We start from the raw sequence: 44,565 nt of genomic DNA on the forward strand, positions 1-44,565 counted from the left end.
AACCCTGCTTCGTCCGACAATTATTCACGCTTGTCCGACATTAACCCCGCTTCATCCGACAATTACTCTCGCTCATCCGACATTAACCCGCTTCGTCCGACAATTATTCTCACTCGTCCGACATTAACCCCGCTTCGTCCGACAATTATTCACGCTCATCCGACATTAACCCTGCTTCATCCGGCAATTATCCACCCGAAAAAACAACTCTCACTAGAACATTTCCAAAGCAAAAAAGCTGTCGACTGCTATAAATTAACGCTAGCTTTGGACCTTACTAAGTTGAATGACTTAAGCCATACTTTTTTAAAAACAAAAATTAATTCCGTTTGACTTAACAATAACTTAGTTGTAATATGTTATTAATAAAACAAACAAATATAAAGGATGTTTGCAATATGACTAACAACTTATTCTGGAATGCATCAGTTGATGAACTTACAAAAGGCTACACTTACAACCTGGAGCATGATTCATACACATGCCTTGTTTGTGAGAGAACTTTTGAAAATGGGGTCATTTACCCGGTTGATGACACATTATTTGAAGCGAGGAAAGCGGCAGAAAAACACATAACTAACGAGCATGGCTCTATGTTTCAACTTCTTATATCACTTGAGAAGAAATACACTGGCTTAACTGAGCTGCAACAAGAGATATTACAACATTTTAAATCTGGTCAATCTGATAAAGAAATTGCAAAATACATTCAGGCTAACAATACATCAACGATTCGACACCATCGCTTCAAACTCAAGGAAAAAGAAAAGCAAGCGCGAGTCTTTCTAGCGATCATGGAATTACTCGATCAAGAACAAGACGAATCCAATTCATTTATTACGATTCATAAGGGGGCTACTATGGTGGATGAACGTTATGCCATTACACAAGAGGAGAAAAATAAAGTATTAAAAACCTATTTTGACAAAGGGTTAGATCAACCATTAAAACAATTTCCGAGTAAAGAAAAACGAAAAATCATCGTCTTACAGCATATCACGACAAAATTTGACCGCGATCAATCGTACACTGAGCTCGAAATAAACCAAGTATTAAAACCAATTTATCATGATCACGTCACACTACGCCGTTACTTAATTGAGTATGGCTTTATGGAGCGAAGTCGTGATGGGAAAGAGTATAAAGTGAAGTGAAGAGTTCATGTATTTAAAAAAGGTGAATGGACTTTTAAACCGTTCACCTTTCTTACCATACATCAGTTCAACCCCTTCTTCGTTTCCCAAGCAAGTAAAAGATCCCGCCAGCTAATATAAGGATCAAAATCCATCCCCAAACTGGCATACCTTGAGTGTGCTGAACCGTTACTGATTGATTATTTTCAATATGTTCATCAATTTCTTGACTGCCGATCGTAAAAGAATCAGAAAATGATACATCACCTTGTTCATCAATTTTTGCTTCAACGTTCAATGTATAAGTTCCTTCTTCTAACGATTCATAGTCCCAAGAAATCGGGTAGTGAATACTTGATTTTGGCGCCATATTAAACGGCTCAAAAGTTCCGCTAAACAACTCAATTCCCTCTTCGTTTAACACACTATACTTACCAGAAATAAGATCTTGAATTTTGTGTGCATCATTCTGCATACCTATATACACTTCTCCAGTACTTGATAAAAAACCAGCACCGTTAAATGTGAAATTAGACTCAACTTGTTCTGGTAAATTTAACTGAGTTGCAATCGCATAGACGAGATCTGTTTGAATGATAAATCGTGCCTCATCATCTCCTGTCTCTTCAGTATCTTCTCTCTGACTCGGAACAACAAACCTGAGGCCACCTAAAACAGTTTGACCAATCAAATCAGGAACATCAACCTTAATTGGTACCGTTTTACGAGCTAGTGGCTCTATAACAATTTCACCTGGAACATCTATATACAATGACATCTCATAAGCATCTTGTAATAATGATGAATTAAAGCTTTCTAGGTTTTGACCATACATAATCCCTCCATTAGGGTCAGTATACGCATCAGCACCTTCAATAATCACAGTTAGTTCTTCATCACGATTATTAATTAATTCCACATGAACCTCTTGTTGTTCACCAGGTTCAACATTTAAATCAAAATAACCCGTTGTCGATTCAATATGATTGTCTGGATATATTAAATTTATCGAAACTGGTGATGTTTGTTCAGCTGATACAGTCATTGATGCACAAAACAGGAATAAAAATATTAATAAAAAGATATACCTCATAAATTTTTCACCTCACATTAATCCTTCCCAATAAACAAAAAGCCATGTCGTTCAGACACAGCTCAAATGGAAATAAGTATTCATTAAGGACCTGATGTTAATGACACTTCAATTGTTGATGTATAAGTACCAACTTTAACGTCTTTAGGTTGAAGATTTAAATGTAATGCATCTGCATCAAAAGAAATATCATATGTTCCCATTCCACCATTTTCATTAGCTGATAAAATCTTTAACCCACTAGCGTGATCAATTTTACCTGATTGCGTTGTAATGGTGGTTTCATTCGATGCTCCATCATGGGCAGATACAGTCGGTTCACTAATTGACATTGAATTTTCAGGTAGCTTTTGAGCGCCACCTTCTGTTTCAAATTGGGAAGCTTTCACTTTGACATGCCAACCATCACCTGTACCTCTTGAATCCACAACAGCAAAACCACCAAATGTAGTAGAAACATCTTGAATTCCTCCATCAAGTGTAACCGTACCGAAATCACCAGCTTGAGGTGTATCTAACAGCGTTAGCGAACCTCCTTCAATCTCTGTTGAAGTTGAAGCAAGTGATGCTACAGAACCACTCATTATGACACTCGCTGCTACAACCATAACTACTGCCTTCTTAATCATACTCTTCATACAGTCTCCTCCTTTACGTGTTGAAATCATAGGACTAATATTTTTGAGACGATTAAGTTTCATAAAAAATCCCTCCTAACGAATTGGAATCTTTATTGAAACCGAAAACAAATTTGGAGAGAAATTATATCTCTATCATTCTCTTTTAGCTCATTCTAGCAAGCGTCTCCCACTTACTATATTAAGTTTAGTCTATTTTTCTAACAGTTTATATGTAATATTTTTACCAGAAAAAAAGATTCCTTCTATTAAAATAGTGTCACGTTTCTAAAGACTTTTATTTATAACTAACCCAAAAGAAAAAGAGCTACCTACACATTAGGCAGCTCTTTTTTCTTATTGTAATTTGCTATTGACCGCTTGAACGACATCATTGGTTGACATGCCATTACAATTAATAACTGGCGCGTTCGTCGCTTTGTCGCTCATTCCCATCATGTTATTGTCCTGACCTGACACGCAACAACAATCACAATCCGGTACTTGTTCACCCTCTAATTGAATAACATCATGTCCAGCCTGAGCTAGTGCTTGTTGCAGGTCAGACATATTATTTTCTACTGCAATACGAGCCATAATCTCACCTCCGTTTTGACCATTCTTATTCTAAATCGAAAAGTGAGATTTTATTCATTTATTTTCCAACTGCGTTTAAAATCGCCTGTTCCATAACTTCTATGCCAAGTTGAGCAATTAAATCGACCGAAAATCGCTCCTCACCAGTTGCTAAAGCGAAAATCGTATCACCATCATACATCGTATGTGCTGGGGAAATTGTCCGCCCAATTGCATTTTGGGCTACTTGAGCAACCTTTTTCGCTTCAGACTTTGTGAGCTTAGCATTAACGGCTACAGCTCCAATTGTCGTATTTGTCCCAGGAAAACCACCAGCCTCAGCCTGTTTACGCATCATTTTTGTACTGTTTAGAAATTCACCCGTTTCAAGGTTACGTGCACCTGCCACGATTTCACCTGTTTTAGGGTCCGACACATCACCAAAAGCGTTCACTGCAACAATAGCCCCGACAATTAAGCCATTTTCAAGTTCAATTGAAGCACTACCAATCCCACTGTCACTCACCGCTTCAAAGCCTGCAATTTTACCAACTGTTGCTCCACAACCTGCTCCAACAGACCCTTCTTTAACAGCCTTTTCTGTCGCATTTTGGGCGGCTCTATATCCCATTAGCTGATCAGGTCTGACACTAGCATCACCAATAGCTAAATCAAATAAAATCGCACTTGGAACAATTGGCACTTTACAAACGCCAACGTCCAACCCGACTTCTCTCTCTTCTAAGAACTGCATGATGCCACTTGCAGCATCTAAACCATACGCACTCCCACCCGCTAAACTAATCGCATGGACTTGATCGACTAAATTTATCGGATCAAGTAAATCCGTCTCACGCGTACCAGGTGCAGAACCACGCACATCAACACCACATGTCGCCCCATCTTCTGTTAAGATGACTGTGCAACCTGTTTTAGCTGATTCATTTTGCTGATGACCAACCTTAATACCAGGTACATTTGTGATCATTACCGATTCCCCTTTACTAAATGATGGTGTTAATCAATTCTATAACAACAGGTGCTAAAATCAACAAACAACCAAACGATACTAGTACTCGTGTCAACCTCCTAAATAAACGATTTCTCCCTTTACCTTTATACCATCCGGAAAATTGCAAACGATTGCGGTAAAGGACGAAAATTAACGTAAACACACCTATACCAATTAAAGTGTTATTAGCCCCATATAAATCAATGCCAGCCATTTCGTAAAGGCTAGTGATTAGAAAGCCCGCAACAACACCTAAAATTAGGAATATCGCAGCAATACGCAAAACTTCAAGCACAGTCCGCACTAATAAAGTCACTTTAAACCTCCTCAAACTCCTTTACCATTTGTAACGTCTTTAAAGTATATCCTTCAAAATCTTCATCATATTCTTTTATAACGTGGAACCCTTTAGCTTCGTAAAAACGAAGGCCGATTTCATTCTCTTTTTCCACATCAACATATAAACGCTTTAAACCTTGTAATTGATTAAGTCCTGTTTGAAGAAGTTTAGTTCCGGTGCCGTATCCGAGGTGTTCTGGCAGTAAATAGATTGCAACTAAATGAGACTCCCCATGATCATTTACTGGAGTTAAGTTTAAAAAGCCGACAATACCATTTTGATTTTCCGCTACCCAAATACCGCCACGGTCAAGACGGCGCTCCATATTCTCATCACTATACGCTTGTTTTAGAAACGTATCTTGAATTCGCCTCGGAATGATCCTTTCATATGTATAATGCCAACTTTCTTTAGCCACATGTTGTAGAGCTCGAATATCACTTTTCTCAAGTGATCTAATCATCGTTTCCATCTTGACCATCCTCCTTTCTTACCATTATATCACACTAACTAAAAGTTTCGATAATCGTAAAATTACTTTCAATTTTAAGAGGCTCCACAATTCAAGCTTTAGGATTGTTAATGTCATTTACAACAAAGAACACGGCAAATGCCCCTTTACATTTTGAAATGAAACATATTTAAATAAAAAACATAATGACTGCTAAACTGCCTACTGTAACGTAACCAAACCACATAATTTTCCTCTCTTTAGTTAACTCACGACTGTTGATCTTATGAATTAATGAAAGGACAAATACATTCAAAAGAAATAGAAAGTAATAGATTAATAAATACAATAAAACGCGGTGTTCTCCAATCAGTTGAGTTAACTCTAACCACTCTATTAGAATAATTAAACCAATTGAAGACAAAGCAAATACTATAGCCACGAATTTAGCCATCTTCTCCCACAATGGATGAATTAAAAAAGTCTCACTCTTCTTCGTTTGAAAATACATGATTAAACAAAAAGCACCAACAATCACAGCAATATATCCAATTAAAGTTAAAGCATAAAACAAAGCTGTTTGTATCCTAATCATCACTAATTCTTGATTAAATTGCTCTGTATAAAAAGCCAATACTACTAAACCTGCTAGGATGATTAATTGATAGATCGTATAACGCATTAAAAAACCCTTTCTATAAAAACTACTCCAGTAACTCTGCTTCTAAAAGCATGCCATATTCTTCGTTCCACTCTCCGATTCCTTCTTTAGCTTTAGGACTAACAATTGTCGCTGTACCATCATCATGGAACCAAATAACATAATCCAGCTCCTCTCCTGTCTCATTTAACACATGAGTAACAATTACATCTTGAGTTCGGTCCATATTCGGCAGATCATGATCGCCCCATTCAACTTCATCCCAGTAACCTTTATACCGCTCAAGACTACCTTGTGAGATTGTATACTCCTCATCTCCTGTATCCACTTCCATTCTAGTGACCTCTTCATCATTACCCATTGTTGTAATGCCAACAATAACAACGACGGCAATTAAAGAAACTAATGTCCATTTCATTCTCATGCTGCATCCTCTTTCTATAACTTTTTCGGTAATAATTTAGCGTACTGCTTTTAGCGCTTGCTTTGAAAATTGATGACTGATTCAAGTCATGCCATTCTATTCGTTTCGCCCAATCATCCATTTTCTCTAATTTTGAATCATAATACAATCCTTTCTATTTCAGTTCAACATCTAGTTCGAAAGACAAATCTTCGTTAAAGTTTCTAGAGGAAAATGATCAAACTTACGCAAACTGTCAAAATAGCTTCAGGAGGATACATGTCACCAACAACTCATTTCGATCCAAATCTTTTCTATCACAACTTTCACTTTCAAATTAACTCTTCAAAATTATTTTAATATTATGGTAACATATTTTTATACACTAAAATTATTTTTGGAGTGAACGCGTTTTGGGAATAACTTTTACACTCTTAACTGTTTTATATACAGGTGCTGCTGGGTTAATCAGGCACTTCTTTTTTAAAGGTGAGGAACATGAAATTAATAAATCAGATGGTGCCAAAATATTTAGAGTAGGGCTAGGCATAATAATAGTCACAGGGGTTGTATCATTTACTGCGATCGGCATTAGTAACTGGCCTTATACCCTTTATTTGCTTCTTTTTTTGGCCATTGTGTTTTTAGGATTCACCGCATATTTAGAATGGCTTTATTTGAGAAATTCAAACATCTACGCCTTTACTCTTACCACATTAGCCTTAGTCGTGATTAGTATTTACTACTTTTTCTAAACAAAAGTCATTCTAATTATTTTTTTCTAAACATGTATAATCCTCCAATTCTATGCACACCCTACTAAAGGATTATTCCTAAAGGAGGGAAATCATGGAGGTCAGTCGTGCGCAAGAAATTTTTGAATCGCCTACATTAATCGATGTCAGCTACCAAGGCCAACCCGTCTTTATTCAAGACATACACCCAGGTGAAAACAAAGTAACAATCTCACCCTTAACCGACGTCGATGATAAACAAGACATTGAGATTGACCAATTAGTTGAAGAAGAATCTACTCACTAATTAGGAGGTATTTGATGGATCGAAAAAGAGCTAAAGAAATTTCCCAATCCCCTGACATGAAAGACGTGCAATATAACGGCGAGCGTATTTACATACAGCACGTCGATGACCAATCTGGAAAAGCACGCATTTATTCACTGAATGACCCCGCTCAGCAATTTGACGTTGAAGTCGGACAACTGTTTGAAAATGATGACCTAAAGAAATAAAACCAACCTCAAAACGAAAGAGGTTGGGACAAAAGGGTTGAAGTGTGGTGAAAACACGAACGTTTAGTATTTCACCTTAAGTTAACCAGTTACTTTATGGAATCAAAATGCGTAGGCTCCTGCGGGTAGCAAAGGTGAGACCACAGTGCGTAGTACGAGTAGGCTCACCCGCCGCCTGCGGAAAGCGAAGCATTTTGATGGAGCGATGATTAGAAAATTAAAACCCGAACGAATTTAAATTACAATTTCGTTCGGGTTTTGTGTATTAATGCTTAGTATTGTGTCAACCTCTCGTTTTAATTATTGTTCTGACTCAATCAACTCTTGTATAAATTGATACAACTCATTTTGCTCATCAACACGATAAGAACCAGACATGACACCAACTCGTATAAAGTGTTCATCAACTTCAATACGTTTTTGACCAACACGTTGATCTATATTAAGAAAAATTCTGTCCTCAGGAGGAATCGAAACACCACTTCGTAACGTCAAATCATTGAAACCACTTAAGATTCGATTGATCGTTTCTTCATCATCCACAACGACTTCATTAGGATCCCAAGGAACCAAGCCAGAAGGGTTAATCGTAATCTCCTGGACCTCTTCAATTTCTTCATCCTTTAAAACTTCACCTAACGTTGTTGTTTGAACTTGAGTAATCACGGTGAATCCCGCTAAAATCAACACCATCACAAATACAAACGCCACTTTCATTAAACGTCCCGTAACCGCTGTTAAAGCTAAACGGATTGACGTAGAAAAAACCGTCAACACACCAATGAATACCCAATTTGATGCGATGATATCCACCACACTTGTTACACCATATAAGTATAGGTCAAAGATCAGCTGAAACCCTATGTACGTTATGATGGTAAAAAAAGCTGCCGTCCACCACTTAAAGTTATTCGAGGCTAAAATTGAAAACAAAACAGCCAATACTGGAACTAAAATTTCTACAACATTCAAACCCTAAAATCCTCCCACTCCCTACTCTGATTCATGCCACTCAATCAAGTCATGTTCCATCAAGGCATCCACTTGACTTTGATCTTTTATATAATAGTTTTGATTAGCAAAGTATAGGTTCCTGTGCTGGTCAATTTCAATGACATGTCGGTTACCATCACTAAATAACTCAATCGTATGACTCCGACTCGGCCACAATTCTTGCTCTTTAAGTTCGATCCGTTGTAACTTCTCTTCTAATTGACTCAACAACCTCGCTTCATCATGCGTCGCATAAGCCCGGTCATTTCTCTCAAAATCTAAATGGTCTATACTATAATCTTCACCTAACTCCTCAATTAAAATTTCTTTCATTGTTGTATGTTTTGATTGCTCTATAGAGATTAATAAGCCTAGACACAAAACGAAAATCGAAACAAACACAATTGGAACTAATTTATTGTTCCAGATCCGATTCAATGCGAAGTAAGATACAAACGATGCAATCGTAAAAAAGATAATCGATTCGAAGGGATAGAATATTGTTTCACCCATTACGAACTGTTCAAATATAGTATAAACAAAGAAATAGACTAATACCGTTACAACGGGGGCTGACCACCATTTCTTTATAAACAGAGACACTATGACACCTGCTAGTAACACCATTCCATACAATACTAACCGAAACAAAACAATGTCGCTCAAGGAAATCCTCCTCTAACAAACTTACCCTCCATTAACTATGGAACTGTCACGAATTCATAATGTTCTTTTTATAGCTATCTAAAACTTTACACTAAAGTTAGTAAATTGATGAAGTCCTGTGCCATGTCGATCTAATTCATTAATTTTCAAATAGCTTGAAGCCTCACTTACTTCTTTAAGTATATTAGCATTCATCCCTAACTGATTATGGCTACCAAATACTTGAGTAACATTCGGTATATTTGCAATTTTTTCAAGGGAATTAACAAGGTCACTCGGGTTTGTCGTTTTGAAGAATGCATATACAGGCGCCCCTTGATAAAGGAGATCACCAGTAAATAAAAAGCCCGTAAGCTGATCACTAATACAAATATGCCCAGGTGAATGACCAGGTGTATGATAAATGGTTAAGGACCTTCCACCTAAGTCAATAACATCACCATCATGCAATAACTGACTTGGCTTACCTTGAAATGGCTTATATGTACTTGGATCAAAAGATGATGGTGGTTCTTTTGTTAAATCACGTGCTATATCATAGCGGATTTGTTCAATAGGAAGACCTTTAATTCCATTAACTAACCAATCCTCTTCTAACTCATGAACCAACAGATCTTGATAAGAGCCGTGACTTCCAATGTGATCCCAATGAACATGAGTCGTGACAACCTTGATTGGTAAATCTGTTAATTGGTTTGTCACTCTTTTCAAATCATCAATACCTAATCCTGTATCAATTAGTACTGCTTCATTATCACCCAATAGCAAAAATGAATGTACTTTCTCCCAATGCCCATACTCACTTATGGCATAAGTCTTTTTATGAATTGTTTGAACGGTAAACCATGGATCAGTCAATCGCATTTTACCCTCTCCACTTCAAAGAATTGTGAGATTAGAAGTTGGTGAATCAATGTCTTAAAACTTTTCTACCATTCTACAACCATAATTCCAAAAAATCAAAATATTATTTAAGTTCTAAGCGGTTTATTTGTCTAAAGGTAAACCAACTTATAATATTAACATATGTAGGAAAGCTAATAGCAAAATCCATGAGGTGATACTATGTCAAAGAATGTGTGGATGTTTATCTTAATTTTAGCAACGGCGATCATGGCTGTTATGAACCGAATATACGGCCACCCTGTCACCTTCTTCATCGCGCTAACTCTCGTCCTTTTAGCGCTTACGATTATTTTGGTGGGTTCATTTCGCCGTCAAAAAAAGGAAGAGTAAAGAGGATTCACTAAGTGGCGAGGGCTTAGAGAAAAGAAACGACATGTGCTTTAAAAAAGTGTTGAAGGAAAATCGAGTATGAATTCAAACAAGCTCCCATTAATCCCTCTCCATTTTCCGATCAAAGAATATTTCTCGAGTCGATGAATCATCTCGATTTTCCATTTGTATTTCTTGAACTAATAGCAGTCCATCTTCTTCTAAGTGTACCTCTAGGCTCCCAGTATTCCCAAATTCATCAGAACCATAGTCAAAAAAACCGTAACCATTACTAAGCTCATCCATTTCTCCGAATAAGGTTTGAAGTAGTCGACCGTGCTCCCCGACTTCATCATAATGAATAACAAACTCACCATCCTCTTCTTTAATTTGTAAGATTTCATACGGACGTTCTTCGCCTTCATAAGTCACCCAAGCACCTAGGTACTCCTCTACATCCATTGGGTTTCCATTTTGAAAATCAACTAACACATCATCAAGGTTATCCGGCGTGTCAACCGTTTCTGTTTCATCTTGTTCACTTTGACAAGCTGATAAGACTAATATTGTTATAAATAGAATTATAATTTTTTTCATGTTGTTATTTCCCTTCCTTCATCAATCAACTATCTACATTATAAACCATTTTGCAACATTTCTGAGACTATTCATTAAAATTTCACCAGCTAACTAGACCATTTTAATTAAAAAACAGCTATTAAAAGCGTAAAATAGAACTAGAAGAACGAAAGGACGTATCTTATGTCACTACTTAGAACACTCATAAAACGCCAAAAATTGTTGCTTATTTGCTTAGTTAGCTTTTTATTAGCTTTTGCAATCATCATTCAAGCTTATTTAATTGTATCAATTATTGAGGATATCTTCCTTAATGATGCTAGCTTTAATGCGATCATTTCAAGCTTGATTCTTTTATTCGTTATTATTTCATTAAGAACATTATTGAATTATATAAATGGGGCAATTGGCATTCAGATGGCCAGTCAAGCTAAGTCAAAGCTTCGAATCCGTATTTTAAACCATTTTACAAAACAGCCAATCGACTTAGCGTCACAGGGCCGCTCAGGTGAGAAAGTCTCAACTTTACTGAATGTCGTTGAACAAACTGACAGTTACTTTAGTCAGTATTTACCGAAAATGATTCAAGCTGCTATTGTACCCATTGCGATTCTCATTGTCATCTTTACGCAAAATTGGCTGTCTGGTGTCATCATTTTAATAACCGCACCATTTATCCCTATATTTATGGCGATTATCGGGATGAAAACGAAAGACAAATCTGAGGAACAGTTAAATGAGCTGTCATCTTTTTCTGGGCAATTTTTAGATTCTCTTAAAGGCTTAACGACACTTAAATTGTTTGGCCAGTCTGACAATGAAAAAAGTAAGATCGAAACAAGAAGCATTGACTTTCGCCAAGCAACACTTAGTGTATTGGTCGTTGCGTTTACATCTGCATTTATGATGGAGCTTATTTCGATGTTAAGCATGGGCTTGATTGCGCTTGAACTAGCATTAGGATTAATCATTTTTGATTCGATTACTTTTCAGACAGCGTTTTTCGTTTTATTATTAGCACCTGAATTTTATATTGCTTTAAAAGATTTAAGTAGTGCCTTTCATAGTGGGCGAGAAAGCATAACAGCTGGAAAGAAGATTGATGAACAATTAAATGAAAAAGTTGAAGATTTAACCTGGGGAGAGAGTCCACTTCAATCAGCCCCGCCTCGTCTTGAACTTCAACATATAAGCTTTAGTTATAAAGATCAAGTGACCTTAAAGGAGATTACAACGACAATTGAAGCCAAGCAACAAGTCGCAATCGTTGGTAATAGTGGATCAGGTAAATCAACATTGTTAAACGTCATTGCAAGGCTTCTACCCACACAAAAAGGACAGATTAATGTTAATGGCACAGCGCAATCAGAATTAAATGAGGCAGATTGGTTTAATGAACTTTCTTACATTTCACAGCACCCTTATATTTTCACCGGTTCTATTTATGACAATATCGCCTTAAGTAACCCTTCTGCTTCAAGTGAAGAGGTCATAAAGGCTTCTGAAAAAGCTGGATTAAAAGAACTTATTCAATCATTAGATGAGGGGATTCATACTGATGTCGGTGAAGGTGGACGTGGGCTTTCTGGCGGTGAGAAACAACGACTCGCCTTAGCGCGTGCCTTTTTAAAGCAGCCATCACTCATTTTATTCGATGAGCCAACGACCGGACTTGATTTAAAAACAGAACGAATTTTAAATGATTCAATTGACAAACTAGCACAGCAGGCAACCGTCATCACAGTGGCACATCGCATGCACACAATTAAGAAATCAGATCAAATCTTAGTGCTTGAAGAAGGGGAATTGATTGGATCAGGTACTCACCAAGAACTAAGAAATGAAAACCTGACATACAGAGCGTTAATTGGAGAGTCAACTGGAGGTGAGAAGACATGATTGGGCTATCTATTGTTATGAAACAGCTGATGCAAGAAAAGCGCGATGTCTTACTATCTATTTTCTTTGGATTTATTGCTGGCATTGCAGCAGTTGGGCTTTTCACCGCTAGTGGTTATTTAATTTCACAAGCTGCATTAGGCGTACCCATCTATGCCTTAACTGTTGTGATTGCCATAGTGAAGTTGTTAGGCTTTACGAGAGCTTTGGCACGCTATAGTGAACGTTACTTTTCCCACAGAGCAACTTTTACAATGATGAGTCACGTTCGTGTCCAATTTTTTGAAAAGCTACAACACTTATCACCTGCTAGGATTCAACGATTTCGCTCAGGTGATTTATTATCGCGTGCTGTTTCAAATGTTGATTCCTTACAAAACTTTTTCTTAAGAATCTTTTATCCGCCAATTGTACTTATGCTTATTTTCTTAAGTACGATTTTATTCACTTTATATTTCTCAATCTGGATTGCGATCCTTTTAGTCCTTGGTCTTCTATTATCAACAATTGTATTGCCGGTACTGTTCGCTAAGCTTGCCCAAACAAACGAACAAAGTGTCCACGAACACGAAAGCCAATTATCATCACAAGCAACAGAGCTTTTATTCGGCTTTCAAGACTTGAAGATTCATCAACAACTCAATCAAAAGCTTGATGAGTTTAAAGAGTCAAACGAAGATTACATCGACACACAAGCAAAAGACCGTAAACACGAGCTTATCAATCAAGTATTTGACGGCTGGGTCGGATTATTGATGGCTTGGGCCGTATTAGCTGTTGGGGGATGGTTGATTGCAAATGGTCAAATGGAAGGTGTTTGGCTAGCCATGTTCATGCTCTTAACGCTAACAGTCTTTGAAAACACCGCACCCATGGCAGCATTTCCACAACATTTTAATGAAAATAAACAAGCAGCAAACCGTGTGTTCTTTAAACAAGATCAAACTACAAAACCTTCCCAACCGTTAGGAGATGCTGGAGCTATGGAGGTGTCTTTTTGGAATGTTCACTTCACATACCCAGAAGAACAATTAGAAACACTCCATGACATTAATTTATCAATTCCAGCTAGCCAAAAAACTGCCATTGTCGGAGCGAGCGGGTCTGGTAAGTCAACATTACTACAATTAATTTTAAAATTAGAAGAACCTAATGATGGGCAGCTATTTATTAATAGTGGACGAATTTCTGAAGTTGAGCCTGAAAGCCTGTGGAAACAGACGAACACGATCCTTCAAGATCAGCACTTTTTCGCCGGAACCATTCGAGATAATCTGTTATCTGATGCCAATGACGAACAATTGACTTACGCATTAAAACGAGCACGATTGGAGCAATTCTCTCTGAATGATGCCGTCTATGAACAAGGCGATAACTTATCAGGCGGTGAAAAACAACGACTCGCAATCGCAAGAACATTTTTACGCGATGCGAATCTATGGCTATTAGATGAAGCAACATCTTCATTAGACCATATCACGGCAAAAGAAGTGATGAATGAAATATTCAAAGACGCTTCTAACGACACTCTAATACTCGTTAGCCACAACTTACAAGGACTTGAGCAGATGGATCAAATCATCGTGATGGACAGCGGCGAAGTAGTTGAAGAAGGAACGTTTGATGAGCTGATGGAACAAAAGAGCTTCTTTTACCAGTTAAAACAAATTGAAAACGATACCCTGTAGCTTCAAGGTGCGAGTTATTGCCGGGCGGAGTGGGGTTAGTGCCGGACGAAGCGGAGTTAATGCCAGTTGAGATGCGACTATAACCAGACAAGCCCCCCATTCATTAGCATAAGCTGAAAAGGAACTTGGATTAATCCAAGTTCCTTCCTATTTTCACCTAAAGCTTAGCGTCACCTCTCATTCGTAAAAGAATACAGGTCATGAACGCGCTTGAATCCTATTCTTTCATATAGTTTAATCGCTTTTTCATTACCAGAATTAACGCATAGGTCAATTGAGCTGATCGTTTCAAATGTAAATAACCATTTTAAAGCAGCTGTTAATAAAAACTCCCCATAACCTTTACCTCGCTCTGATTCTTTTACAGCAAAAAATTCTATACTACCCTCCTCAAACTCTGGTTCTGCTTCAACGTAAACATACCCTGCAAAACCTTGTTCATTTGTTATAATCAAAACTTTTCGAGTCCCATTTAAGCGGTTCAAAATTCGTTGTCCACTATAATATGCCTTGGGAAATACTTCGTCATGCAACGTTTTCATCTCGTCATAATCATTCTCAGTTAGCTCAACTAATTCTTGTTCACTGAGTTCAGATTGATTATGTTTTTCAAATGCTAAAACAATTTCTTTACTTTGTTTACTAAATCCAACGTTTTCAGCTAACTTCTGTGCCTTAAGATTACGTTTATTAGGAAACTTGTGTAAAGACTCTATTTCATTAGGAAGTAAACCAACCATCTGCTCCCATAAATCAATCGCTATTTCCCAATAACCCTCTTTAATAAACGGCCCCCATATTTCTGCACTACGATCTTCAAGGTCATAATCAAAGCCAAGCACGCCAACTAATTGATCTTTCACATGAGCTACAATGAAACTATTAGTATAATCAATATCTTCAATATCATCAATCATAGACTTTTTGATTTCTTCGTGATCCTTACCACAAAAACCGATATGTGACTCTTCCATGTTATTTAACATTGCTATGAACTTAGATACGTTATCAATTTCTTCCTCACTCATATTTTTAAACTTAACCATCACTGTTTCTCCCTCATCATGGTTTGCCCAATTTCTATATTAGAAATTTGCTATATCAACGCTTCAATCAATTCGGGCTCATCTTTTGAACAACACATCTCCTACACTCCATTCAACTTAAATGGGTAATCTGGTCAACAATCCAGCTAACAATGCCCCTCGTTTTGGCAGTTCACTAATAATAATATGTTCATGCTTAGCATGTAATCCATCGCCAATTGCACCTAAACCATCTAACGTTGGAATTCCCATAGCTGATGTAAAGTTTCCATCACTAACACCACCTGCTAATGTTTCACCTAATTCGACCCCAAGATCACCCGCAACATCCCTTGCGACTTCATATATCGTCACTGTCTCATCAGTTCTTTCCATTGGGTAGCGTTCAATACCACCTTCGACAATCAATTTAGTCTCCTTTAACATAGGCTTAAAGGCTTGAATCGCTTGATCGATTCGGTGGGCTTCTTCCTTTTTCGAAAAGCGACAATCAACTTCAATGACCGCTTCATCAGCAGTCACATTCCGCTTACTTCCACCCTGAATGACACCGACATTAATCGACGTGCCATTGTCTAAATCAGCTAAAGCCTGAAGCTTTACAATTTGGTGAGCTAGTTCATTAATCGCATTTGCCTCTGGTTTTGGTTCATTGCCTGCATGTGATGAGGTTCCGGTTGTTTTAATATCATAGGTCGCATCCCCTTTTCGTGCAGTTTTAATCAAGCCTTCATACCCTGTAGGTGGCTCAACAACTAGAACGGTATCAGCACCCTTTACCTCATCTTTAATAAAATGTTGGCCAGTTGGACTTTTAATCTCTTCATCTGCCGTGATTAAAAATTTTATCTTATAATCTAACTCAACATCTTCCTCCTGCAATGCTTTAATCGCCCACATACTTTGAACGATACACGCTTTCATATCGACTGTCCCCGGACCATATGCTTTGTCACCTTCTATGTAAAAAGAAAGGTCTCCTTCATCCCAAACTGTGTCATAATGTGCTAACATAACAACTGTTTTCTCACCACGTCCGATTTCAAACTTTAAATGCTTCCCCGTCTCCTCTTGTTCAAACGCATCACCATAAACACCTAAACGCTCATAAAAAAGCTGTAATATCGCATCTGCACAATGATCTGACAAATCCTTTCGTTTAGATGGCGATTCATACTCAACAATTAATTGTATATCCTTTAATATTTGATCTTGGTTGCTTGTTAAATAATTTTTGAAGTTCACTAAACTCTCCTCCTTCTCTTATTTAGTTTAACAAAATTCAAAAAATAAAAAATAGTCACAAATTAAAAAAACTCGATTCCTAAAATTGAAATCGAGTCAAGATGATCTATTAACTTTTAATTTGGGACAATAAGGACAAGGGGTACCACCAGAATCTGGAGTCTTTAAATACAGGCAACAGGTTTGTCTTTCAAATTGGTTCAATAAATCGTCAATCTGTTGATCGCCAACGAACTGTTTAAACGGAGAGTATCCTTCAATACCCCGCCAAACTTCATGGCTTAATAATAGGTCTAAATCATGTCTTGCCTTCTTTTCATCTAAAGGATTTGATAATAGCTTGTTAGAATACATCCAAACAATGTAACTCCATATATTTTCCCATAATATTCTCCGGGAAATATCTGTTTTTTCATGGAGTAGCTGCACCATCTGAAATCCGTTATTGTATAACATATGCTGTAACGTCACCTCAGCATTAAATGACAACTCCCATTGATCTTCAGTCAAATTAAATGTGGGTAACCACCGGCCATTTTGGTATTGATCATAAACATTTATCTCTGTCATTAAGCCTGTCCAATATAAACGATATTTGCTATACATAAATAATTGCGCCGTTAATAAAAATGCATAACGACGCATCCACATGGAAGCAAGCACCTTATCATTAGGTGCTATAATCCGTTTATGAAGCCTGGAAAATAATAAGTCACTATTTTCAAATAGATAATTAGGCATGAGTTTTGAATAATGCTTATTTGTAACAACCCGAAATGATTTAAGCTCTTCTAATTGTGTATGATTTATTTTCATGTAAGATAAACACCTTTGATGGGATATTAGTGATCATTAGCCACATTTACATTATTGAAAAGACAACGCCCTTTACCATGTGGAATGCATAGTGGAGTACCAAATAACGGGTCTTTAGCTACTTGACACTGCATTTGGAATACATGATGTACATTCTCACAGGTAATGACTTCCTCAGGTTTTCCTTCTATAAATACTTTTCCGTCTTTAATTGCAATTAAATGATTAGCGTACCTGCAGGCTAAGTTCAAATCATGTAATACCATAATGATAGTGCGACCTTCTTCTTGATTTAAATCAAATAGTAAATCTAATATATCAATTTGATGAGTCAGGTCTAAATACGTTGTAGGTTCATCAAGCAGAATCACATCTGTATCCTGTGCTAAAGTCATCGCAATCCACGCTCTTTGACGCTGTCCACCTGATAATTCATCTACACTGCTGTCTTTTAAGTCTTGTAGCTTTGTTTTGTTTAATGATTCTTCCACGATTCGTTCATCTTCATCTGTCCATTTTTTAAAGAAAGACTGATGTGGATAGCGCCCTTGTTTAACTAATTGATGCACCGTTAAGCCCTCTGGAGCTGTTACAGATTGTGGTAATAATGCTAAGCTCTGAGCGACTTGTTTAGATGGCGTTTTAGCTATGTCTTCACCATTTAACAGAACTGCCCCAGTAGATGGCTTTAATAGTCGAGCCATCGATTTTAGAAGTGTCGATTTACCACACCCATTAGCCCCGACTAATACCGAAATTTCACCTTTAGGGACTTCTAAATTAAGATCATTGATTATAATTTTTTCATCATACCCTAAAGTTAATGACTCTGCTTGTATTTGATGGTCTGTCAATGTAACCCACACCTTTATATAAATAAGTAATCATCATTGATAATCATTCTCAAATAAAGGGTAACTTAATATTAACTATATGTCAATTTAACTTGTTTAATTAAAAACCCTTGCACAAATATTAAAAAAGGTATACTATAAAAATGCATTAATTGATAATGATTATCACTCACAATTATAGGAGGCTTTTACATATGTCAAAATATAAATTAATTGCAGTTCTTATGATCACGTTCACGATGATCCTAGCTGCTTGCAATACCGATGATGAATCACCTGACGAAAATGAAGATTCATCAGATTCTATTACGATTTCTGGTGATTTAGAAGATGTAGAACTAGACGAAGAAGCTGAAACTGTCGTGGCATTAGAATGGACTTATGCTGAAGATTTAATAGCAGTCGACCATGAACCAGCAGGTGTCGCTGATATAGATGGTTTTCACCAATTTGTGAACATCGGTGAAACATTAAGTGATGATGTGATTGATGTTGGTACACGTCAAGAGCCAAACTTAGAGACTATCGCATCATTGGACCCTGATTTAATTATTGGTATTACTTTTAGACACGAGGGGATTCGTGATCAATTAGAAGCCATTGCACCAACAGTCTTCTTTAATCCATATCCAGAAGAAGATGAATACGACCAATATGAAGAAATGGAAGACACATTTAGACAAATCGCAAAAGCAGTTGGTAAAGAAGAAGATGCTTTAGCTGTGATTGACAGTCTTAATGATAAATATTCAGAGGCTGAAGAAGCGATTAATGACGCTGCTTTAGATACTAATGAAACGATTCTGACTTATGGTTGGAGTGCCGATCAAGCTCCTATTTTCCGATTGTTCACGCCTAACTCAATGGCTTCAATCATTATGGAGAAAGTCGGATTAACTAATCCATATGAACCAGATTCCTTTGAAGCTTATGGTTATAGTGAGGTAAACGTTGAAGCGTTCACTAATTATGAAGATGCTAATTACTTATATATCGTAGAAAATGACGATGATTTATATGAAGGTGAATTAGCTAATCATAGTGTTTGGAACGGCTTAAACTTTGTTGAAGAGGGTCGTACTTATCAAATGGAAAGTGACACTTGGTTATTTGGAGGTCCTCTATCAGCGGAAGTGCTAGTCGAACAAATTACTGAAAGCATGATGTCAGAGTAAATGTCTATTTGGAGCCCAAAGTCCCTCATTTCATTAATGACGGGACTTTTCCTGTTATTGATCATTAGCTTGGTTCATTTATCGCAAGGCCAAGCTGGATTAACATTCACACAAATTATAACTGACGTGTGGCATCCTGGACGTGTTCAAGATATCGTTTTAGACCTGCGTTTACCGCGATTAGTGATCGGGATTTTAGCAGGTGGTGCCTTAGCTGTTTCAGGTTTATTATTTCAAACATTAACAAACAACCCCTTAGCTTCAGCTAGCACTTTAGGAATTAACTCTGGTGCTTTCTTTGCCGTTGTATTAGCGGCTGTATTTTTCCCAGTGTGGCTTAATCAATTTTCTTTCTTAGTCGCATTAATTGGTGCGGTTTTAACAACATTATTCGTCTTAGCACTAGCCGGTAAAGAGTTAAACCCAGTAAGAGTAGCTTTGACTGGCATGATTATGACATTACTCTTCTCATCACTTACTGCCGCTTTACAGCTGTTATTCGAAAATGAAACAAGCGGTTTATTTCTGTGGGGTTCAGGAACTTTAATTCAAATGGATTGGTCTAACACTCAATTCGCCGCTCCACTCATTATGATCGCCATTATCATAGCTTTACTGTTAGGACGATCATTAGACATATTAGCCTTAGGTGAAGACATGGCTCGTTCTTTAGGTCAATCGGTTGGAAGAGTGAAATTCATCTCCTGGCTTTCAGGCATTACCTTAGCATCAGTCGTTGTCAGTGTAGTTGGTGTGATTGGGTTTGTTGGACTAATTGCACCTCATATCGTTCGCTTATTAGGCATTAAAGGTCATCGTCCATTAATTGTCCATTCATTTATGTGGGGGAGTGTCATTCTAATTATTGCTGATACCATCGCTCGGTGGATCCAACCAGGGCAAGAGATCCCTGTTGGTGCCATGACAGCATTAGTTGGTGGTCCGTGGTTAATGTTTTTAGCCTATAAAACGGCTAAAAACCAAAAACGCGGTGAAAAAACATTAGGCGGAACCAAAAACCCGGTATCAGGTAAAGTCATATATCCAATTCTCGCAGTCATTAGTATGCTCATAATTTATGTATCATTATCTTACGGAGGCGTAGAATGGGCTTCAATTCAAGAATGGTTTGAACCGATTATTCAAAGTTTCCGTTTTCCACGCGTATTATTAGCGTTTGTTATAGGGATGATGCTTGCTATAAGTGGTTTAATCCTGCAAGGTGTACTTCGTAATCCACTTGCTGATTCAAGTATTTTAGGCATTACATCACTCGGTGGAGCTGGAGCAATGATCTTCTTAATTGCCTTCCCTAGTCTATCAATCGTGTGGATGCCAGTAGGTGCATTATTAGGTGCATTTTTAGCGCTAATAGTTATTCTTTTATCAGCCTGGCGCAATGGTTTACAACCTATTTTAGTCGCCTTAATGGGAATCTCACTATCAGCATTTGGCTCAGCCATTATCCAAATATTAATAGTAAAAGCAGACCTCGTTGTAGCTTCTGCTCTTGTATGGCTTTCTGGAAGTACGTATGCCAAGACATGGACTGAATTTCAGTTAGTATTAGTACTGTTCATTCTCTTGCTTCCTCTAGCAATTTATTTAACGCGATCACTTGATGCTATTGCTTTTGGCGATGAGCTCGCAACTAACCATGGAATTAATGTTTCAAAAACGCGTTTAATCGCACTCGTAACAAGCGTAGTCTTTAGTGCAATTGCTGTTTCATTTGTTGGTACGATAGGTTTTATCGGCTTATTAGCTCCTCACATGGCTAGAAGGATAGTAGGGTTTAATCACTTACCATTATTAATAACTAGTTCATTATTAGGTGGCATTTTACTCGTAGCAGCTGACTTTGTCGGACGAACCATATTAGCACCGAATGAAATTCCATCAGGTCTTGTCGTTGCTTTAATAGGTGCACCTTACCTCTTATATTTATTAAGAAAGTCATAATGGAACCCCTAGCGTAATGGCTAGGGGTTTTCATTATGATACTAATTTCAAGCCAGTCACTCCAATTACAATTAGAGCTAAGCTAATCATACGATTAATGTGGCGCGATTCGCCAAAGAAGATCATGTTAATAATAACGGCTCCTGCTGTTCCTAACCCGATCCAAACCGCGTAAGCTACACTTAATTGTAAATAAGCCATGGAACTATATAAGAAAAAGAATGAAAATCCAAATCCACCTGCAAAAACTAATAAATTGCGCTTGTTTTTAACTTGACTAAACATCTTCAAGCCTACAACTCCTATTACTTCACAAATCGCTGCAATTAAAATTAAGATCCAACCCATTATGCTTCTACCTCACTTTCTGCTTGGTTATCAGCTAATTTCAAGCCAATTACCCCGATAACTAAGATTCCAATAAATAACACTTTCGCAAAGTCAATCACACCAGCAAACAAGTAATAATCCATTAAAACAGTACCAATTGAACCAGCTGCGGCGAAAATGGCATACACAGTTCCAGTCGGTAACCCTTCACAAGCTTTTGATAAAAACCAGAAGTCAATAACAATAACTGTCGCAACAATTCCCCAATGCCACCAAGTAGATGCAGTTGTCATACCAAACACCCATAACAGTTCAAAAACACAAGTTAACACGACATAAACCCAATGTTTATTCATAATTAAACTCCTCTCTTTCTGCTGACTGAATTTCAGTCATTTTTCAAAATAAAAAAATAGCTATAGTAAATCTATTCAATTGTCACATAGTCTTGTTACACAACAACCCGGAGTTCCACCTAGGTGATAGAATCTCTTTTCAAGTATTGGAACTCCATTTGTCATGATTAGACTATTTTTTAAGCGCTTGGTATAAAAATTTGGACAATGCTTCTTTTTGGTCGCGTTCTTCTTGTTCCTGATATTCATCATATAAAAATACTTGCTCTGCTGTCATCTCCATAGTTCCAACGGTCAGTTTAGCTAAACGGTAACTGTCGGTATTTTGACGGATTGAACCATTTGATTGATTCTGATCAATAATCTCTTCAACTTTTTGATAAAGTGATGCGTATATATTTTCCCATTGGTCAAGTTGATCACTTGTAGACAAACCTGCATACGTTAGTACCGTTAAATCACGGAATTCCTTCGATACTTGGAAGGCAGCCTCAATTAATTGATTCACTTGTTCTAATAACGGAGCATTTAACTTCACTCTCTCATCAATCGCCTCGACCCATTGTTCAATCATTTTCTCAGCTATGGCTGGCATAACAGCTAGCTTGGATGGAAAATATAAATAGAAAGTCCCTTGAGCGATACCCGCCTGTTTAACAATGTTAGAGATTTTGGTTTTTTCAATTCCTTGTTCTTTAAACACGTCAATTGAAGCTTGAATGATTTTCTCTCGTTTATCCATAGCTTATTACTCCTTTTTAACCCAAAAGTGACTGACTATCATTCATCGTATCTCTTACTTTTGACTTTGTCAACTGACACATTAAATTAATTCGATCTGTTATAAACATTATTAAACCACTACCCAGGTCACTAAAGTGATACCAGTTTATTTTACAAAAGGCTATTAGGGACACTCGTGAAACGAACGATAAGTTGTAGAAAAAAGTAGTGATTAATTAAACCACTTCTATTATAATAATGATAGAGGTGATCGAAGTGGATAAGCAATTGCTTGATTTACTTACAGAAATAAACCATGAATTAAAAAGTGTGAAATCAGATGTTAATTCCTTTAAATCAGAAATCAAAACAGATATTCACTCCAACAATTCCGATATGAAAAATGTAAAAACAGAAATGCACCATCGTTTTGATTCTATTGAAGCAAAATTAGAAGATATTGGTGAAAAGTTTGAATTGACTAATGAATTAGGGATTAATGAAATGGAATTTATTCTTGATAAGGTTAATAAAATGGAAAAAGATATTTACATTTTGAAAAACAGGAATAGTAACTAAGAACGAGTGCGAAATTAACAAGCGGGCGCAAATTTGATTTAAATTTGCGCCCGCTTTTTTCACTTTAGATAAAGATGTGGTCATGTCCAATCAGCACAAAAAGAGCTAGTTTATTCAAGCTCCTTTTGCGATTCATACTCCAAGTTAAACCTCTCTCTAATAAGTGAGACAATCCAACTTACAATTTATTCTTCATCAAATTGTGTGCCTCTGGATGCTGCCCAAAAAGCAAGGCCAATTGATGCAATTAATACGATAAACGGTGCGTAATAGATTAGAAATTCAGTCATGTTCAATCACCCCGTTATTATTTTTTTCCTAATACGTACTTGTCATCAAATAAGAACAAGCGCATTAATAAATATAGTGATGGAATTAACAATAATAATCCTGCAACAAACGCGACAATTAACGCGATTGCCATTGACTCATTCGTTGCCCCATCATGAACCGTTAAATGTGGGTACAACAAGTACGGATATTTTGAAATACCGTAGGCATAAAAGGCAAAGGCGAATTGGCCAATCAATAATACAAATGCCAGACCATAGTTTTTCTTCTTCCAAATGAACCATACACTTATAATAAAGAACACTAGTGAGATTGCGAACATCCACCACAAATTCATTATTGACTCAAAATGTTCTGGGTTATGAGAACGTAATTCATAAATGATCCCACTTGCCGTTACAATTGTTGGAAGCGCCCAAATAAGCGCATATCGACGTAACACTTTTGTCGCTTCTACGTCTTTAGCACGGTTTGCATACCATGTTAAGAACACTGCTGAAATATACAACACTGCAGCTATACTTAAGACGACAATACTCCATGTAAGTGGACTTGAGAACAATGCCCAATAATCTAAGAAAGGACCATCATCTGTTATTTCAACAAATCCACCTTCAGAAATCGTTAAAACAACAGATAAGGATGCAGGTAAAATCAGACCTGTTGCACCATACATGAACGCATAGCCACGGTGTCCTTTATTCCCATACGTCTCAAAGGCATAGTATGAACCGCGAATCGCCAGTAATATAATCGAAATACTGACTGGAATGAGCAAGATACTGCCATAATAATAAGCCGTAGATGGGAAAAATCCAATGATCCCAACGAAGAAAAACACTAAGAACACATTTGTCACTTCCCAGACTGGTGACAAATACCTTTGAATTACTTTCGTTAAAATATGCTGTTTACCTGTAATTAAACTATATGCATTAAAGAACCCAGCACCAAAGTCTACAGACGCCACAATCACATATCCAAACAAGAACGTCCACAATACAATCATACCTATTAACTCATAACTCATGAACGATCACCACCTTGTTCACCCAATTCCTCTTCAACCGGATGATTTTGGAATACTTTTCTTAATACAACGATTACACCGATTCCTAAAATCAAGTACACTCCACCGAAAAGGAAGAACATATGGCCGACATATTCACTTTGAGTCGCAGCCTCATCAACCGTCATAACACCACGTAAGATCCAAGGCTGACGACCGAATTCTGTCATCCACCAGCCTGATTGAATCGCAAGCATTGACAATGGACCACCTATGACAATTAACCAACGGAATCCATTTGACTTAACTATATTCCACCCTCGACGCATCGCAAACCAATAAGCAAATGACAAGGCGATCATAAACATACCGATCGTAATCATCGTGTCGAACAAGTAGTGAACGAACATTGGTGGATGCTCTTCTTCAGGGAATTCATTTAACCCAATTACTTCTGCACTTGGATCATTGTAGGCTAAAATACTGAGTGCATAAGGAATCTCTATACCGTAATGCACTTCATTTTCATCATCTAAAACACCCCATAAAATGAGTGGCGCCTCAGATTCTGTTTCAAAATGCCATTCAGCCGCTGCCAGTTTTTCTGGCTGATGCTCTGCGAGGTATTTACCTGCAAAGTCACCTACAACCGCCGTTGCTACGGCAAATATTAATCCTATCTTCATCGTTAAATGAAGCGCCTTCTTATGATAAACATGGTTTGAACCACGAATTAAGCGATACGCTGCAATCGCTGCTAAAATGAACGCAGAAGCCATAAAAGCAGTAGAAATAACGTGCGCGACCTTAGTCGGTGTCGCTGCATTAAACATCGCTTCAATTGGGTTAACCCCTGTCATTTGACCATTAACAATATCAAATCCAGTAGGCGCATTCATAAATCCATTTACTGTCGTAATGAAAAATGCAGACATAGCCGCACCAACTGCTACAGGAACTAACAACAATAAGTGCTTACGCTGATTTTCAAAACGATCCCATGTATATAAATAAATACCTAGAAATATAGCTTCAAAGAAAAACGCGAAAACTTCCATAAATAACGGAAGTGCAATAACATGCCCAGCTAGCTCCATAAAGTTCGGCCAAAGTAAAGCAAGCTGCAGGCCAATAGCAGTACCTGTCACAACACCTACTGCTACTAATACAACAAACCCACGTGCCCAACGGCGTGCCATCATAATATAATGTAGATCATTTTTCTTTATTCCAACCCATTGTGCAATCATAATCATGAGTGGCACACCAACGCCTAACGTTGCAAAAATCACGTGGAACGTGAGCGTCAGAAGCGTCAGCATTCGACTAGAAAATACCGGATCTTCAAATAACAGCATCCCGATCCCCTCCTTCAGGGCTGTAACAATAAATCTTACAATATCATTGTACCCTATAAACCGAGCCCTAAAGCGTCAAATTCTTGATGGATTTTTGGCTAGAGTGTGATGATTTTGTGAATAATTTCACATATTGATCTAATCTGTGACAAAGCACTAATTACAGGCTACTAATCCTTCTGAGAGGAGATTTCTTACTTACACGAAAATATTGATCCTCTATTCACTCTACTAAGATTATCTGAAAAACAGAAAATAAATAACACCGCCTAAGAAAAAGAACGGTACAACGACAATTAAATGATTCTTAAACGCGTTCCAAAAAGATTTGAATCCCTTGCCTCCATCTTGATTAGTTGCTAGTTCAGACGATAGCCAAATAATAAAACCTACTATGAAAATGATTGCTATAATCCATGTTGTCATAGTGAACCTCCCTCAACTTCATTCTATTATTCTAAAATAACCATATACTACTTCTTCATATCTAATCCAAATCCCTTCTTCTTGAGTCAGGTAATAAATGCACCTCCTCCCCATGACATTTCAACCTTTTCAGATTATAATAGACATATAGAATAATCGTAGGGGGAGTAAGTTATGAGTGAAGCGAGTTTTGCAACAGCGATCAACTGCATGGATGGACGTGTACAAGAGCCCGTTACGAACTGGTTAAGAGACAATTTCCAAGTGCAATATGTTGATAAAATAAATGAAGCCGGACCTAACAAAGTCCTTTTAGAAGGAGATGCACAAACACTAGCATCTATTAAAAATCGAATTGGAATTTCCCATAACGGCCATGGCTCTAAAATCATTGCCATTGCAGGACATCACGATTGCGCTGGCAACCCGATTGAAAAACAAGAAAAAGTTGAGCAAATTAAAAAGAGTGTTGAGCTTGTTCGTGGCTTTGGCTTTGATATGGAAGTAGTCGGCCTTTATGTCAACGATCAGTGGGAAGTCGAACAAGTTACAGACATTCTTGACAGTTCATTAACCCAATAAGTACATCCTTACTAAAAAAGCTCCCGAATGCAACCTGCACCCGGGAGCTTTAAGTTTATCTAATTGACTTCTCTCATCTGTTTAACAAGCTGATGTCCAAACACTGCTGCACCAGTTACAAGAATGGCTTGAATAAGTGTTTGTAATGAAAGGCCCATCATGATTGTTGAGAACATAATACTAATGGCTAGCAACGCAAATGGGATAAAACGATTCGGCATGATTGAGGAGGTTTTAATCATTTTACCTAGAATCATTAATACTGGAATTAAAATTAACGCATCATCCATTATATAATTCAGTAATTCCATAACTCTCACTCCTTTCATTTAGAGAGTTCTTATTAATGGATCATCCATTTTGAGCTGCTTGTACCACCTTACAGATTACCTATGATAAGCCAACCCTTATAATTACTATATTATGAGTGCATTTGAAAGTTCAGAAGTTATTTCAATCATTACTATATAAAACTAATATATGCTTTAACAGTTTGATAGAAACGGCATATATAGTAGTTATCTCTTTTATATAATCGAATTAAACAATTAGTAAGTGTTACACAAAAAAAGAGCAGAGAATAAATCTCTGCTCTAAAACTAATAATCTCTTATACAAATATAATCCAAATAGCAATTGATAATGTTATAGCAACAACACCTTGAACAAGTGTTGCGGCTGTTTGACCTTTATATGCTTGTGTAACACTCATACCACTAAACTCTTTAACAACCCAGAAATAGCTGTCATTAATATGTGAGACAACCATCGCACCGGCACCAACTGCCATAACAACTAACGCCATTGGTAGTGGGTCTTGAATGCCAACATCTATTAATAATGGTGCTACTAATGTTGATGTAATTACTAATGCTGTTGTTGAAGAACCCTGTGCTGTCTTAAGTGCCGCTGCAATTAAGAATGGTACGAGCAAGAATAACGCTCCTGTTAAGAATGGATTATCACCTAAACTTTCAATAAAGCCTGTAATATTAGTAGATGAAATCACATTACCAAACGCACCACCCGCACCTGTAATTAATAGAATAGGGGCTGCTGTCTTTAAACCCTCATTAATCCAATCATTCATTGTCTCGCGATCAAACTTTGGCAATAAAGCAAAAGCACATAATACACCGACTAATAATGCCACTGCTGGCGCACCGAAGAATAAGATGATGTCAAAGAATAATCCTTCCCATCCAGCAAAAGTTACAATCGAACCTAAAGAGATTAATATAATCGGGACAAATATCGGTGCAAAAGCTTTAGTCGCTGATGGCATCTCCCCAAAATCTTTAATCACTTCTTCATAGTCAATTTGCATCTCGTCTTCGCCTTCAACTTTAATCTTCGTCCCAACCTTAATCGCCCAGAAATAACCTGCCATAATCGTTGGGATTGCTATTACAATACCAATTAATATAATCGTCCCTAAATATTGTTCAGCTCCAATATTACCAGCAGCTGCAATCGGCCCTGGTGTCGGTGGAACGAGTGTATGTGTTGCGAATAGACCCGTTGATAACGCAATGGCCATTGAAGCAACTGCCACTTTCGCTCGTTTTGCAATTGCTTTTTTTAATGATGAAAGAATAATATAACCCGAGTCACAAAATACAGGTACACTAACGATACTACCAATCATACTCATCGCAAGTTGAGGTCTTTTTTCACCTATTAATCTTAGAATCACCTCTGCCATACGATAAGCCGCACCAGTCTTCTCGAGTAAAACACCAATTATCGTACCAAAAACAATCACTAAACCAATCCCGCTCATCAAGCCACCAAATCCATCATTGACTGCTGTTACAACTTCTTCTAGTGGCAATCCAGCGAAAATACCTAGTAAAAAGGCTGCAATAATTAACGATAAGAACGGGTGCATTTTAAACTTTGCCGTTAAACCGATTACCAATAAGACAGCAGCGATGATGACAATTACTAAACCTAAGCCATCCATTTACATTTCCCCCGCTTTCATAAGTTGTTGATAAAAATGCACGACATTCGCCGTTTGAGTTAATAGGAGTTTTTCAGCATTATCCATGCATTCAGCTAGTGACATCGGCTCATTTGTAATCGAAAAGACACCTAAAAATAGTTCACGTAACTTTCCTTCTTGGTCATCTATTGCCCCTGAAATTAGAATACAAGGAATATCGTGCTTTTTAGCCAACTTCGCTACATACCCTGGTGCTTTTCCATAAAACGTTTGAAAGTCACTTTTTCCCTCGCCGGTGATCACTAAATCACTCGTTCGAATCTGTTCTTCTAACTGAGTCACTTCTCCAATTACTTCTGCACCTGATGTAATGACAGCACCAATCGACATAAGCGCAAACCCCAAACCTCCAGCGGCCCCAGCTCCTTTTGTATTCGCAAACGACTTACTCAAAGCTGTTTCTACAACAGTACTATAATGAGCTAACGCCACATCCATCTGCTCAACCACTTCTTCTGTTGCCCCTTTTTGTGGTCCAAAAACATGTGAAGCACCATTTTCTTCACACAAAGGGTTTTCAACATCTGATGCAACTTTGATGTCGCAGTCTTGCAACCTAGAATCAAGCCCTTGTAAATCAACCTGATCTACATTTAGTAAATCTCTGCCGAACGAGCCAACTTCATCTCCTTCATAATTGTAAAACTTAGCACCTAAAGCTTGAAGCATGCCTAGACCACCATCATTTGTTGCACTCCCACCTAGTCCAATTAATAGCTTGCGGTAGCCTTCATCCAAGGCAATAGAGATCAATTCTCCTAGTCCGTAAGATGTCGTATTGAGTGGACAGCGTTTACTTTCTGGCACTTGCACAAGACCACAGACGCTGGCGACTTCAATTAAAGCTTCATGATTGACACCACTTTCACCCATAAAGGTAGAAATTGTGTTACCTAATGGACCTGTCACATCATAATGTAAGCGCTTTCCATTTGTTGAATAAATTAAGGCATCCACTGTTCCCTCACCGCCATCTGCCATCGGAATCTTCCTGCAAACAGCTTTAGAGAATACAGTTTGACACCCTTCTTCGATCATATTACTAGCTTGTTTAGCTGATAAACTTCCTTTAAAAGAATCTGGGCTAATGGTGATTTTCATGCCTGTCATTCCTCCTATTAAAGTCTAGTTTAGTGAACATTTTGTTACAAAACAATCCACAGCTTGAACGAAATATTATAATTTTCAGTTAATTATTTTGTGCAAATGACTAAACCGTTGTCTCGTCAATAAAATATATAGCATTAGTGCTTCTTTGACATTTTTCGGATTTAAATTAGTTTTCTGTTTAATCATGTCTAATCGGTAATTTAGTGTGTTTCTGTGGATATGTAATTGTTGCGCAGTTTCATTCGCATGAAAATTGCAGTTAAAATACACATAAAAAGTATGTACATAATCTCCACTCAAGTTATTGAGATAATCTTGTTCATCGCTAAGTAACCCCATTGCTTCGTTTGAGATTGACCGTATTGCGACTTCCAATTTTAAATCTCTAATATTTACAACATCGTTCTGCTTATTACTAAAGTCGCTCATAAACCATGCTTCTTTAGCAAACATATATGACTTTCTTAGACCACTTACACCTATATCAAACGTGCCAATGTAAAGCCCGTTTTCAGGTAAAATCTCTTTAATGATTGATGACTGTTCATCTGTTAACTCTTTCTTAAATGCGACAACAATTTCATATTGATTAAGTAGAATTATAAATGCATAATGCGGCACATACTGATTTAAGGTGTGAGTAATTTGATCAATATTGAAAGCTGTATGTTGACTAGTAAAAAGTGCGATTTGATAAGATTGATTCAAATAAACTTCATCAAGATAATCTGCTTCTTGTACTAATTGACTTTCATCAAAACCTAATGGATGAACTAACTTTTGTATCCAATCACGCAGCCTTCTTTCTCTCACAAAATTTTGTCGTTCAACCGCCGTTTGTTCAATAATCATCTCTATAGTCATACGCGTCATATTAGCTAGTTGGAAAACATGATCGGGGTCACCTGTAACACCAACAACTCCAATAATTTCATCTTGAAACATAACAGGTATGTTAACTCCTGGCTTCGTGTTCGGATACTGGTCTATAAGTTCATCTTTTATAATGACCGTAGATTGTCTTTTTAATGCTACCATAGCCCCAGAGTGAAATTCCCCGATACGAGCAGGGTCAGAACTTGCCAATATTGTCCCTGTTTCATCCATTAAATTTATTGGTACATCAACTGTTTCATTTACTCTTCTAATCATTTCATTTGCCAACTTTACAGTCAGTTTCATTTGATCCTCTCCATCTGATTATTCTTTTATTTGATCTTATCATAGCCTAAAATAAAAAAGCCTAAATAATAGGCTTTTTGTTATGCTAACGTATAGGTGAAAGGATCCCACTAAGTGAATTTAATTATAAGTCACTAGTGGTATAGATCCTATGTAAGCAAACTAATTACAACAGGACTTATTAATAGTAAAACACCTGAACTAATTAACCCTTTATAAAACAAATGGTTAAACTTCATCTTCGGTTCACCAGGATAAAGACGCGAATATTGCAACTTACGATCTTCAAAAGCTAAAATAAGCGCAACAGCACCAGCTAATCCGAGCGCCCCAATCCCTTCTCTTGATAAGCCAAAATGAGAGTAAAAGTAAAGTAAAAAACCTGTTACAGCAGTCCACAACAGCCAACATAATAAGCAGTAAACTAGAAATTGAAGAGAAAACTTGACCTTACTTTGACTATGTTCCATATCATCACCACACAAATTGAGTTATACTCTCTTGTTCTAGATACAACACTCAAATCCTGCAAAATAAAAAGACTTAAGATCAACTCCTAAGCCTTTAATCGATATGGTGTACTTCTTTTGCCGAACTTTGCCCTGGGTAAGACTCAGCTACTGCTCCGTGGATCACTTCAATGTGATTACCGACAGCTAACTGATTAATCCTACTTTCATCAATCTCACTTAGACTGAAATAAATCGCCTGCCCAGCCTTTTCACCAAATTGATCTATATCTTCATGGTTCGCTTCTTCTTCATCTACTTTATTTTCAGTAACAAGTATTTGATTATCCTCTACTTTAACGATATACCCACTGAAGCTTGGATGTTCGTCTAGGTTTTGCTCACCAGAAGTGGTACCTGTTCCACAAGCTGATAAAAAGACAACTATTAGAATCACCACTAACCTCTTCATGAAATGACCTCCTCTTTAATTAGACGTCATGCACTAAGAAAAGTGTCACTAAAAATTTTGCCCATTGATTGGCTGAAAGCGGAATTCAATTCAAGCGTGCGTTTTATTTAAAGAAGTTAACTGGTCGGCAAATACATTTAGCCGACCTAAGTCAGAAATGTCTTCTTTATATAAAGGGACTTTTAATACAGCTTGATCCTTAAATTGCTCGTCTATGCTTTTCAAGTAGTTAACTTCAATCTGTCTTCTTTTCTCTAAAAATTGACCATCAGCTTCTTCTGGAAGAACTTTATTAACAATCAAATTCCTAACATGAAGGTTATGTTGTTCTAATTGTTTAATCGCATGTTTCGTTTCAATGATTGGTAGCCTTTCTGGAATTAATACAAACACAAATCCGGTCCGTTCTGTATCTAGAATTACATCTCTAGCTAGTGAGAACTTCTCTTTTCGTTGTTGCAAGATATCATAGATTGGGTCATCAACCGGTTCACCGTCATTTAATAACTGGGTATAGTTTTCATTTGTTTTTTGTCTTTTTTCTAGCATACCATCGATCCAAATATTCATTAATTCTGGTAAAGTAAGAAGTCTAATCGTATGTCCAGTAGGCGCCGTATCAAAAATGATCTTATCAAATTGCTTTTGTTCTTCTATTAAAATTGTAATTAAACGGTCAAACAATGCCGCTTCTTCTGCTCCAGGAGATGCACTTGCTAAATCGATTTGTCTATGGACTTCTTCTACCATTTTAGACTTAACAAAACCTTTTAAGTTATCTTTTACTTGATTCATATAGCGTTTAGTTTCTGTTTCAGAATCTATTTCGATTCCCCATAGATGTTCTGATAACTGCTTTTTTTCATGTGATAATGGTTGGTGAAAAATATCCCCTAAATTATGAGCTGGGTCTGTTGAAACAACTAAAGTATTATAACCTGATTGAGCATACGAAAGAGCAAGAGCAGCTGATGAAGTCGATTTACCAACTCCGCCTTTTCCACCGACAAAAATGATCTTTTGTTCTTGTATTGTATTCATCTCATCACTCACTTTACTTAAGGTATCATTAGCAACATCGAATCCCATCTAATGGTGAATGTTCCATGCCCATTCTCAAATGCCAATCGTGGAATTTCTCAATAATAAACGGGTACAACTCCAATGTGTAATAAAATGCAGGGTTTGGTATACCAAGCATGTCTGAGTAGACTAGTAATAAAAACAGATCGTCTTCATCTCTTAATTCTCTAGCTATTTCAGTACGATGTGGTGTACTTAACATTTCATCATACAACTCGATCACTCTTTTAAGTTTTTGCATAACCTTTTGTTCTACCAATGACCTCACCCTTTAAGTATGCTACACCATATTTTATCAAAATAATCAAAAAAATCCTATTCCATTATGTAAAAAAGCCGCACGCGAGGTACGGCTTTCCTTCTTGTTAGGCTACATCTTTAAATTTATTATTTTTTCTTTCACTTGAAATGACAGAAAATGCTGTAATTACAATCCAAAGCGCAAATACAAATACAATCGCCCCGAATGTGAACAATAACCAATCGGTATTACTGGCCCATGGCGCCCAATCGGTAAAGACTTGAATGAACATCGCATATAAGGTCATAATCATTAAGAACACCATTGGAATTAATGCAGGTAACATGCTGCTTCCTCGGCGTCTTAAGAAAATCGCAAGTAATAATAAACTAATACCTGCTAAGAGCTGATTCGATGTACCAAATAGTGGCCATAATAGATAACCACCAGACCCAAAACCATTTGGCCCTTGTGGAATCAATGCTAAAGCTGCACTGGATACGACTGCAATTGACGTTGCGACATGTTTCTTCGTAATAGATGGAAGCTTGTATTCCACACCTAACTCAGAGATGATATAACGCATTAGACGGACAGATGAATCAAGAGTCGTCGCCGCAAAACTAACAATAATAACCGCAATGATCGTTGGTGCAACTGTTGCTGGAATCCCAACACCTGTTGCTAATGCAGCTGCCCCATCGACAAACACGCCTAAACCAACATCTCCAGCAGTCCCAAAACTATTATAAGTTGCTAAAAAGTCATTTGAAGAACCGAAGAATGTTACTACTGCGATAATGGCTATTAAAGCTAATAACCCTTCACCAATCGCACCTAAGTAACCAACGAAACGTACATCACGCTCATTATTCAACTGCTTACTCGTTGTACCTGATGATACTAAACCGTGGAAGCCTGAAATAGCACCACAAGCAATCGTAATAAACAGTATTGGGAACCAAGGAGTATCAGTAGCCTGTGGATTTGTCATTGGTGCTGTTACTTCTGGTGAGGTAATAAATAAACCTACATATAATATGACCAAACCGATCACTAATTGATGTGAGTTAATATAATCTCTCGGCTGTAGTAATTTCCAAACTGGCAATGTCGAAGCAAAGTACACATAGATCATTAAAATGATAATCCAAACAAAGAAGGCTGCTGAAGTTGCATTAAGTCCTATGAAAGTAGTTGCCCCTTCACCACCAAAGTAGCGGACTAAATCTATTTGAAGAGGTTCAACATAACTTGCAATAACGGCTGTACCATACATAACGATTAAAACGATTAAAGATGGTAACAGCATACTTCCACTACGCTTATAAACGTGATAGCCAATCCAAATGGCTAGTGGAATTTGAATGAAGACAGACAACACAGCTGATGGATTTGAAATGAACAAGTTAGCAATCACCCAAGCAAACACTGCGTTCACCATTAATACGAGTAACAAAATGATAAATAAGAATAAAATTTTCGCACGTTGGCCAATCAGTTTATTCGCCAATGTTCCTACTGATTGACCTTTATTTCGTACAGACATAAATAACGTACCAGAGTCATGAACACCTGCAGCAAACACGGTACCTAACACAACCCACACTAACGCAGGTAACCACCCCCAATACACCGCGATCGCAGGACCTAAAATAGGTGCTGCCCCCGCAATTGACGTGAAATGATGCCCCCACAGCACATATTTATTAGTCGGAACAAAGTCTACTCCATCCTTATACTTATGTGCTGGTGTAACATATGCTGGGTCTAATCGGTAAATCTTTTCTGCGATGAACTTTGAATAAAAGCGATAACCAAGGAAGAAGATTAGAAAACCAGCTAGTGCTAACCAAATACCACTCATAACACATTCCCCCCTAAATTGGTCATTATAGCCAAAATTTTATACTTTATCTTTCATAATTTCAAGATTTATCTAAAAATTCAGTTATATTAAATAACTCGTCTCTTTTATTAAAACTATTCACACATTATCTATAATAGGACAGAAATTTTATTTTAAATAAAAAATACCACCCTGAAATAGTTCAGGGTGGTTAGTATTACTCTACATGAAATCCAATTTTCCCAAAGTTCTTCGTATCACGTAAATACTCAAATGCTTCAAGGTAATCTTCCATGTTAAACATACGATCTAACTCAGGCTTAATGCCGTGTTTATCAACAAACTGAAGCATTTCACAAAACTCCTCTGCACTTCCCATCGTGCTACCTAATAAATTGTGCTGACCATAGAAAAATTGGCGAATGTCAATTTCCACTTTATCTTCAGTTGTCGCACCGAAAGTCACGATTGTTCCACCTGGGCGAACGATGCCTAACGATTTATTAAACGTCGCACGGCCAACACTCTCAATAACAAGATCAATCGTTTCATCTTTCAATTCTTCTTTCCAATCAGACTCTGTTAGAATACCAACGTCTGCGCCTAATTTTTTAGCCGCTTCTAACTTTTCTTCATGCCTTGAAGTCACAATAACACGCGCGCCTATTGCTTTGGCGAATTTCAACACGAACGTTAAAACACCACTTCCGATTCCAGGAAGCATCACCGTATCGCCTTCTTTCACTTGTCCTCGTGTAAACAAAGCTCTAAATGCCGTTAGACCAGCTAATGGCAACACACCTGCTTCTTCCCACGATAATGAGCTAGGCTTTTTCTCAACATGTTTAGCATCAACAACCATATATTGAGCGAATGTTCCATCATCTGGTAATCCGACTATTTGAAATCTTTCTGGCGGTGCATCACTGTTTTTCTCCCAGCCAACACCAGGGTTAATAACGACTTCATCACCTACTTGCCACTGATTAACGCCAGCACCGACTTCTTCAATTACCCCTGCCCCATCAGAACCGAGTACTAACGGTGGGCCCCCTTCTTGCCGACGAGATGTCACCGCCACATCACGACGATTCATTCCGACTGCTTTTAACCTTACTTTGACTGTTCCTTCTCTCACCTCAGGATCAGTCACATCTCGATAATCTAAACCTTCTAAACCTAGTTTCTCTTCATGAATAATCGCCTTCATGTTACTCCTCCTTTTTAATTACTCTATTAATTCCCATACCAATCAATATTAAGACCCAAACAACAATGAACGTCATGCCAAATGTCACAAAAGGATCAAAACCTGAATAATAAGTTAAACCTTCCGCATCCCTTTGATGTAGTGTAGACATTTCAAATGTCGACAATGTTGTAATGATTGTATTAATGACAGCAAATATTCCTGCAATACCTGTGGCTAACAGTATATTGTGTTTAATAGCTGTTTCACTTTTACAATATCCAATCACTAATAATATACCAACGATTACGATGAAACTAAACCAATACCATTGCGACATCTCTTGTAATGGGGCAAAGTATTCGTCTTCAGAAAAGCGGTGAGCTAACTCTTCATCCAGGTCACCTTCAATCACTTGATTAAATAATTGAAATTGAATTTGGTTAACATCGTAATAGAATTGCTGAATATAGACAGTGTTTAACAAACCGATGTTTAAAATAAACACGGCAATTAAAGCTATTACAAGACTAAAACTAATAAGTGTTGAGTAATTTGTTAATGAACTGAGATATTCAATGTTCGTTAAACGACTAAAGGTAAAAATTGCACTTCCTCCAAGAAATATAAGTAACATTATAAAAAACCATTTCATACCCATTTTGATCCCAAAGAAAAGATGAGGAAGGTCTCGCTTTTCCCAAATTAACTGTCCACCAAAGAAAAGGACACTCGTCATTAAGAAGCCTCTCACGAAAGCTTCACCTGAGATAAACCGCATGATGGTTTCACCAGATCGGTAATCATCATCAATGATAAATGTCTCAGTAGAAAGTAGGGCTGTCACAAACAGGATCAAACCATACCAAAAACCAAACATGACAGCACTAATTAACATGTCTGTTAAAGTGTCTTGACGGCGCCACACACCATACAATGAAGCACTAATGAATACACCCAACAACAAAACGATTGATAGATGAGGTAAGCTGACATTAAACGTTTGTGTATACTTATGATCAATAAGTTCTACATCCTCATGACCTTGCTCGTGGGTTTCTTCCACATCAAGCACTAAGGGTACTGAATGGCTAAATAAAAGAAGCTCATTTAAATAAAGTGTTTGTTCCCATTCAGCATTTGGGTCTTGAACAGCTCTATGATGACCACCACTCTTTAAATATGAAATCTGAGATTCTAAATGGTTAATATTAAATAATGTATCAATTGCAACATTAGCTTCCATATACGGACTCATATGAGACTCGAAGTCCGGCTCATTAACTGTTGTTTGTATTCCTACTAATACTATTATTAACGAAAGCAAAACAAATGGAATGACCATAAAAGCTGATTTGACAACTTGTTTAGAGTTGACCTTTTCGAATTTCAACGGTGTAAAAGGTTGTTTGAACCTTTGTTTTTCAATAGATTCCAATGCTTCTCCGCACACGTAACAATAAGTAGCTAGATTATAATGAGTCGTGCCACAGTAATGACAAAATTCTTCACGACGTTCTTTAATAAGTGGAACATGTTGATCTTTATGTAAAGGATGACCATCTGCATGACAATATTGCGCACCTGGAGAGTTTGCTTTTCCACATTTCGTACAGTATATCAAGCTAACTCCCCCTCATTACGCATTCCGCATACATGGCAAAAATTCGCCCCAACTTGTAGTTTGCTATTACAATGAGAACAAGCTTGATCTTCATAATCCACGTTTAGAATATCTAACTTCTGACCACACCGTTCACAATATGTATCCTGCTCTTCAACTTGATGACCACACGTACAATGCTTATGACTCATACCATTTCGCGTCTTTAACTGATGAATTTGTTGATCCAATTTATTAATTTCACCTGCATATTCTTTTAGCTCTTCACTGTATAACTGTCCCATTCGAAACTGGTGATAAATTGACTCGCCTAACCTTGCCAACCACCACGACTTTTCAGCTAGCATCCGTTCTTTCTCTGTCTTATACTCTGACATCATGCTCCCCCTATTAACGACTATTTGACAATAATTGTATCACATTTTAAATGATATTTTTTCCTTATGTCATTATTTTCTGATAATATGAAAATAAGATTGTTTAGGAGGGGATTCAATGAAACAGATCGACCCAGTACAACTTGATTCAAAAGAAAATTATAAATTGTTAAGCGGTTGCGTAATTCCGCGGCCGATCGCCTTTGTCACATCACAAAATGAAGAAGGTGTGATCAATGCCGCACCATTTAGTTTCTTTAATATGTTAGGTTCTAATCCGCTTTTAATTGCCATTTCAGTTGGTCGTGTTGGTGGTGAAATTAAGAAACATACAGCGAAAAATATATTAAATCAAAAAGAGTTCGTCGTTCAGATCGTAGATGTTGATTTATTAGAGAGAATGAATCAAACATCCGCCCCATACAAAGAACACATTAGTGAAGTTGAGAAAGCGAATTTAACTACTGTTGATAGCACGCACGTATCTGTTCCTGGCATTAAAGAATGTAAGATTCGCTTAGAATGTGAACTATTTGAACATATGCCACTTGGAGAAAATGATGAATACAATAATGACTTAATTTTAGGTAAAGTCATTCAATATCATATCGATGAGGATGTTTATCAGGAAAGTTATAAAATTGATGCAGAGAACTTGAATCCACTTGCTAGATTAGCAGGACCAAATTACGCAACACTTTGTGAACCACTCTTCCTAGAGCGCCCAACCGATAAAGAGTAGGAGGAAGTCTATGATTCGTGATGCTTTAAACGAAGACATAAAGGACCTAGCTCATTTAATGGGGGAGCTTGGTTACCCAACGACAATTGAAGACATGAACCACCGCATGATGAAAATTAATTCAAGTAACGACTATCGAACACTTGTCTATGAACAAAAAGGGCAAGTCATTGGCATGGTCGGGTTAATCCGTGGCTTCCATTATGAGAATAACGCTAACTACATTCGAATTGTTGCACTTGTAGTTGACAGACATTACCGCCATAACGGTATTGGGCAGGCGTTATTAAATGCTTCTGAACAATGGGCTAAAGAACAAAAGGCTGTGAAGCTCGTTTTAAACAGTGGAAACCGAAGCGAGCGGAATGACGCCCACCACTTTTATACAAATCAAGGGTATGAGGCAAAAGCGACAGGGTTTTATAAAAAAGTATAACTAAATTTAAATGACTTATTGCTGATGTTGGAGGAGTTATGAAAACACTTTTTATTCTGTTATCCCTAATTCAAGTTCCTTTGTTAATCCTGTATGTCGATTATTATGAGCGATTCGTTGGTGACGTGACTTGGATTGGTTACAACCATTACCTTATCCTCTTATACATTGGTTTTGCTATTATGCTAGGAATAGTAGGCAGTCACATTCCTAGAAGATGGTTTTGGATAGTTTGTTTGATTACAGTTTTGACACAGATTGGACTCATGAGTATTTTAACAGACACCGAACACAATTGGTATTTTAAACCTTTTGGGATATTAAGAACACTGTTTCTCTCAGCTAGTTTTTATATTATCATTCAGTCGTTTATACGTTTTATATGGGTTAAATTTAAAAAGGAGATGCAATTATAATTGACATCTCCTTCTTTTCATTACAATTGGTAAAATGCAGATTATTTTAACTTACCTTGTTATAATTCCGCTTCTTGGTCCATTCAAACACAATCATGCAAACCATTAGCCATGCTAGTGATACACTATATGCACCCAACACATCGGTAGCAAAATGGGCATCCAACATAATTCGACTAACCCCGATCGCAAAGATAATCGTCAATAAAGCTATAATAAACAAGCTTTTTGTTATTTTATGATGAATGAATAGACTCACGATATAAATCATAAAAGCAAAAAACAAAAACGCTCTAGTCGCATGTCCACTAGGAAAACTATAAGAAACAAGTTCTAAATTAACGCCAAACGCTTCTATATGATGAAGATCATCCGGCCTTCCTCTTTCAAACGTAAACTTAAATAGTAGATTTAATAACACACCACCACCCATAACAGCAATGAAAAGTATAATGTGTTTAAGTGACTTTTGTTTAAACCATAAAACCGTAATCGTCAGAAACGATGATACCACTAAAAGCTCAGTTGAACCCAAACTTGATATCAAATCCATCGACGAGATGAAAGCTGTGTCCTGAAGTGGACTTAATGCATTCGCGATTTGTGTATCCAACCACGTTTGTTCTTGATTTACGACTGCAAAAGATAACGCAATGAAGCCTAGTAATGATAATATTGCAATGACTATATAAATTGGCATTCTACTTTTCATTTCTCAATCTCCTATCTAATCCACTTGGTGTCTAAAATCATATAAACGCATTTATATAATATTCTTATAGCTTTTGGCAATAGTAACGGTCTCTTTTCATTTTTTTATTTTAAACATCAATAATTTAATTCAATCTATTTTAACATACCTCCCCATAGATCCTTAAAGAAATAAAAAACTGCACTCCAAATAGAGTGGAGTACAGCTTAAATTGATCATTTCTTTATTATCGATAGGCTTAACCTTCGTATAGTTTACGCAAATCACGTTTTAACACTTTACCACTCGGATTTTTCGGTAAAGAATCTGTGAAGTGGATATATTTAGGTACTTTGAATTTGGATAGTTTTTGTTTACAAAGTGCTAAAACATCTTCAGTCGTCAAATCAACATTATCTTTAGGTACAATAACGGCTGTGACTGCCTCAATCCAATATTCATCAGGTTGACCAATAACGGCCGCCTCTGATACACCATTCAATTCATAAATAGTCTCTTCAACTTCTCGACTTGAAACATTAACACCACCTGTATTAATCATGTCCTTTTTACGGTCGACGATTGTAATATAACCGTCTTCATCTATAATCCCTAAATCGCCACTATGGAACCAACCGTTTTTAAACACTTCAGCTGTTTTTCCCGGATCATTTAAATACCCTTTCATCGCATGTGGCGTGCGGTGAACAATTTCTCCAACTTCCCCACGTTGCACTTCATTTCCACCATCATCAACAAGCTTCGTTTGCATATTAAGTGTCGGTTTACCAGCAGAACCTAGCTTACGTAGTTGGTCCTCTGGTTGCAATGCTGTCGCCAGTGGTGCCACCTCAGTTTGCCCGTAAAAATTCCAAAACTTCGCATTAGGTAAACGTTCTGATAGTTCTTTTAACACTTCTCGCGGCATAATAGCAGCACCATAGTAGCACTTTTCTAAAGTCGATAAATTCCGTTTGTCAAAATCAGGATGACGCAATAAAGCAATCCACACTGTTGGAGGGCAAAACAATTGTGTCGCCCCTTCTTTTTCAATCGTTTCTAAGATCACCTCAGGAGTTGCATTCGGTAATACTATACCACTTGCCCCTAAATAAATGCTTGGCCCTAAGAAGACATGTAATTGTGCACTATGATACATCGGAAGTGCATGAACTAACACATCTCGACTTTCCATCTTACCATCAACAATACAACTCATGTATTCACTTACTAAACTTTTATGTGTCAGCATAACACCTTTAGGGCGTGACTCAGTACCACTCGTATATAAAACATGCGCCAAATCATCATCAGCTAAATCAGCATCAACAAAATCAGTAGGTTGATCTGCTCTAGCTGATTCCAACGTAATCCATTCTGACAATTCGCTCGGCATCTCATCGTTTTCATCTGTATCCATTAAATATTTAAAATTAATTCCAACATTTTTCACTGATTGCTCTAACACAGTGGCATACTCCTTTGAAGCTATTAAACCATTTGCCTTTGAATGCTCTAAAATGTATGCCACATCTTCAATTGAAAGCATGTAATTAATCGGGATCATAACAGCCCCAATACGTGCTAAAGCAAATTTTAAGATGACAAAATCGAGGCTATTTTTAGACATGACCGTAATCATATCTCCTTTATTCATGCCTTTTTCTAGAAAGGCATGTGCTGTTTGATTCACTAATTCATCCAATTCAGCATAATTAAGCCGCTTATCTTCATAAGCTAAGGCAAATTTCTCAGGAATGCGCTCTCTCGTTCTTAATAGTAAGTCACCTAGTGTGTTTCTTCTTGTTCGTTCAAGCATTTGGTTCAAATCATTCATTACATTTGTACCCTTCAAAACACTCCCTAATACAGTTTAATGATCCATTAATCTGAAAATTCTTATAATTATTTTATAATAACATTTCTCTGTATTCAAGTTTGAGAGTAATTAGAAACATATAAAAGCAAGTGAACTTAGATTTTAAGCCCACTTGCTTTTTATATTTCAAAATAAACCGAGTTGTTTGAATTTATATTTAATGGTGTTTCCAATTCACGTTACCGTTAAGAAGCCAAGGAAAGCACCAAGAAAAATGCTAATATATAAATTCTATTGTACAACTAGTTCACTTTCTCCCCTTCAATGTAAGTGGATTCGACTTTGTTGCGTAAATCAAACGGATCACCGCTCCATATCACTAAGTCAGCATCCTTTCCTGCCTCAAGTGAACCAACACGCCCCTCAATCCCCAAATGCTTCGCGCCATTAATCGTCAGAGCTTTAATCGCTTCTTGGTCCGATAAACCATTCTTAACACCCATAATCGCACTCGTCATTAAATGCTCAATCGGAACAACAGGATGGTCTGTCGTAATCGTAAATGGAACACCATGTTTCGCATAAGTCGGAAGCGTCTCCCATCCACGGTTTTCAAGTTCCACTTTAGAGCGAGCTGTTAACGTTGGCCCTACTGCAACACTCACATCATGCCAAGCGATAAACTCTGGAATTAAGTGCCCTTCTGTACCATGTTCAATCGTCACATCAATCTCAAATTCACGTTTAATGCGAAGAACTGTTGCGATATCCTCAGCACGGTGAGCATGGACACGTAATGGGATCTCTCCTTTTAGTACTTTCGTGATATTTTCTAACTCTAACTTATAATCCGCTTCACCTTTTTCACGCTTTTCCATATAAACTTTCGCCTCATGTAGCTTTTCTCGCAACAGTGCCGCAACTCCCATACGCGTCGTTGGAAGCTTACCTTTTCCACCATGTACACGCTTCGGATTTTCACCTGTAGCCGCCTTAAGACCAGACGGTTCACGCACTACCATTTGATCAACAACTGTACCAACTGTTTTAATAACGACCATTTCACCACCAAACACATTTGCACTGCCTGGTAGCGTCTGAACCGTCGTCACACCAAATTTACGAGCATCTTCTAAACCAACATCAAACGGATTCACTCCATCAATCGCACGAATCTGCGCTGTATTTGCATCACTTGTTTCATTAAAATCATGACCAGAAGGACCTTTCCCTTCTTCAAACACACCTAAATGCGTATGGACATCAATTAAACCAGGTGAAACCACTTTTCCTTTTAAATCAATGACTTGTGCACCACTTGGCACATCATATGTATCCGTAATTTCTTTAAACTTGCCATTTTCAGTTACAATGACTTGATTTTCAAAATAATCCCCTAAACCATCATATCCCGAAGCATTCGTGAAAACTAACATACTCTCACCCTCCACTTTTTTATTTTTCTCAATATTCATAATAAGTGAAATCTATTAATTTGTAAATTACTTCGAGGGACGAAGCATGTGTTTAGGGTTGTCCGACATTAATT

General features: G+C 37.3%; 52 protein-coding genes. 14 read left to right on the forward strand and 38 right to left on the reverse strand.

Annotated elements, in window-relative coordinates:
* Nucleotides 1-333, forward strand: a 333-nt coding sequence (locus tag ABDZ63_RS03260) for a hypothetical protein (protein ID WP_343781744.1), incomplete at its 5' end; no start/stop codon positions are given.
* Nucleotides 334-398: 65 nt separating this feature from the next.
* Nucleotides 399-1,154 carry a DUF2087 domain-containing protein gene (locus ABDZ63_RS03265; RefSeq protein ID WP_343781745.1) on the forward strand — a complete coding sequence of 252 codons (756 nt, stop codon included), beginning with the start codon at nt 399-401 and terminating at the stop codon, nt 1,152-1,154.
* Nucleotides 1,155-1,221: 67 nt separating this feature from the next.
* On the opposite strand, the gene ABDZ63_RS03270 is transcribed toward ABDZ63_RS03265, so the two are convergent.
* The 8 genes from ABDZ63_RS03270 to ABDZ63_RS03305 form a co-directional block, all read right to left on the reverse strand.
* Nucleotides 1,222-2,226 carry a DUF916 domain-containing protein gene (locus ABDZ63_RS03270; RefSeq protein WP_343781746.1) on the reverse strand — a complete coding sequence of 335 codons (1,005 nt, stop codon included), beginning with the start codon at nt 2,224-2,226 and terminating at the stop codon, nt 1,222-1,224.
* An 83-nt stretch (nt 2,227-2,309) separates the two neighbouring features.
* Complete coding sequence (locus tag ABDZ63_RS03275; protein WP_343781747.1) at nt 2,310-2,864, reverse strand: WxL domain-containing protein; 555 nt, start codon at nt 2,862-2,864, stop codon at nt 2,310-2,312.
* Nucleotides 2,865-3,200: 336 nt separating this feature from the next.
* The gene (locus ABDZ63_RS03280; RefSeq protein ID WP_343781748.1) at nt 3,201-3,440 is read right to left on the reverse strand and encodes a YkuS family protein; all 240 of its coding nucleotides are present in this window, start codon (nt 3,438-3,440) and stop codon (nt 3,201-3,203) included.
* A 58-nt stretch (nt 3,441-3,498) separates the two neighbouring features.
* On the reverse strand, nt 3,499-4,407 hold the full coding sequence (locus tag ABDZ63_RS03285) for a P1 family peptidase (protein WP_343781750.1): 909 nt from the start codon (nt 4,405-4,407) through the stop codon (nt 3,499-3,501).
* Between the two features lie 16 nt (nt 4,408-4,423).
* Complete coding sequence (locus ABDZ63_RS03290; protein WP_343781751.1) at nt 4,424-4,747, reverse strand: hypothetical protein; 324 nt, start codon at nt 4,745-4,747, stop codon at nt 4,424-4,426.
* A gap of 1 nt (nt 4,748) precedes the next feature.
* A complete protein-coding gene (locus ABDZ63_RS03295) occupies nt 4,749-5,243 on the reverse strand; it encodes a GNAT family N-acetyltransferase (protein ID WP_343781752.1) in 495 nt (164 codons plus the stop codon).
* A gap of 169 nt (nt 5,244-5,412) precedes the next feature.
* The gene (locus ABDZ63_RS03300; protein WP_343781753.1) at nt 5,413-5,904 is read right to left on the reverse strand and encodes a hypothetical protein; all 492 of its coding nucleotides are present in this window, start codon (nt 5,902-5,904) and stop codon (nt 5,413-5,415) included.
* 22 nt (nt 5,905-5,926) lie between these two features.
* Nucleotides 5,927-6,307, reverse strand: a complete 381-nt coding sequence (locus tag ABDZ63_RS03305) for a hypothetical protein (RefSeq protein WP_343781755.1) — start codon at nt 6,305-6,307, stop codon at nt 5,927-5,929.
* A 392-nt stretch (nt 6,308-6,699) separates the two neighbouring features.
* Here ABDZ63_RS03305 and ABDZ63_RS03310 point away from each other — a divergent pair, with 392 nt between their 5' ends.
* The 3 genes from ABDZ63_RS03310 (at nt 6,700) to ABDZ63_RS03320 (ending at nt 7,536) form a co-directional block, all read left to right on the forward strand.
* Nucleotides 6,700-7,041, forward strand: a complete 342-nt coding sequence (locus ABDZ63_RS03310) for a DUF4181 domain-containing protein (protein WP_343781757.1) — start codon at nt 6,700-6,702, stop codon at nt 7,039-7,041.
* A gap of 94 nt (nt 7,042-7,135) precedes the next feature.
* Complete coding sequence (locus ABDZ63_RS03315) at nt 7,136-7,327, forward strand: H-type small acid-soluble spore protein (protein WP_343781759.1); 192 nt, start codon at nt 7,136-7,138, stop codon at nt 7,325-7,327.
* Between the two features lie 14 nt (nt 7,328-7,341).
* Nucleotides 7,342-7,536, forward strand: coding sequence for an H-type small acid-soluble spore protein (locus ABDZ63_RS03320; protein ID WP_343781761.1), 195 nt, complete (start codon nt 7,342-7,344; stop codon nt 7,534-7,536).
* Nucleotides 7,537-7,836: 300 nt separating this feature from the next.
* Here the strand turns inward: ABDZ63_RS03320 and ABDZ63_RS03325 are convergent, their stop codons facing one another.
* The 3 genes from ABDZ63_RS03325 to ABDZ63_RS03335 form a co-directional block, all read right to left on the reverse strand.
* Nucleotides 7,837-8,508, reverse strand: coding sequence for a hypothetical protein (locus tag ABDZ63_RS03325; protein ID WP_343781763.1), 672 nt, complete (start codon nt 8,506-8,508; stop codon nt 7,837-7,839).
* Nucleotides 8,509-8,529: 21 nt separating this feature from the next.
* Nucleotides 8,530-9,195: a hypothetical protein gene (locus ABDZ63_RS03330; RefSeq protein WP_343781765.1), complete on the reverse strand. Its 666-nt coding sequence runs from the start codon at nt 9,193-9,195 to the stop codon at nt 8,530-8,532.
* Nucleotides 9,196-9,273: 78 nt separating this feature from the next.
* Entirely contained in the window at nt 9,274-10,059 is a 786-nt protein-coding gene (locus ABDZ63_RS03335; RefSeq protein ID WP_343781767.1) for an MBL fold metallo-hydrolase, read from the reverse strand.
* 201 nt (nt 10,060-10,260) lie between these two features.
* Here ABDZ63_RS03335 and ABDZ63_RS03340 point away from each other — a divergent pair, with 201 nt between their 5' ends.
* Nucleotides 10,261-10,431, forward strand: coding sequence for a hypothetical protein (locus tag ABDZ63_RS03340; protein ID WP_343781769.1), 171 nt, complete (start codon nt 10,261-10,263; stop codon nt 10,429-10,431).
* 99 nt (nt 10,432-10,530) lie between these two features.
* Here ABDZ63_RS03340 and ABDZ63_RS03345 read toward each other — a convergent pair whose 3' ends face one another.
* Nucleotides 10,531-11,007 carry a membrane lipoprotein lipid attachment site-containing protein gene (locus tag ABDZ63_RS03345; protein WP_343781771.1) on the reverse strand — a complete coding sequence of 159 codons (477 nt, stop codon included), beginning with the start codon at nt 11,005-11,007 and terminating at the stop codon, nt 10,531-10,533.
* A gap of 165 nt (nt 11,008-11,172) precedes the next feature.
* Here ABDZ63_RS03345 and cydD point away from each other — a divergent pair, with 165 nt between their 5' ends.
* Nucleotides 11,173-12,888: a thiol reductant ABC exporter subunit CydD gene (cydD, locus tag ABDZ63_RS03350; RefSeq protein WP_343781773.1), complete on the forward strand. Its 1,716-nt coding sequence runs from the start codon at nt 11,173-11,175 to the stop codon at nt 12,886-12,888.
* On the forward strand, nt 12,885-14,576 hold the full coding sequence (cydC, locus tag ABDZ63_RS03355) for a thiol reductant ABC exporter subunit CydC (protein ID WP_343781775.1): 1,692 nt from the start codon (nt 12,885-12,887) through the stop codon (nt 14,574-14,576). The genes cydD and cydC overlap by 4 nt, the downstream gene beginning before the upstream one ends.
* Nucleotides 14,577-14,746: 170 nt before the next feature.
* Here the strand turns inward: cydC and ABDZ63_RS03360 are convergent, their stop codons facing one another.
* The 4 genes from ABDZ63_RS03360 to ABDZ63_RS03375 form a co-directional block, all read right to left on the reverse strand.
* Nucleotides 14,747-15,622, reverse strand: coding sequence for a GNAT family N-acetyltransferase (locus tag ABDZ63_RS03360; protein ID WP_343781777.1), 876 nt, complete (start codon nt 15,620-15,622; stop codon nt 14,747-14,749).
* A 117-nt stretch (nt 15,623-15,739) separates the two neighbouring features.
* The gene (locus tag ABDZ63_RS03365; RefSeq protein ID WP_343781779.1) at nt 15,740-16,867 is read right to left on the reverse strand and encodes a M20 family metallopeptidase; all 1,128 of its coding nucleotides are present in this window, start codon (nt 16,865-16,867) and stop codon (nt 15,740-15,742) included.
* A gap of 96 nt (nt 16,868-16,963) precedes the next feature.
* A complete protein-coding gene (locus ABDZ63_RS03370; protein WP_343781780.1) occupies nt 16,964-17,683 on the reverse strand; it encodes a hypothetical protein in 720 nt (239 codons plus the stop codon).
* Nucleotides 17,684-17,709: 26 nt separating this feature from the next.
* Nucleotides 17,710-18,537, reverse strand: a complete 828-nt coding sequence (locus tag ABDZ63_RS03375) for an ABC transporter ATP-binding protein (RefSeq protein ID WP_343781781.1) — start codon at nt 18,535-18,537, stop codon at nt 17,710-17,712.
* Nucleotides 18,538-18,731: 194 nt separating this feature from the next.
* Between ABDZ63_RS03375 and ABDZ63_RS03380 the strand changes: the two genes are divergently transcribed.
* Nucleotides 18,732-19,712 (forward strand): ABC transporter substrate-binding protein, encoded by a 981-nt coding sequence (locus ABDZ63_RS03380; RefSeq protein WP_343781783.1) that lies wholly within the window; start codon nt 18,732-18,734, stop codon nt 19,710-19,712.
* 36 nt (nt 19,713-19,748) lie between these two features.
* Nucleotides 19,749-21,674 carry an iron ABC transporter permease gene (locus ABDZ63_RS03385; protein WP_343781784.1) on the forward strand — a complete coding sequence of 642 codons (1,926 nt, stop codon included), beginning with the start codon at nt 19,749-19,751 and terminating at the stop codon, nt 21,672-21,674.
* Nucleotides 21,675-21,707: 33 nt separating this feature from the next.
* Here ABDZ63_RS03385 and ABDZ63_RS03390 read toward each other — a convergent pair whose 3' ends face one another.
* From ABDZ63_RS03390 to ABDZ63_RS03400, 3 genes are all read right to left on the reverse strand, one after another.
* The gene (locus ABDZ63_RS03390) at nt 21,708-22,022 is read right to left on the reverse strand and encodes a DMT family transporter (RefSeq protein WP_343781785.1); all 315 of its coding nucleotides are present in this window, start codon (nt 22,020-22,022) and stop codon (nt 21,708-21,710) included.
* Nucleotides 22,022-22,363, reverse strand: coding sequence for a DMT family transporter (locus ABDZ63_RS03395; RefSeq protein WP_343781815.1), 342 nt, complete (start codon nt 22,361-22,363; stop codon nt 22,022-22,024). Before ABDZ63_RS03395 ends, ABDZ63_RS03390 begins: the two co-directional genes overlap by 1 nt.
* A gap of 169 nt (nt 22,364-22,532) precedes the next feature.
* Nucleotides 22,533-23,102 (reverse strand): TetR/AcrR family transcriptional regulator, encoded by a 570-nt coding sequence (locus ABDZ63_RS03400; protein WP_343781787.1) that lies wholly within the window; start codon nt 23,100-23,102, stop codon nt 22,533-22,535.
* A gap of 257 nt (nt 23,103-23,359) precedes the next feature.
* Between ABDZ63_RS03400 and ABDZ63_RS03405 the strand changes: the two genes are divergently transcribed.
* On the forward strand, nt 23,360-23,662 hold the full coding sequence (locus ABDZ63_RS03405) for a hypothetical protein (RefSeq protein ID WP_343781788.1): 303 nt from the start codon (nt 23,360-23,362) through the stop codon (nt 23,660-23,662).
* A 185-nt stretch (nt 23,663-23,847) separates the two neighbouring features.
* Here the strand turns inward: ABDZ63_RS03405 and cydS are convergent, their stop codons facing one another.
* The 4 genes from cydS to ABDZ63_RS03420 form a co-directional block, all read right to left on the reverse strand.
* Complete coding sequence (cydS, locus tag ABDZ63_RS15820; protein ID WP_425541935.1) at nt 23,848-23,952, reverse strand: cytochrome bd oxidase small subunit CydS family protein; 105 nt, start codon at nt 23,950-23,952, stop codon at nt 23,848-23,850.
* 17 nt (nt 23,953-23,969) lie between these two features.
* Nucleotides 23,970-24,983 carry a cytochrome d ubiquinol oxidase subunit II gene (locus tag ABDZ63_RS03410; protein ID WP_343781789.1) on the reverse strand — a complete coding sequence of 338 codons (1,014 nt, stop codon included), beginning with the start codon at nt 24,981-24,983 and terminating at the stop codon, nt 23,970-23,972.
* Nucleotides 24,980-26,320 carry a cytochrome ubiquinol oxidase subunit I gene (locus ABDZ63_RS03415; RefSeq protein ID WP_425541936.1) on the reverse strand — a complete coding sequence of 447 codons (1,341 nt, stop codon included), beginning with the start codon at nt 26,318-26,320 and terminating at the stop codon, nt 24,980-24,982. Before ABDZ63_RS03415 ends, ABDZ63_RS03410 begins: the two co-directional genes overlap by 4 nt.
* Before the next feature lie 237 nt (nt 26,321-26,557).
* The gene (locus tag ABDZ63_RS03420; RefSeq protein ID WP_343781790.1) at nt 26,558-26,746 is read right to left on the reverse strand and encodes a hypothetical protein; all 189 of its coding nucleotides are present in this window, start codon (nt 26,744-26,746) and stop codon (nt 26,558-26,560) included.
* Between the two features lie 174 nt (nt 26,747-26,920).
* Here ABDZ63_RS03420 and ABDZ63_RS03425 point away from each other — a divergent pair, with 174 nt between their 5' ends.
* Nucleotides 26,921-27,328: a carbonic anhydrase gene (locus ABDZ63_RS03425; RefSeq protein WP_343781791.1), complete on the forward strand. Its 408-nt coding sequence runs from the start codon at nt 26,921-26,923 to the stop codon at nt 27,326-27,328.
* A 59-nt stretch (nt 27,329-27,387) separates the two neighbouring features.
* Here ABDZ63_RS03425 and ABDZ63_RS03430 read toward each other — a convergent pair whose 3' ends face one another.
* The 12 genes from ABDZ63_RS03430 to ABDZ63_RS03485 form a co-directional block, all read right to left on the reverse strand.
* The gene (locus ABDZ63_RS03430) at nt 27,388-27,639 is read right to left on the reverse strand and encodes a phage holin family protein (RefSeq protein WP_343781792.1); all 252 of its coding nucleotides are present in this window, start codon (nt 27,637-27,639) and stop codon (nt 27,388-27,390) included.
* A gap of 299 nt (nt 27,640-27,938) precedes the next feature.
* Entirely contained in the window at nt 27,939-29,294 is a 1,356-nt protein-coding gene (locus ABDZ63_RS03435; protein ID WP_343781793.1) for a GntP family permease, read from the reverse strand.
* A complete protein-coding gene (locus tag ABDZ63_RS03440; protein ID WP_343781794.1) occupies nt 29,295-30,437 on the reverse strand; it encodes a glycerate kinase in 1,143 nt (380 codons plus the stop codon).
* 84 nt (nt 30,438-30,521) lie between these two features.
* Nucleotides 30,522-31,628: a CdaR family transcriptional regulator gene (locus tag ABDZ63_RS03445; protein WP_343781795.1), complete on the reverse strand. Its 1,107-nt coding sequence runs from the start codon at nt 31,626-31,628 to the stop codon at nt 30,522-30,524.
* Nucleotides 31,629-31,777: 149 nt separating this feature from the next.
* Nucleotides 31,778-32,098 carry a hypothetical protein gene (locus ABDZ63_RS03450; RefSeq protein WP_343781796.1) on the reverse strand — a complete coding sequence of 107 codons (321 nt, stop codon included), beginning with the start codon at nt 32,096-32,098 and terminating at the stop codon, nt 31,778-31,780.
* Between the two features lie 94 nt (nt 32,099-32,192).
* Nucleotides 32,193-32,549: a DUF3221 domain-containing protein gene (locus ABDZ63_RS03455; RefSeq protein ID WP_343781797.1), complete on the reverse strand. Its 357-nt coding sequence runs from the start codon at nt 32,547-32,549 to the stop codon at nt 32,193-32,195.
* Nucleotides 32,550-32,639: 90 nt separating this feature from the next.
* Nucleotides 32,640-33,590: an ArsA family ATPase gene (locus ABDZ63_RS03460; RefSeq protein ID WP_343781817.1), complete on the reverse strand. Its 951-nt coding sequence runs from the start codon at nt 33,588-33,590 to the stop codon at nt 32,640-32,642.
* 28 nt (nt 33,591-33,618) lie between these two features.
* Nucleotides 33,619-33,873, reverse strand: a complete 255-nt coding sequence (locus tag ABDZ63_RS03465) for a cory-CC-star protein (protein ID WP_343781818.1) — start codon at nt 33,871-33,873, stop codon at nt 33,619-33,621.
* A gap of 124 nt (nt 33,874-33,997) precedes the next feature.
* A complete protein-coding gene (locus ABDZ63_RS03470; RefSeq protein WP_343781798.1) occupies nt 33,998-35,740 on the reverse strand; it encodes a carbon starvation CstA family protein in 1,743 nt (580 codons plus the stop codon).
* 199 nt (nt 35,741-35,939) lie between these two features.
* A complete protein-coding gene (locus tag ABDZ63_RS03475) occupies nt 35,940-36,932 on the reverse strand; it encodes a zinc-binding dehydrogenase (RefSeq protein WP_343781799.1) in 993 nt (330 codons plus the stop codon).
* Nucleotide 36,933: 1 nt separating this feature from the next.
* Nucleotides 36,934-38,535, reverse strand: coding sequence for a zinc ribbon domain-containing protein (locus ABDZ63_RS03480; protein ID WP_343781800.1), 1,602 nt, complete (start codon nt 38,533-38,535; stop codon nt 36,934-36,936).
* Nucleotides 38,532-38,912 (reverse strand): zinc ribbon domain-containing protein, encoded by a 381-nt coding sequence (locus ABDZ63_RS03485; protein ID WP_343781801.1) that lies wholly within the window; start codon nt 38,910-38,912, stop codon nt 38,532-38,534. Before ABDZ63_RS03485 ends, ABDZ63_RS03480 begins: the two co-directional genes overlap by 4 nt.
* Before the next feature lie 118 nt (nt 38,913-39,030).
* On the opposite strand from ABDZ63_RS03485, the gene ABDZ63_RS03490 reads away from it, so the two are divergent.
* Together ABDZ63_RS03490 and ABDZ63_RS03495 are read left to right on the forward strand one after the other, a co-directional pair.
* A complete protein-coding gene (locus ABDZ63_RS03490; RefSeq protein WP_343781802.1) occupies nt 39,031-39,654 on the forward strand; it encodes a flavin reductase family protein in 624 nt (207 codons plus the stop codon).
* Between the two features lie 10 nt (nt 39,655-39,664).
* Complete coding sequence (locus tag ABDZ63_RS03495; protein WP_343781803.1) at nt 39,665-40,090, forward strand: GNAT family N-acetyltransferase; 426 nt, start codon at nt 39,665-39,667, stop codon at nt 40,088-40,090.
* A 462-nt stretch (nt 40,091-40,552) separates the two neighbouring features.
* Here ABDZ63_RS03495 and ABDZ63_RS03500 read toward each other — a convergent pair whose 3' ends face one another.
* The 3 genes from ABDZ63_RS03500 to ABDZ63_RS03510 form a co-directional block, all read right to left on the reverse strand.
* The gene (locus tag ABDZ63_RS03500; protein WP_343781804.1) at nt 40,553-41,218 is read right to left on the reverse strand and encodes a phosphatase PAP2 family protein; all 666 of its coding nucleotides are present in this window, start codon (nt 41,216-41,218) and stop codon (nt 40,553-40,555) included.
* Nucleotides 41,219-41,456: 238 nt separating this feature from the next.
* Nucleotides 41,457-43,034: a fatty acyl-CoA synthetase gene (locus ABDZ63_RS03505; RefSeq protein ID WP_343781806.1), complete on the reverse strand. Its 1,578-nt coding sequence runs from the start codon at nt 43,032-43,034 to the stop codon at nt 41,457-41,459.
* A gap of 284 nt (nt 43,035-43,318) precedes the next feature.
* A complete protein-coding gene (locus ABDZ63_RS03510; RefSeq protein WP_343781807.1) occupies nt 43,319-44,452 on the reverse strand; it encodes an amidohydrolase in 1,134 nt (377 codons plus the stop codon).
* Between the last annotated feature and the right edge of the window lie 113 nt (nt 44,453-44,565).

Source organism: Alkalibacillus silvisoli (assembly GCF_039521975.1).
Lineage (GTDB): Bacteria > Bacillota > Bacilli > Bacillales > Alkalibacillaceae > Alkalibacillus > Alkalibacillus silvisoli.

Bases quoted from the DNA above. Each gene is read 5' to 3' on its own strand.
- ABDZ63_RS03265 (WP_343781745.1), top strand. From the start codon at position 399: ATGACTAACAACTTATTCTGGAATGCATCAGTTGATGAACTTACAAAA.
- ABDZ63_RS03270 (WP_343781746.1), bottom strand. From the start codon at position 2,226: ATGAGGTATATCTTTTTATTAATATTTTTATTCCTGTTTTGTGCATCA.
- ABDZ63_RS03275 (WP_343781747.1), bottom strand. From the start codon at position 2,864: ATGAAGAGTATGATTAAGAAGGCAGTAGTTATGGTTGTAGCAGCGAGT.
- ABDZ63_RS03280 (WP_343781748.1), bottom strand. From the start codon at position 3,440: ATGGCTCGTATTGCAGTAGAAAATAATATGTCTGACCTGCAACAAGCA.
- ABDZ63_RS03285 (WP_343781750.1), bottom strand. From the start codon at position 4,407: ATGATCACAAATGTACCTGGTATTAAGGTTGGTCATCAGCAAAATGAA.
- ABDZ63_RS03295 (WP_343781752.1), bottom strand. From the start codon at position 5,243: ATGGAAACGATGATTAGATCACTTGAGAAAAGTGATATTCGAGCTCTA.
- ABDZ63_RS03300 (WP_343781753.1), bottom strand. From the start codon at position 5,904: ATGCGTTATACGATCTATCAATTAATCATCCTAGCAGGTTTAGTAGTA.
- ABDZ63_RS03305 (WP_343781755.1), bottom strand. From the start codon at position 6,307: ATGAGAATGAAATGGACATTAGTTTCTTTAATTGCCGTCGTTGTTATT.
- ABDZ63_RS03315 (WP_343781759.1), top strand. From the start codon at position 7,136: ATGGAGGTCAGTCGTGCGCAAGAAATTTTTGAATCGCCTACATTAATC.
- ABDZ63_RS03320 (WP_343781761.1), top strand. From the start codon at position 7,342: ATGGATCGAAAAAGAGCTAAAGAAATTTCCCAATCCCCTGACATGAAA.
- ABDZ63_RS03335 (WP_343781767.1), bottom strand. From the start codon at position 10,059: ATGCGATTGACTGATCCATGGTTTACCGTTCAAACAATTCATAAAAAG.
- ABDZ63_RS03340 (WP_343781769.1), top strand. From the start codon at position 10,261: ATGTCAAAGAATGTGTGGATGTTTATCTTAATTTTAGCAACGGCGATC.
- ABDZ63_RS03345 (WP_343781771.1), bottom strand. From the start codon at position 11,007: ATGAAAAAAATTATAATTCTATTTATAACAATATTAGTCTTATCAGCT.
- cydD (WP_343781773.1), top strand. From the start codon at position 11,173: ATGTCACTACTTAGAACACTCATAAAACGCCAAAAATTGTTGCTTATT.
- cydC (WP_343781775.1), top strand. From the start codon at position 12,885: ATGATTGGGCTATCTATTGTTATGAAACAGCTGATGCAAGAAAAGCGC.
- ABDZ63_RS03360 (WP_343781777.1), bottom strand. From the start codon at position 15,622: ATGGTTAAGTTTAAAAATATGAGTGAGGAAGAAATTGATAACGTATCT.
- ABDZ63_RS03370 (WP_343781780.1), bottom strand. From the start codon at position 17,683: ATGAAAATAAATCATACACAATTAGAAGAGCTTAAATCATTTCGGGTT.
- ABDZ63_RS03380 (WP_343781783.1), top strand. From the start codon at position 18,732: ATGTCAAAATATAAATTAATTGCAGTTCTTATGATCACGTTCACGATG.
- ABDZ63_RS03385 (WP_343781784.1), top strand. From the start codon at position 19,749: ATGACGGGACTTTTCCTGTTATTGATCATTAGCTTGGTTCATTTATCG.
- ABDZ63_RS03390 (WP_343781785.1), bottom strand. From the start codon at position 22,022: ATGGGTTGGATCTTAATTTTAATTGCAGCGATTTGTGAAGTAATAGGA.
- ABDZ63_RS03400 (WP_343781787.1), bottom strand. From the start codon at position 23,102: ATGGATAAACGAGAGAAAATCATTCAAGCTTCAATTGACGTGTTTAAA.
- cydS (WP_425541935.1), bottom strand. From the start codon at position 23,952: ATGACTGAATTTCTAATCTATTACGCACCGTTTATCGTATTAATTGCA.
- ABDZ63_RS03410 (WP_343781789.1), bottom strand. From the start codon at position 24,983: ATGAGTTATGAGTTAATAGGTATGATTGTATTGTGGACGTTCTTGTTT.
- ABDZ63_RS03415 (WP_425541936.1), bottom strand. From the start codon at position 26,320: ATGCTGTTATTTGAAGATCCGGTATTTTCTAGTCGAATGCTGACGCTT.
- ABDZ63_RS03420 (WP_343781790.1), bottom strand. From the start codon at position 26,746: ATGACAACATGGATTATAGCAATCATTTTCATAGTAGGTTTTATTATT.
- ABDZ63_RS03425 (WP_343781791.1), top strand. From the start codon at position 26,921: ATGAGTGAAGCGAGTTTTGCAACAGCGATCAACTGCATGGATGGACGT.
- ABDZ63_RS03430 (WP_343781792.1), bottom strand. From the start codon at position 27,639: ATGGAATTACTGAATTATATAATGGATGATGCGTTAATTTTAATTCCA.
- ABDZ63_RS03435 (WP_343781793.1), bottom strand. From the start codon at position 29,294: ATGGATGGCTTAGGTTTAGTAATTGTCATCATCGCTGCTGTCTTATTG.
- ABDZ63_RS03440 (WP_343781794.1), bottom strand. From the start codon at position 30,437: ATGAAAATCACCATTAGCCCAGATTCTTTTAAAGGAAGTTTATCAGCT.
- ABDZ63_RS03445 (WP_343781795.1), bottom strand. From the start codon at position 31,628: ATGAAACTGACTGTAAAGTTGGCAAATGAAATGATTAGAAGAGTAAAT.
- ABDZ63_RS03450 (WP_343781796.1), bottom strand. From the start codon at position 32,098: ATGGAACATAGTCAAAGTAAGGTCAAGTTTTCTCTTCAATTTCTAGTT.
- ABDZ63_RS03455 (WP_343781797.1), bottom strand. From the start codon at position 32,549: ATGAAGAGGTTAGTGGTGATTCTAATAGTTGTCTTTTTATCAGCTTGT.
- ABDZ63_RS03460 (WP_343781817.1), bottom strand. From the start codon at position 33,590: ATGAATACAATACAAGAACAAAAGATCATTTTTGTCGGTGGAAAAGGC.
- ABDZ63_RS03465 (WP_343781818.1), bottom strand. From the start codon at position 33,873: ATGCAAAAACTTAAAAGAGTGATCGAGTTGTATGATGAAATGTTAAGT.
- ABDZ63_RS03470 (WP_343781798.1), bottom strand. From the start codon at position 35,740: ATGAGTGGTATTTGGTTAGCACTAGCTGGTTTTCTAATCTTCTTCCTT.
- ABDZ63_RS03475 (WP_343781799.1), bottom strand. From the start codon at position 36,932: ATGAAGGCGATTATTCATGAAGAGAAACTAGGTTTAGAAGGTTTAGAT.
- ABDZ63_RS03485 (WP_343781801.1), bottom strand. From the start codon at position 38,912: ATGTCAGAGTATAAGACAGAGAAAGAACGGATGCTAGCTGAAAAGTCG.
- ABDZ63_RS03490 (WP_343781802.1), top strand. From the start codon at position 39,031: ATGAAACAGATCGACCCAGTACAACTTGATTCAAAAGAAAATTATAAA.
- ABDZ63_RS03495 (WP_343781803.1), top strand. From the start codon at position 39,665: ATGATTCGTGATGCTTTAAACGAAGACATAAAGGACCTAGCTCATTTA.
- ABDZ63_RS03500 (WP_343781804.1), bottom strand. From the start codon at position 41,218: ATGAAAAGTAGAATGCCAATTTATATAGTCATTGCAATATTATCATTA.
- ABDZ63_RS03505 (WP_343781806.1), bottom strand. From the start codon at position 43,034: ATGAATGATTTGAACCAAATGCTTGAACGAACAAGAAGAAACACACTA.
- ABDZ63_RS03510 (WP_343781807.1), bottom strand. From the start codon at position 44,452: ATGTTAGTTTTCACGAATGCTTCGGGATATGATGGTTTAGGGGATTAT.